This window comes from Streptomyces sp. NPDC096012 (assembly GCF_040426375.1).
Classification (GTDB): Bacteria; Actinomycetota; Actinomycetes; order Streptomycetales; family Streptomycetaceae; genus Streptomyces.
Window position 1 is genome coordinate 307,486 of sequence record NZ_JBEOTD010000002.1, and the last position, 41,694, is coordinate 349,179.

Below are 41,694 nucleotides of genomic sequence, written 5' to 3' on the forward strand. Positions count from 1 at the left end.
GGGAATGTGCTGCGGAGCTCTCCTGTGCACGGCCGTACGGTCGTGCCATTCGAGAGGTTCGTGGTGGATACGTCCGACTTTTCCGATGTGACCGGCTTCCCCGTCGGCTTCGAGCTGGCCGAAGCGCTCACGGCGGCGGCGCGTGAACTGCACGAGTCGACGACTCTGGACGCCACCCTGGACGCGGCCGTCCGGCTCGCGGTGCATCTGCTGCCCGGCGCCGAGCATGCCGGCGTCTTCGAGATCGAGGGCGGTGACTCGCTGCGCACGGTCGCCTGGACCGACGACATCGTGCGCGAGGCCGAGACGGCGGACCGGCTGCACTGGCAGCGGTTGTGGACCTCACCGGTGGTGCACGTGACGGGCGACGGGCAGGACGGTGAGCGGCCGGGGCTGCGCTCGGTGCTGTCCATGCGGCTGCGGGCCGACAGGCGCCGGCTGACGGTGCTGACGGCCTACGCCCGCGCGCCGCACGCCTTCGACGAGCAGGCCGCCCGGCTCGGCCGGCTGTTCACCGAGCATGTGCGCCTCGCCCTGAACTCGGTGACGGTGCGCGAGCAGTTGACGGAGGCCATGCGCACCCGGGACCTGATCGGACAGGCCACGGGTGTGCTGATGGAGCGTCTCGACATCGATGCGGAGGCGGCCTTCGCGAGCCTGGTCCGTGCCTCCCAGCGGGAGAACATCAAGCTCCGCGACCTGGCCCGCCGCATCGTCGGGCCCACCGAGAAGAACTAGACGGCGGGCAGGGCGTCGCCCTGGACCGCCTGGATGTCCAGCTCCACCTTCAGGGTCGTGCCGACGGCGGCGATGCCCGCCTGGAGGACCTGGTTGTAGTTCATCGCGAAGTCCTCTCGGTGCAGCTCCCCCGTGGCCCGGAAGGCGGCCCGGGTGCCGCCCCACGGGTCGGCGCCGCTGCCGAGGTAGGCCAGGTCCAGATCGACCGGCCGTACCACTCCGTGCATCGCCAGCTCGCCGTGGACCGTCCAGCGGTCCGGTCCGGCCTGCACCAGACCCGTCGAGCGGTAGGTGATCTCCGGGTGCCGCTCGACGTCCAGGAAGTCCCCGGACTTCAGGTGCGTGTCGCGCATGCCGTTGCCCGTGTCGATGGAGGCGGCGCGGATGACCGCCGCCACGCGGGACTTGGTGACGTCGTCCGGCGCGATCTCGATCGTCCCGCCGAAGTCCGTGAACCGGCCGTGCACGCTGGAGATCCCCAGGTGCTGGGCGACCGCGGCGACGGAGGAGTGCACCGGGTCGATGGTCCAGGGGCCGGGCGGTGGCAGTTCGGTGCCGCCCTGCCGGGCCAGCGTGACGACGCCGACCTCGGCCCGGCCGCTCGCGGTGACGATCGCGCTGGACGCGGCGGGCGCGTACCCGACGGCCGTCACGATCACGGTGTACGCCCCGGGCGCCAGCTCCGTGGTGTCCCGTACGGCCCCCTCGGCGTCCGTCTCGGCCCGCAGCACCTGCGAACCGGTCATGTCGGTCACCGTGACGACCGCGTGCGAAAGGGCCCACCCGTCCCGCGTACGGATCTTCGCGGTCAGTCCCATCCCGTTTTCTCCCTGCAAAGCCTTACAAAATGGTCGTATGGAACCGGCCCGTGGGGCGCGCCGCACCTGCGGGGGCGGCGCGCCCCACGGGCCGTGGGTCGAGCTACTCGCCCGGGTGGGCGAGGGTGATGTCGTGGCCGTCCGTTCCGGTGCCGGAGACGGTCAGGGCCGTCGCCACCGGCGGGTAGCCCGTCGCGATGACGGTGTACTCGCCGCTGTCCAGGTCGGTGAAGGCGTACGCCCCGTCCGAGCCGGTGGTGGCGGTGCCGACCACGTTGCCTGCCTGGTCGACCAGCGTCACCCGGGCGTCGGCCAGCGCACCGTGCGGGGCCCGCACGACACCCTGCAGCCGGGCGCCGGCGTCCAGGTCGACCTCGATCCGGGTGACCCCGGTGGCGCCGACCTCGACCGGCAGGGCGCGCGGGCGGAACCCGCTCGCGTTGACCGCGACGGTCACCGTGCCGGGCACCAGGTCGGTGAGGGCGAAGTCGCCCTGCTCGCCGGTGGTGGCGGTGGCCAGCAGGTCACCGCGCACATCGGTGACGATCACCATGGCGTCCTTGACCGGCAGCGCGCTGCCCGCGGCCCGGACCACACCGGTCAGCCCGCTGGTGCCGCTGAGCAGGATGTCGTAGGACAGCGGCTCCTCGCCCACCACGACGGTGGACGCCTGCGGCTGGTAGCCGTCGGCGGACGCGATCAGGACGTACGACCCGGTGCCCGGGGCGGCCAGCGCGTAGGAGCCGTCCGCCTGGGCGACCGAGCGGCCCAGCTGGCGGCCGGACAGCGAGATCAGGGTGACCGCGGCCTGCGGGACCGGGGCGCTCTCGGCGCCGCGGACGAAGCCGTGCACCGGGGTGCCGCCGCCGGTGCCGGGCTCGGCGGCCGTGGCGACCGCCGTCACCGGCAGGGTCGCGGTGGCGGTGCCGCCGGACGTGGTGCCCTCGGACGGCGCGGTGGCGACGGCGGCCGGGACCGGCGCGGCGGCCGGGGCCTGCGCCTCGGCGACGGCGGGAGTGGCGGCCGGGTCGGTCACGGGGGCCTCGCCCTCGGCGCTCTGCGCGAGCGCGCCCTTGGTCTTCAGCGGGACCTCCTTGATGAACAGCGTGATCAGGAAGGCGACGGCGGCGAGGCAGCCGGCGATGAGGAAGACGTCGGCGATGCCGTGGCCGTAGGCGCTCTCCAGCAGCGTCCGGATCGGGGCCGGCAGCTTGTTCATGTCCGGGATGCTGTCGGTGGATCCGGAGCCCCCGGCCAGGGCGGCCTGGTACTTGGGGCTGAGGGCGGAGACGCCGTCCTTGACGTAGTCGGTGATCTTGTGGGACATCACGGCGCCGAGCGCGGAGACACCCACCGCACCACCGAGGGAGCGGAAGAAGGTGACCGTGGAGCTGGCCGAGCCGAGGTCCGAGGGCGCCACCTGGTTCTGCGTGGCGAGCACCAGGTTCTGCATCATCATGCCGATGCCGAGACCCAGCAGGGCCATGTAGATGGCCATCTTCCAGTAGTCGGTGTCGTACCGGATGCCGCCGAGCAGCAGCAGGCCGGCCGTCACCAGGACGCCACCGCTGACCAGCCACGCCTTCCAGCGGCCGGTACGGGTGATGAACTGACCCGAGACGGTCGAGGAGACGAACAGGCCGCCGATCATCGGGATGGTCATGACGCCCGACATGGTCGGGGACTTGTCACGGGCCAGCTGGAAGTACTGGCTGAAGAAGACGGTGCCGGAGAACATCGCGATACCGACGAACAGCGAGGCGAGCGACGCGAGCGTGATCGTGCGGTTCCTGAACAGGCGCAGCGGGATGATCGGCTCGCTGGCCTTGGACTCGACGAGCACGAACAGCAGGCCGAGGACGATCGAGCCGCCGACCATCGCGTACGTCTGCCACGAGACCCAGTCGTACTTGTCACCGGCGAAGGTGACCCAGACCAGCAGCAGGGACACGGCCGCGGATATGAGGGTCGCGCCGCCCCAGTCGACCTTGACCTCCCGCTTGACCACGGGCAGGTGCAGGGTCTTCTGCAGCACGATCAGCGCGATGACCGCGAAGGGGACGCCGACGTAGAAGCACCAGCGCCAGCCCAGCCAGGAGGTGTCGGTGATGACACCGCCGAGCAGCGGGCCGCCGACGGTGGCGACGGCGAACGTGGCGCCCAGGTAGCCGGAGTACCGGCCGCGCTCGCGCGGGGAGATCATCGCCGCCATGACGATCTGCGCCAGGGCGGACAGACCGCCGACGCCGATGCCCTGGAACACCCGGAACGTGATCAGCATGCCGGGGTTCTGCGACAGGCCGGCCGCCATCGAGGCGACCACGTAGATGACGAGGGCTATCTGGACGAGAGCCTTCTTGCTGTACAGGTCGGCGAGCTTGCCCCACAGGGGAGTGGCCGCGGTCATCGACAGCAGGGCGGCCGTGACCACCCAGGTGTAGGCGGACTGGCCGCCGCCGAGGTCCCCGATGATGTGCGGCAGGGCGTTGGAGACGATCGTGGACGACAGGATCGCCACGAACATGCCGAGCAGCAGCCCGGAGAGGGCCTCCATGATCTGCCGGTGGGTCATCGGGTCCTCGCCGTGGGAGCCTCCCCCGTGCTTGGCGTGAGCCCGCACACCGGCTGGTGTGGTCGTTGCCATGGGCTTCCTTTTCTTACGTGCTTGCGGGTGTACGGGTGGTCTCTTCGAGTACGGGGGCGGCGGCGGGCCGGCCCGGCCCGGAGCGGCAGTCGCCGAAGGACGCGCGCAGACGCGACATCAGCCCGATCAGCTGGCCGACCTCGTCGTCGGTCCAGTCGCTCAGCCGTTCGGCGAGCAGATGCGAGGTCCGCCGGGACAGCTCGTCGAGCTGCCGGATCCCCTCGGGCGTCAGGCGCAGGATGCGCGAGCGCTTGTCGGCGGGGTCCGGGGACCGCTCGATCCAGCCGCGTGCCGCGACGTGCGCGACATGCCGGCTGGTCACCGACATGTCCACGGAGAGAAGCTCCGCGAGCTTGCTCATGCGCATGTCGCCGTGACGCCCCAGCAGGGTCAGCACGGCGGCCGAGCCGGCCGGGCAGTCGGGCGGCAGGATCCGCCCCATGTCCCGTTTCACTGCGCCGACGGCACTGAGCTGACGCGCCAGCTCTTCGAACTGCGCCTGCTCGGCCATCACACCTCCCGTATTCGTTGCTTGGGGCAACCATACGGGTGTTTGGTTGCTGCAGGCAAACAACAGGGGTCCCGGCGGCGCAAAAACTTGGCAAAGGCAAGTATTGCGGATGTAAATACGCAGGTGATCGCGGGTGGCGTGCCCCCGTCTGTCCCGGTGGCCCCGCACTTGGGTCGGCCACCCGGATTCGCTAGGGTCTCGGGACATGGCTAACACCCAGGGCCCGCAGGGCAATTACGACCCCGCCGGCAACACCCAGATGTTCCGCGCGTTCGTCGACGAGGCCCCCCAGGGGCGGCAGCAGCAGGCGGCCCCCTCCTCCTCCGGCCCGCGCATCGGCCTGATCGTCGGTGTCATCGTGGCCCTCGCCGTGGTGGCGGGAGTCGCCTGGCTGGCGCTGAAGTAGGCGACAGCCGGAGTCGAAGCAGAAGGCACCCGGAGTCGCCGTGGACGACACCCGGAGCCGCCGCTGACGGCACCCGCGGCTGAAGCGGGTGACGTACGGGGCGGGTCCTACTCCCAGCGGACGGACACGTCCCGCGTCTCGATGTGCATGCCGAGCGGTACTCGCCAGGCGTCCACGCACACCGTCCAGCCGTGGTCCGTGCGCGCCCCCGCCGCGATCGGCACCGGCAGTTCCTCGGCCGTCTCGACGGTCGCCCAGTCGACACCGAGCGCGCCGACGACGTGCGTCCCGAACGTCACCGAACCCGAACGCACCGGCCGACCGCCGGAGTTGCGGAACGACACGGTGACCTTCTGGCACCAGCGACGGTCCGTGTCCTCGGTCGCCGGGCCGCTCCAGGAGAGGTCGGCCGGTGAGGCCGGAGGAGCGGTGCTGTGGCCGGGCGTCGCGGTGGGCGACGCGGGCCTCGTCGTGGGACCGGGCCGGCCGCCGTCCCCGGCAGGGGCTTTAGTGCCGGAGGGGGCCGCAGTGGCCGAAGGGCCCGCGGAGGCGTCCTCGGCCGGCCCGTAAGCATGGTCCGGCGCGGACCGCCCGGAGCCACCCGCCCGAGCGTGGCCGTCGGCGGGGCGGGTGCCGTCCGCCGTGCCACCGCCGTCCCGGACGCCGTCCGCCGGCCGTCCGCCGTCGAGGGGGACCAGGCTGACCGTGCCGGTCGGAGCGGTGACCGAGGGGCCGGCGTGCCCCGGGCCGTCCCCGGCACCGACCGCGGCGTACCCGCCACCCGGGCCGCCGCCCGCGCACGCGGCCAGCGCCGCGCCCAGACAGACGGCGGCCGCCGACGCTGCCGTCACGGCGCCTCGGCGGCCACGGGTCCAGGTGGTGCGCGTCGCCCCTGCGGTCCTGTTCCGGCCCGTCGCTCGCAGCATCGGGCCAGTGTGGCTGACGGAGTGTCAGAACAGAAGCCTCAGTCCGAGATCAGGCCCTCCCGCAGCTGGGCCAGCGTCCGGGTCAGCAGCCGGGAGACGTGCATCTGGGAGATGCCGACCTCCTCGCCGATCTGCGACTGGGTCATGTTGGCGAAGAAGCGCAGCATGATGATCCGGCGCTCCCGGGGCGGGAGTTTGGCCAGCAGGGGCTTGAGGGACTCGCGGTACTCGACGCCCTCCAGCGCGCTGTCCTCGTAACCGAGGCGGTCGGCCAGCGAGCCCTCGCCCCCGTCGTCCTCGGGAGCCGGGGAGTCGAGGGAGGACGCGGTGTAGGCGTTGCCGACCGCGAGGCCGTCGACCACGTCCTCCTCGGAGACGCCGAGCACCGCGGCCAGTTCCGTCACCGTCGGGGAGCGGTCCAGCTTCTGGGAGAGCTCGTCGCTGGCCTTGGTGAGGGCCAGGCGCAGCTCCTGCAGCCGGCGCGGGACCCGCACCGACCACGAGGTGTCGCGGAAGAACCGCTTGATCTCGCCGACGACCGTGGGCATCGCGAAGGTCGGGAACTCCACGCCCCGTTCGCAGTCGAAGCGGTCGATCGCCTTGATCAGGCCGATGGTGCCGACCTGGACGATGTCCTCCATCGGCTCGTTGCGGGAGCGGAAGCGCGCGGCCGCGTAGCGGACCAGCGGCAGGTTCAGCTCGATCAGCGTGTCCCGGACGTAGGCCCGCTCGGGACTGTCCTCGCCGAGGGTGGCGAGCCGCAGGAAGAGGGAACGGGAGAGAGTACGGGTGTCGATGTCCGCCGGGGCCGGCAGGGCCGGGACGGCCTCCGCGGGCACGGCGGCGGCGGTGCCGGCCGGGGCCGGCACGGCGTCGAGGGCCGTGACGTCGGCGAGGACGTCGAGAGCGTCGAGCTCTTTGGGCGCTGCCTCGCTCAGCGTGGGCGTCAGCACCTTCGAGCTGCCCTGTTCTGCGGACATGCCACCCCCTTTGGGTCGCGGGACGGTCGCGGCGGTGCTGCCTTTCGAGCAACGCAGCCTTCACCTGAATACCGGAGCCGGAGCCACGGCAAACGCGCTTCCCGCAGAATGTCACATGTCGGCAACGCGCTGTAGCGACATGTCGACATGCAAGATGCGAAACGGCCCTGCAAACAAGGGGTCTGATGCTCTTTCGGGCGCAACTGCGGGGAACGGCGCTGGTGAGCGATTCGCTCGCGACGGTTAACGATCGCTCGGGCTTGCGATGCAGTGCTGTTCGGGCCGTGCTTCCGTGCGCCCGCTATGCATCTGCCGCACACCCGCTGTGCCTCGGTCCGACGTGCGGCCGGAGCGGCCCCGGTCCGTGGGTTATGCGTCGATCCGGTTCGCGGAGCGCAGCCGCTGGAAGCTGCGGGCGAGAAGCCGCGAGACGTGCATCTGGGAGACCCCGAGTTCCGCGCTGATCTGGGACTGGGTGAGATTGCTGTAGTAGCGCAGCAGAAGGATCCGCTGCTCACGCTCGGGGAGTTGGACGAGGAGATGGCGGACCAGGTCGCGGTGCTCCACGCCGTCCAGGGCCGGGTCCTCGTAGCCGATCCGGTCCAGCAGTCCCGGCATCCCGTCGCCCTCCTGCGCCGCCTCCAGCGAGGTGGCGTGGTACGACCGCCCCGCCTCGATGCAGGACAGCACCTCCTCCTCGCTGATCCGCAGCCGCTCGGCGATCTCGGAGGTCGTCGGCGAGCGGCCGAATGCGGTGGTGAGATCCTCGGTCGCGCTGTTGACCTGCACCCACAGCTCGTGCAGCCGGCGCGGCACGTGGACCGTGCGGACGTTGTCCCGGAAGTACCGCTTGATCTCGCCCACCACGGTCGGCATGGCGAAGGTGGGGAACTGCACGCCCCGGTCGGGGTCGAAGCGGTCGATGGCGTTGATCAGGCCGATGGTGCCGACCTGGACCACGTCCTCCATCGGCTCGTTGCGGGAGCGGAAGCGGGCGGCCGCGTAGCGCACGAGCGGGAGGTTCGCCTCGATCAGCGCCCCCCGTACCCGGTTGTGCTCCGGCGTGCCCGGCGTGAGCTCCTTCAGCTCGGCGAAGAGCACCTGGGTCAGGGCTCTGGTGTCGGCGCCGCGGCGCTTCTCGGGAGCCGGAGGAGCCTCGGCGGGCGCCTCCTCCTGGGGCGGCGCAGTACTGGCCGACACGGTCAACGCCACCTCTTCATCGGTCAATCATCCGTCAAAAGCGGTCATAGCATCACAAGACATGTGCACTGTGTGCAAGCACCCCATAACACCGTGTTGTGCTCAAACATCGACAAGTTGAGGCCCAAGACACAGGAAAGCCCCCCGCCGTTGTAGCGGGGGGCTGCCGAGCGGACGGGCTCAGAATTCGTAGTCGGCCATCACCCACGTGGCGAACTCACGCCACAGGGCGACACCGGCCTGATGGGCCGGATGCTCCAGATAGCGCTTCAGGGCGTCCGGGTCCTCGACCGCCGAGTTGATCGCGAAGTCGTAGGCGATCGGCCGGTCACTGATGTTCCAGCCGCACTCCCAGAAGCGCAGTTCCTCGATCCGGCCGCCGAGGGCACGGAAGGCCTCCACGCCCGCCACGACCCGCGGATCGTCGCGCTCGACGCCCTCGTTGAGCTTGAACAGGACCAGGTGGCGGATCATGGGCTGTACCTCAGTTCTTTGCTCCGTTGGCGACCCATGTCATGAAGTCGCCGACGGCCTTGGCCGCGTCCGATATGCCCTCGAAGCCTATCTGGACATAGTCGGCCGCCTTGGCCGGATCCGTGATGATCACGTACAGCGCGAAGACCACGAGCACGTACACGGCGATCTTCTTGGCGTTCACCGCCACCGCGGCCTCCCCTGTGCCTCTGCCTCGCGGGCCCTGCTGCCGGCGGCGAGTGTAACCTTCACGTCCCGTGTACGGACCAACGGCCCGCCGCCCCGGGCCCTTTGCCGGGCCCGCGCGGGCGGCGCCGGGCAGGGACGAAAAGCGCGCCCGGCGGATACGGCCGGAAACCGCGGCGCGCGGAAGGCCCCCGGCCGCGGGGTGCGGGCCGGAACATTCCCCGGTTGAGGACGCGCACTTGAGGGCCTTCCCGCACGCGTACCCCACGGGACGCACGAAAGGGCCCCGCCGTGAGACGGGACCCTTTCCGAAGCGGTAGCGGAGGGATTTGAACCCTCGGTGACTTGCGCCACACTCGCTTTCGAGGCGAGCTCCTTCGGCCGCTCGGACACGCTACCGAGGGAGACCTTACAGCACGCCGGGGCAGGGTTCTAAATCGGTATTCAGCGGTCCCGGAAAAACTCCGTGAGGAGCCGGGCGCAGTCGGTCGCGAGCACTCCCTCGACGACCTCGGGCCGGTGGTTGAGCCGGCGGTCGCGGATCACGTCCCACAGGGAGCCGGCCGCCCCCGCCTTGTCGTCCCGGGCGCCGTACACCACCCGGTCGACCCGTGACTGCACGATCGCGCCCGCGCACATCGTGCACGGCTCCAGTGTGACCACCAGCGTGCAGCCGGTCAGCCGCCACTCCCCGAGCCGCGCGGCGGCCCGCCGGATCGCGAGCACCTCCGCGTGGGCCGTGGGGTCGCCCGTGGCCTCGCGCTCGTTGTGCCCGGCCGCGAGCACCGTCGTACCGTCCGGGGACAGCACGACGGCGCCGACGGGGACGTCGCCGCCCCGGTCGGCCCGTTCCGCCTCGGCCAGGGCGAGCCGCATCGCGTCCCGCCAGCGGTCGCGCACGGGGTCCGGCGGACCGGCCGGGCCACCGGTGTCCTGGGCGGTCAGCGGACGGTCTCCAGCACCTCCGAGGCGCCCAGGGCCTCGGCGATCGAGTTCAGCGCGTCGTCGGCGTCCAGGGCGCGCAGTTCCTTCACGCCGATGCCCAGGTCGTCGAGGATCTGGCTGTCGCCCACGGGGCTGTGCGGCACCGCGTCCTCGGCGACGCCTTCCTCCTCGTCGTCCTCGTCCTCGTCCTCACCGTCCTCGGTGCCGTCGAGGTCCAGCGCGTCCAGGTCCGGGCCGTCGTCGGCGCCGGGTTCCCGGCCGAGCAGTTCGTCGGTGAGCAGCAGCTCACCGTAGGCGCTGCGGGCGGCGGCGGCGGCGTCCGAGACGTAGATGCGCGGGTCCTCCTCGCCGTCCACACGGACGACGCCGAACCAGGAGTCCTCCTGCTCGATCAGCACGAGCACCGTGTCCTCGTCGGGAGAGGCTTCCCGGGCCAGGTCGGCGAGATCCGACAGGGTTTCCACATCGTCGAGCTCTGTGTCGCTCGCTTCCCACCCGTCTTCGGTGCGCGCGAGCAGTGCGGCGAAGTACACCGTGACTCTCCCACAGGTCATAGGCGTGCCGGTCGGGGGTCCCCCCGGCGGAGGTACGTGGGCGGAGAGAGCTTGGGCTCCGAGCCCCACCCACTCGGAATCGTGGCAGAAACAAGGCGTTCAGGGGACGTCTTCCGCTCCCTGTGTCTGGCTGTTTCGATCGTGGATCGGTCATCGACTCAGCAGCGCACTCGTTGCCGCCACGTGCGGATCGTACGCGGCTTTTCCGGGCGCCCACGCACGCCCCACCTCGCAAACACCGGCACGCACGTGGATCTTCCGGGTCGCCCGCTCGCTCACCAAGTCCTGCTCACGGCATCCTCCCTACCAGCGGAACGTTCGCATCCGCATTGCGCGGCGCAGCCGTGCGGCCTTGGCGCGTCGCGGCTGGACGCGCGCACGCAACGCACGGGCCTCGGCGAGTTCGCGCAGGAACCGGGCGCGCCGCTGTCGGCGCTCCGTCTCCGTCTCGGGTGACGGGGGAGCGGCCGCCGTGGAACCGGTCACGGCGGACTCGGCCGGCACCCCGGTGTCCTCGGGCGCGTCCTCGGGAAGGTCAGGCAGGTCAGGCACGTCACACCCCCAGTCCATCCCTCCCACTTTCCCTCGGACGGGCGGTTTGACGCCAGCACTCGAGGGGTGTGGAGCGAAGGTACGGTTATGGGCATGCGTCTCCACGTCGTCGACCACCCCCTGGTCGCCCACAAGCTCACCACGCTGCGCGACCGGCGCACGGACTCCCCGACCTTCCGCAGGCTCGCCGACGAACTGGTCACCCTGCTCGCCTACGAGGCCACGCGGGACGTGCGCACCGAAGCGGTCGACCTCGAGACGCCGGTGGCCTCCACCACCGGCGTCAAGCTCGCCCGGCCCCGGCCGCTGGTCGTGCCGATCCTGCGGGCCGGTCTCGGCATGCTGGACGGCATGGTGCGGCTGCTGCCGACGGCCGAGGTGGGCTTCCTGGGCATGATCCGCAACGAGGAGACCCTGCAGGCCTCCACGTACGCCACCCGCATGCCCGAGGACCTCTCGGGACGCCAGGTGTACGTCCTCGACCCGATGCTGGCCACGGGCGGCACGCTGGTCGCGGCGATCCGGGAGCTGATCAGGCGCGGTGCCGACGACGTGACGGCCGTGGTCCTGCTGGCCGCCCCCGAGGGCGTCGAGGTCATGGAACGCGAGCTCGCGGGCACCCCGGTGACCGTCGTCACCGCCGCGGTGGACGACCACCTCAACGAGCACGGCTACATCATCCCGGGCCTGGGCGACGCGGGCGACCGCCTCTACGGCGCGGCGGAGTAACGCAGCAGCCGGAGAACCGACGCCCTGTCCTCAGGGCCGCCCTCCGAAGGCAAGGCCCCGAGGATCGGCGCCCCGAAAGGGGCGCGGGGAACGGCGCGACCGGCCACAGACGGCCCGCAACGCCCTGTCGTCAGGGCCGCCCTCCGAAAGTAAGGCCCTGAGGATCAGCGCCCCGAGAGGGGCGCGGGGAACGGCGCGACCGGCCACAGACGGCCCGCACCCGAACGCACACCGCGCAGTTTCCCGGGCGCGATCCCGGACGCCTTTCCCGGCACGCCTGACCGAAGCCGCTCCCGGCGCGCCTCACCGCACGGCTCCCGGCGCACTCACCGGAGCCGTTCGGGGCACCGGACCCCACCGGAGCCGTTCGGGGCGCCGCCCCGAAACCGCTCCCCGCGAACCCGACCTGCGGCTCAGCAGCCCTTCTTCGCGGTGTCCGCCGAAGGCGCGGGCGAAGGCGCGCTGAGCGCGCTCAGCGCCCGCGCGGCGGCGGCCGGCTCCGCCAGCCCCTTGAACCCGTCGCCGATGATCAGATCGAGGTCGGCACCCTTGCGCCCCGCGTCGGTGCGCTGCTCGGCCCCGGCCAGCTGCGTGCCGAGCACCGGCAGCGAGCTGTCCAGGGCGGCGGCGGGGCCGAGGAGCACCCCGGTCCCCTTGACCTTCTTGTCGAAGTCCTTGGACGCGTTGCCGACGGCGCCGATCCTGAAGCCCCGCTTCTTCAGCTCGTCCGCGGTCTGCTTGGCGAGCCCGCCGCGCTTGGTGGCGTTGTACACGTTCACGGTGATCCGGCCCGGCGCGGGCACGTCCTTCGCCCGCGCCACGGTGGCGACCTCGGTCCGGCAGTGCGTCTTGCGGCCCGCCGCCGTGGTCTTCAGGCCGCCACCGGTGAAGACGTCGATGAGCTGCAGGGTTCCCCAGCCGACGAGGCCGAGTACGGCGACGGACGCCACCACGGCGGCCGCCAGCCTGGCGCGGCGCCGGGGCGGTCGCATGCGAGGGTATTTGTCCCCCGTGATCCGGTACTTGCCGCCCATGCCCGGGGGAGTCAGCATGCTCATGAGCGCAGCGTAGTGCGCCCGGGCGGCGATGCCTATCAGATGATCAGCTGATGCCGCTCAGTGGAACCCGAAAGGGTCAACGTTCGTGTCGCGCCGGGTCAGTCGAGCTCGAGCACGCGGGCGTGCAGCACCTGGCGCTGCTGGAGGGCCGCGCGTACCGCGCGGTGCAGGCCGTCCTCCAGGTACAGGTCGCCCTGCCACTTCACGACGTGCGCGAAGAGGTCGCCGTAGAACGTCGAGTCCTCTGCCAGCAGCGTCTCGAGGTCGAGCTGCTGCTTGGTGGTCACGAGCTGATCGAGGCGGACCGGGCGCGGCGCGACGTCCGCCCACTGCCGGGTGCTTTCCCGGCCGTGGTCGGGGTACGGCCGGCCGTTTCCGATGCGCTTGAAGATCACACGGAAAGCCTACCGGCCCAGACGTTCCGGGCGCAGCCATGGCGGCGGAGTGCGACGCTTGAAAAGATCCCGCAAAACGCCCATACGGGCCATTAACCGGAACAGGGGCCTGGGGTGAGTGACAGTGAGAGCGTGTCGGCCACCGCACCTCAGGGGGTCGACGCGCTGCCCGGTGAGGCGCGGACGATCGCTTCCGGCTACGCCTTCACCGGCCCCGCCCTCGACCTCGGTGCCCTGCTGTGGGACGGCCGGTGCCACGCCGGCGCGCCGGTGCGCGTCCCGCTGGCCGTGCTCAACCGGCACGGCCTGGTGGCGGGCGCCACCGGCACCGGCACCGGCACCGGCAAGAGGAAGACCCTCCGGCTGCTCGCCGGGCAACTGTCGGCGCAGGGCGCGCCGGTGTTCCTCGCGGACGTCAAGGGTGACCTGTCCGGCACCGCACGGCCCGGGCGGTCGAACTGGGCCGGGCGGTCGAACTGGGCCGGGCGGTCGGGGACTCCGCGCTGCACGGCCGTTATGCACAGGCTGTGGACCGCGAGTCGGCGTACGAGAGGCTGACCGCGCTGACCGCGCGCCCCGCGGAGCCGACCGCTCGGCAGGAGCCGGCCACCAGGGCCCCCGCGGAGGAGCCCTCGCTGGTCGAACAGGTCGTGAGCAGTGGGATGTTCAGGTCGCCGGCCCGCTCGGTCGGCACCCGGCTCGGCCGCGAGATCACCCGCTCCCTGTTCGGCACGGCCCGGCGGAGACGGTAGCGGGCCCCCGCCGGTGCCGCTCGCCGGTTCAGCGTTCTCGTTCCTCGGGCGGCCGCTGCGGCTGCGGACGCCGCTGGTCCGGCTTGGCCGCCGTACCGCGTCGGGCCTCCGCGCGCAGCAGGGCGCGCAGGACGGCGTAGGGGTCCATGGGCATGGCTGTGCTCCTTGCGTCGTACCGACTGACCTGTGCGGGGCGCGGGTCTGTCAGCAGCGCAGGACCACCGTGCGCGGCAGGGCCGGGGCGTACGGCACCCCCGGCGCGGCGGGGCACGGGTGGGCCGCCGGCCTGCCGGATGCCGGGTCGGGCAGCGGTGCGGGCCGCTCGGGTACGTCGGCCCGGTGCACGACGCGGGAGACCGGCCGCAGCGCGGTGTCGAGGCCGTCGTGCTCGGCGGTCTCACCGGCCGCGCTCACGGAAGCCGCCTGGGCCTGGACGTGGGCGCCGGGCACCCACAGGGCGAGGAGCAGCACGAGCACCCGCAGCCAGGTACGGCTGCGGAGGATGCTCGTGGTCCCGCTCACGGCAGGTCTCTCCCCGGGACGGACGGGGAACGCAGCACACCTGACATGAGATTCCCCTGCTCGGCGGAGCAACGGGCCGCGCGGCCGACGGTGACCGGCCGGGTACGGCGACCGGGGTGGTCGCAGGTGTGGCTGTGGCTGTGGGGGTGATGTCGGCCGCCATGGCCGTGCACGGGGTTAAGGAGTACAGAGCCGCCCCGCGCGCGGGGCGGGGCGGTCACGTGCTCGGCGGTCCCGGTGCGTGCGGTGGGCAGGGCGGTTGCCGGCGGTCGGATCGCCCGTCCGGCGACACGGGTGCGCGCTGCCGGCGGTCACACCGTCTGCGGGATCCGTTCGGCCCGGCCGAGCGGAGTACAGAGCCGCCCCGCGCGCGGGCGGGGTGGTCGCGTGCTCGGCGGTCCCGGTGTGTGCGATGGGTACGGCGGTTGCCGGCGGTCACACCGTCTGCGGGATCCGTTCGGCCCGGCCGCGGATGCGGAACGCGGTGATGACCTCCACGATCCCCACCGCGACCAGCCAGATGCCGCCGACGAGGGTCAGCACGGCCACGGACTCGAAGGGCGAGTCGATGAGCACGATGCCGGCGATGAAGGTGACGATCCCGAGGAAGATCTGCCAGCCCCGGGCGGGCATCCGGGAGTCGTGCACGGCGGCCAGCGTCTGGGTGATGCCGCGGATCAGCCAGCCGATGCCGATCCACAGGGCGAGCAGCAGGATCGACTGCATGGGCCCGCGGAAGCAGAACAGGCCCAGCACGATCGACAGGGCACCGCTGATGAACGCCAGCACGCGCAGCGAGGTCGCCTTGTGCGTGCCGAAGGCGGACACCAGCTGGAAGACGCCGCTGATCAGCAGGTAGATGCCGAACAGGACACCGGCCGCGAGCAGCGAGGCGCCGGGCCAGATCAGCACCAGGACGCCGAGGATCAGCGAGGCGATCCCGGTGAGCAGGACGACCTGCCAGGCGGCCTGGGACAGGCTGTGCAGGGCACCCTCGAACGGCGGCTCCGGCTCGTGGCGACCGCCGGCCGGCTGTGCGGCCGGCGCCCCCGTACCCGTCGGTCGGGCACCCGGCGGCTCCGCGCCCGGTGGCCGCGTGCCGGGCGGTTGCGCCGCATGGGCGTGCCGGTCGTCGTACTCACGGTCCCAGTCGGGGCCGCTGCTCGGTGGCTCGGTCATGGTCCATGCTGGGAACGCGGCATCCGGCCCCGCCACCGGGGTGGGCCACCCGGGGTACGTCCCCCAGGGCCTGTCCGGCGATCTGTCCGGCAATTCCCGCCGCCCTTCCGGCGACGACGGGCAGCGTCGCAGTGCCCTGGTCACCTGAGGCCTTGACGGCCTTCGCCGCGGACCTCCTTCCGGCGGCGACGCGCATCGTCACGCGGACCTCCTTCCGGCGGCGACGCGCATCGTCACAGGGCCCTGGTCACCCGAGGCCTTGGCGGCCTTCGCCGCGGGTCTCCTTTCGGCGACGACGGGCAGCGTCACAGGGCCGTGCCCGGGACAGCCGCGCGGACGCGCCGGGACGCGCCGGGAGGCGCCGCCCGGGCCGCCGCCTAGTCGCCTGCGGCCTTGGCGGCCTTCGCCGCGGCCTTCATCTCCTGCTTGTGGGCGCGCACCTTGGCCAGTGACTGAGGGCCGGTGATGTCGGCGACGGACCGGAAGGACTCCTCCTCGCCGTACGCGCCCGCGGCCTGCCGCCACCCCTGGGGCGTGACCCCGAGCTGCTTTCCCAGCAGCGCGAGGAAGATCTGGGCCTTCTGCCGGCCGAACCCGGGCAGCTCCTGAAGCCGTTTCAGCAGCTCGGCCCCGCTGCCGACGCCTCGCCAGACGGCCTCGGCGTCCCCGTCGTAGTGCTCGACGAGGTACTGGCACAGCTGTTGCACACGCTTGGCCATGGACCCGGGGTAGCGGTGCACGGCGGGTTTGTCGGAGAGCAGCGCGGCGAAGGCCTCCGGATCCATCGCGGCGATCTCGTGCGCGTCCAGGTCCTCGGCGCCGAGCCGGTCGGCGATGGTCCGGGGCCCCTTGAACGCCCACTCCATCGGCACCTGCTGGTCGAGCAGCATGCCGACCAGCGCGGCCAGCGGAGAACGCCCGAGCAGCGCGTCGGCCTGCGGATCCTGGGCGAGATGCAGAGTGACGTCCATACGCAGATGATCCCGCGCCCCCGCCCACCCCGCGCGCCCACCCCCGCCCGGGCCCCGGCCCACGACCCCTCACCCTTCGCGTACGATTCCGACCCACGGAATATTTAGGCAAGCTAACCTAAATATGACAGGCCTCCGGGTGCCCGCCGAGACCTACCGCGACGCCTGGGGCATCCCCCATCTCCGCGCGTCCACCGCCCGCGAACTCGCCCACGCCCAGGGCCGGGTGACCGCCCACGACCGGGCCTGGCAGCGGGAGGTCGAACGCCACCGCGCGCAGGGCACCTCGGCCGCCTTTCCCGGCGCCGACGCGCCCTCTCCTGGACCATCTGCCCGAGAAACAGGCCCAACTGGCGTTCCTCGACCGGGAGGTAGCCTTCGCGGATGACGAGGCACGAGGACGCACCGACGCCTGACGGGCTCGCAGCCAGTGGGACGGCGGCTGGTGGGTCGGCTCCTGACGGGACGGCGGGTGGTGGGTCGGCTCCTGACGGGACGGCGGGTGGTGGGTCGGCTCCTGACGGGACGGCGGGTGGTGGGTCGGCTCCTGACGGGACGGCGGGTGGTGGGTCGGCTCCTGACGGGACGGCCGGTGGCGGGTCGGCTCCTGACGGGACGGCCGGTGGTGGGTCGGCTCCTGACGGGACGGCCGGTGGCGGGTCCGCTCCCGAAGGGGCCGCGGGTGACGTGCCCACTGCCGACGGAGCGGCGCTCGACGGGTCCCCTTCCGGGGGAACGGCCCCCGACGCGACCTCCCCTGACCGGACGACGGCGCAGGAGCTGATCGACCACTTCGGGCTCGAACCCATCCCGCGCGAGGGCGGTCTGTTCCGGCGTACCTGGGTGGGGCCCGAGCGGCCGGACGGCCGGCCCGAGGGGTCCGCCATCGTCGCGCTGCTCACCGCCGACGACTTCTCCGCCCTGCACCGCCTGCCCACCGACGAGGTGTGGCACCACTACCGGGGCGACCCCCTCCACCTGCTCCTCCTCGCCCCCGACGGCACCGCCCGTACCGCCGTCCTGGGCCCCGACCTGCGGCACGGTCAGCACGTCCAGCTGACCGTGCCGGCCCGCACGTGGATGGGCGCGCGGGTGGCCCCGGGCGGCCGATGGACGCTGTTCGGCTGCACGATGGCCCCCGGATTCACCTACAGGGACTACGAGCACGGGAACGCCGAGGACCTCACGGCGCGTTATCCGTCACAGGCCGCCCTGATCGGGGAACTGTGCCGCCCATGAGCCTGCTCGACGGACAGACCGCCCTGGTGACCGGCGCGGGCGGCGGTATCGGCCGCGCCATCGCCCTGCGCTTCGCCCAGGAGGGCGCGGCGGTGGCCCTGCACTGCCGTACGGCGCTCGACGCGGCCGCGGAGACCGCCGAGCGCATCCGCGGACTGGGTGGCGAAGCGGTCGTCCTGACGGCGGACCTGACCGACGAGGACGCCTGCCACCGTCTGGTCCGCGAGACCGTCGACTGGTCCGGCGGCCGCCTCACCGCCCTCGTCGACAACGCGGCCGTCCAGCCGGTCCAGCCCCTGCCGGACATGACGGCCGCCGAGTGGCGCACGGTGGTCGACACCAACCTCACCAGCGTGTTCGCCTGCACCCAGGCCGCCGCGGCCCACATGCGCGCGCACGGCGGCGGCACCATCACCCACATCGCCTCCATCGAGGCCACCCACCCCGCCCCCGGCCACGCCCACTACGGCGCGGCCAAGGCGGCGGTGGTCATGCACGCCCGTGCGGCGGCCGTCGAGTACGGTCCGGCCGGTATCCGCGTCAACACGGTCTCGCCCGGCCTCGTCGAGCGGGAGGGCCTGGCGGAGGCCTGGCCGGAGGGGGTGCGCCGCTGGCTCGCCGCGGCTCCCGCCGGCCGCCTCGGCCGCCCCGAGGACGTGGCCGACGCCTGCGTCTTCCTGGCCTCCCCGCTCGCCTCCTGGATCACCGGCCACGACCTCGTGGTGGACGGCGGGGTGACGGCCCGGCCGACCTGGTGAGCACAGCGGCCGGTCCCTCCGTACGTATAGGACGGGCTGATGATCGGGAGGGGCGAGGTGCGCGACGGACACCGATGGCTGCGGCGGCTCACGCTGCTCGGCGCGGGCCTGCTGCTGGCGCTGTTCGGCGCGGCGGCCCCCGCCTCCGCGCACGCGGCCCTGCGCGAGACCGATCCCGCCGACGGAACCGTGCTCAAAACCGCACCCCGGCACGTGACCCTCACCTTCACCGAATCGGTCGGCCTGCTCACCGATTCCTTCCGGATCTACGACCCCGGCAACCACCGCGTCCGCACGGGCACCGCCGACCACGCCCCCGGCCGCTCCGACACGGCCCGCGTCGCCCTCCCCACCAAGCTCGCCCGGGGCACCTACACGGTCGCCTGGCGGGTGGTGTCGGCCGACAGCCACCCGGTGTCCGGCGTGCTCACCTTCTCGGTCGGCGCACGCACGCCCACCACGGCGAACCCGGTCGCGGACCGCACGGAGGATCCCGTCACCACGGCCCTGTACAACATCGCGCGCTACCTCGCCTATCTCTCCGTCGCCCTGCTCCTCGGGGCGGCGGCGTTCGTGGCGTACTGCCGGCCGCCCTCGACGGCTCCGCTGCGTACCCCCGCCCTGGCCGCCGCGGGCACGCTCGTCCTCTCCTCGGTGGCCCTCCTCCTGCTGCGCGCCCCGTACGAGGAGGGCACCGCGCCCGGCAACGCCCTCTCCCGCTCCGCCCTCGCCCACACCGTGACGACCCGCACCGGCGAACTGCTGCTGCTCCGCCCGGCGTTGCTGCTGACGGCCGGCGCCCTCGCGGTGCTCCTGTGCAAGCGCCGGGCAAGGCGCATCCGCCGTACCGTGCTGGCGGCGGCCGCGGTGCTCTCCGTGGCCCTGTGCCTGACCTGGACGGCGGCCGAGCACGCCTCGGTGGGCATCCAGGTCCCCCTGGCGATCACCTCGGCCACCCTGCATCTGCTGGCCATGGCGGCCTGGCTCGGCGGCCTGGCCGCGCTGCTGCGCACGCTGCACCGGACCTCGCCCGTCCCCGTCACCGTCCTCACCCGCTTCTCCCGCCTGGCCTTCACCTCCGTGACGGTGCTGGTGCTGACCGGCGTCTACCAGTCCTGGCGCGGCCTCGGCTCCTGGCAGGCGCTCACGGACACGACGTACGGCCGTACGCTGCTGGCCAAGCTGGCGGCGGTGACCGTGCTGCTGCTGGCGGCGGCCTGCTCGCGCACCTGGACCACCCGCCTGTCCCGGCCGGCCCCGGCCAGGACGACATCCCCCGCCCGAGTCCCCGAGCCGGCCACGGGCCCTCCGCCGCCGTCGGGTCCCTCCGCGCCGCCCCCGCCAAAACCGTCCCCGCCGCCGGCCCCCACGGCCTCGCTCCGCCTCCTGCGCCGCACAGTGCTGGCGGAGGCGGCCGTGAGCGTGGTGGTCCTGGCCCTGACGACACTGCTGACCGGCACGCCGCCCGGCCGTGCCGCCACCGAGGCGGCGGACTCCGGCGCGACGGCGGCGGCCGGCATACCGACGACGTCCGTCACCACCGTCCCGTTCGCCGTCGGCACCCCTGGCGGCCGCGGCAAGGTCCAGATCACCCTGGACCCGGGCCGGGTCGGCCGGAACTCGGTCCAGGCGGTGGTCTACGGCCCCGACGGCGGCCTGGCCGCGGTCCCCGAACTCCGCGTCTCCCTCACCCTGCCCGCGCAGCGGCTCGGCCCCCTGGACACCAAGGTCACGGACCGCGGCGGCTATTGGGCCGCCGACTCCCTCGACCTGCCCATCCCGGGGACCTGGACGATGAAGGTGACGGTCCGGCTGTCCGAGGTGGACCAGGTGACGGTGTCGGCACCGCTGCGGGTGACGCGGTGAGCCCGACGCCCGCGGCGGCCACGGCCGGACGATCCGTCACATGCCCGCCGCGCTGAAGTGAGGCTCGCCGAGTAGCGTGGAAAGCAGGACGTGCTCATCGGCCGCACAGGACGTGCTCATCGGCCGCGTGTGCGCCGTCGGCCTTCGCGCCGACCTCCCCGCCGTGTCCGCCGCCGGCCGTGGCGTGACCTTTCCGAGCGGCCGGGGCACCGAGCATTCCGCCTGTGCGGAGTTCCGAACTAGTGCCAGAGGGACGAACCATGGCTTTTGCGACCGCCAAGGACGGTACACGGATCTACTTCAAGGACTGGGGCTCCGGCCCACCGGTGGTCTTCTCCCACGGCTGGCCGCTGACCGCGGACGCGTGGGACCCGCAGCTGAAGCTGATGGCGGACAACGGCTTCCGGGCCATCGCCCACGACCGGCGCGGAGGAGGCCGTTCCGACCAGCCCTGGGAGGGGAACGACCTGGACACCTACGCCGACGACCTGGCAGCGGTCATGGAGGCCCTCGATCTCCACGGCGCCGTCCTGGTCGGTCATTCGACCGGCGGCGGGGAGGTCACGCGCTACATCGGCCGGCACGGTTCCGGCCGCGTCGCCAAGGTCGTGCTCCTCGGCGCGATACCCCCGCTGATGCTCAGGACGGAGGCGAACCCGGAGGGGCTGCCGATCGAGGTCTTCGACGAGATCCGCAACGGCGTGCTGACCGACCGCTCCCAGTACTACAAAGACCTCAGCATCCCCTTCTACGGTGCCAACCGCGAAGGTTCGACCGTCTCCCAGGGGACCCGCGACGCGTTCTGGCTCTGGAGCATGACGGTGGGCATCAAGGGCGCCCACGACTGCATCAAGGCGTTCTCCGAGACCGACCTCACCGAGGATCTGAAGAAGTTCGACGTGCCCACGCTGATCGTGCACGGCGACGACGACCAGATCGTGCCCATCGTGGCCGCCGGGGACAAGTCATCGAAGATCGTCAAGGACGCGGTCTTCAAGGTCTACCAGGGAGCTCCGCACGGCCTCTCGATGGTCCCCGAGTACGCGGACCGGTTCAACGCCGACCTCCTCGACTTCGCGCGCGGCTGACCGCCGGGGGCACGGGGGCAACTGGCCGCGGGGGAGAGCGGAGCGCAGGCTGACCGCGGGGGAGGTTGGAGGGCCGACCGGAGGGGCATGCGCCCGTGCGCCCGCGAAGATCCCCCAGACGCCGCCCCGAACACCGGTGTCGACAGTCGCTGACAACCAACCGATCGCGGCAACGGCGCGACAGCAGGCTGACAACCGATCGCGGCAACGGCGCGACAGTCGCTGATCGCGGCAACGGCGCGGCTCGCGAAACGGTGGCTACCCGGCGCCGGGCGGGTCCGCGGGTGCGGACAGCAGGATGTCGTACTCCCTGGGCAGTTGGGCGGTCGCGTCGCGGAACTCCTGGTCGCCGACCGCTTCCCTCAGGGTGGCCAGGACCGCGCGGATCCCGGCCTCCGCGAGCTCGCGGGGCACGTCCGCGCGGTCCGCCACACGCCGGACGAACGAGTGGACCCCGTAACCCTTCGCGATCTCCTCGTCCGTGTGCAGCCAGCTCTTCAGCGGCTCCGGCAGCGGCTCCGCGAGGTCCCGGGCCTCTCCGCCGCTGATCCGGTCGGCGAGCACCTCGAAGGTGGCGCGTGTGAGGGTCTCCGCGACGTCGAGGGAGACGCCCGCCCGCTCGGCTGCCTTCGCCAGGAATGCGTCGTATTCCATGCGACCCTGCCCCAGTCGTCGTCAGGCCGTCCGTCGGCGTGATCACCAACAGATCCAGTCAAACCCATACCTGTCGCCTCGGCCACTGGGCAGGGCCGGCATCGACCACGCCGTGTCGCGGGCGGCCCATGAGTTCCCGCAGGTCAGCGCACACGCCCCGGTAGGGGGAAGGGCTGCCGGTTGCTGCCGCCCGCCCGGCGGGGTCCACTGGGGTAGAGGGCCTCATCCGGAAAGGGGCTGTTCCATGGAGCAGCAGGCGAAGGACCCCACAGCGCGGGTGGCCGCCCGCGGCCGAGCGCTCCCGGCGGTGCTGTCGTGACCGCCCGGGTGGAGTGCGTGGTGACGACCGGTGTCGTGGTCGAGCCGGACGCCGAGCCCACGCCGGTGGAGAACAACGTGTGGATCATCGGGGACGACGAACAGGTGATGGTGGTCGACGCCGCACACGAGCCGGACGCCATCGCCACGGCGCTCGGCGACCGTCGCGTGGTGGCGATCGCGTGCACCCACGCACACAGCGGACACGTCGACGCGGCGGTGGCTCTGTCGGACCGCACGGGGGCTCCGATCATGCTGCACCCGGACGACCTGGAGCTGTGGCGCCGCAGCTATCCCAGCCGTGTCCCCGACGAGGAACTCATCGACGGCCGGGAGATCGACGTCGCCGGAACCGTTATGACGGTGCGTCACACTCCGGGGCACACGCCGGGATCCGTCAGTCTGTACGATCCGGCGCTGCACAGCGTCTTCACCGGGGACATGCTGTTCTCGCGCGGCCCTGGAGCCATCGGGCCGGAGGACTCCGACTTCCAGGCGATGATCCACTCCATCCGCGAGCGCCTCGTCACCCTGCCCCCCGAGACGGTGGTGTGCCCGGGGCACGGCGACATCACCACGGTCGGTGAGGTGGGCGAGCGCGTGGAGGACTGGCTCCGCCGCATCATGTGAGAGCGGGAGGCCCGGAAGCCGAAGACGGCCAGAAGAGCGCCACTGAGCCCCTCCGGCCCGAGGTACGGGACCGGTGGCGGATCGCCGCCGGTCCGGAGCATGGGGAGCCTGGGGAGCGGCGCGGATGCGCGCCCGGCCCACGCAGGTGACCAGGACGATGCTCCGCGAGGTCGCTCAGCACGTCGGAGACGCGCTCCGGACGCTGCCCGGCACCGGAGAAGGATCCGACCGGGACGGAAACCGAAGAAGGATCCGACCGGGACGGACAACGTCGAAGGGCCCCCTGTTTCCAGGGGGCCCTTCGACATCGTGCCCGGTGAGGCACTGGCGGAGGATACGAGATTCGAACTCGTGAGGGGTTGCCCCCAACACGCTTTCCAACTGTCCACGCGGCCGTCCGGGGGCGTTCGCGCACCGGGCACAGACCCAGACGGTGAGGTCGCTCCCTGGCCGCCCCGCCGGGCCTCGTCGGGTTGTCTGATCGTAATCCCGACAGGGCGGCCTGGGCCTTCGTTGATCGGCTAGCGTCTACCGCACAAGCGGCCGACAAGATCCACCGCGGCCACAGGGGGGACGCGGCAGCGCGTCCGGCCACATCGGGGCGCCGCGCGGCGGCAGATCGTCACATCAACGAGGGGGAGACGTGAGGGCATTGACCCGGACGTCGACTGAACCACTGCACGGAGGCCGCCGCCGCAGAGGCGGCGCGAGCCTCGCATCCGGTGCGGCCGCCACGATTCTGGCGGTCGCTGGTACGGCCATCCCGCTCGCCGTGGACGCGCCGCCCGCGTGGGCCGCTCAGGCGGCGACCGCGGCGGACTCGTCCCAGGGGGTCGTGATCCCGCCCGCCGAGCGGGCCACACCCCGTGCGGACACCCCGCTGGCGGTGGGCAGCACCGGTTTCCTGCACCGGCAGGAGGGTCGGGACGGCTACACCTGGACCGACTTCGCGAGCGGCACCTCGACGCAGGTGCCCGGCCTGCAGACCCTGCCGGCCGGCGCGCTCGTACGCCCCGTCGGTGCCGACGGAGACCTGCTCGCCGTCTCACCGAGCCCGGCCCGGGGCACCGCCTGGTACACCCTGCTCGATCCGCTCACCGGTGAGCGCCGGGAGGCGCAGCTCCCGGCCGGCTACACGTTCCGGGGGACCGTCGCGGGCAAGGTGCTGGCCATGGAGTCCGCGACCAGCTCCGCCGGTGCGCTCCTCGACACCGGCACCGATCCCGCGCAACCGCTGCCCATCACCGGCCTGCCCGTGGGTGCGCAGCTGAGCAGCCTCTCCCTGCAGCAGGGCGCCACGGACGACCGCGGCGCGGTGATCTCCTTCCGGCAGGACGGCGCGTACCGCTACGGCCTGCTGGACCCCGGGACCGCCGTGGTCACCCCGCTCCCGGAGGCGATGAGCGGCGCGGGCCTGCGCATCCTGCTGAGCCCCGACCGCATCGCCTGGTGGAAGCACGGCTTCACCGGGCTGCGCTGGCTGCCCCGCGGTGACGTCTCCTCCGAGGCGCAGGAGTTCCCGCTCCCCGACGACGCGGCTCCCGTGGCCCTCCTCGGCGGCACCCTCCTGACCTCGGACACCGACGCCACCTCGGGCACCACGCTCGGCCGGCGGCTGACGTCCCGGCCGCTCGACGGCGGGGAGTCGAGCACCGCACTCGACCACCTCGCGCTCATGTCGGACGGCCCACCGCAGGCGGCGGACGGAAGCGCCCTGCTCGTCGGCGGCTCCGGCACCGGCGACTGGGCGGTGCACCGCTTCGCCGTCGGCTCCGACGGGTCGCCGGCGCACGAGGTGGTCCAGCAGCTGCCCCCGGTGATCGCCAAGGTCCTGGGACTGAACCTGTACCGGGGCACCCTCAGCCGGGTGGACAGCACCGACGGCAAGGTCTCCCTCTACCAGCAGGATGTCGGTACCGGGCCGGTCCCCGTCGCGGGAGCGGCCGAGCCGGTGCCCGCGGGCATGCCCTCTTCCGCCGTGCGCTGCGCGACGGGTGAGGACTGCGTGCGGATCGTGGAGGGCAACTGGTACGGCCTGTCCTTCCTGTCCGAGACGGGAGGGCGAACGTACCTGGAGACCCGGGTGAACGCCTACACGTCGCATATGCACATTCCGTTGCCGGGCAGCGGCGGCACGGTCAGGGACGCGTCCTCCTCGTACGTGGTGGTGGACGGCGGGTCCCCGAGAACCCAGTACCTGGTCTACCCGGGCTACGAAAAGGTGGTACGCAGCCGCCCGGTGCAGGCCGCGGCGCTCTGGTACTCCACCCTGTGGAGTGCGACTCCCGGCAGCCCCGGCACGCTGACCGCGGAGCGGCTGTCCGTGGACGCGGCCACGCCCGGCAAACCCGTCCGCACCGTGCGGACCGGTGCCGCCTGCGTGCCCACCGAACTGCAGGCGACGGCGCGCTGGCTCTACTGGTCCTGCGGTCCCGACAAGCAGGCCGGGGTGTACGACCTGACGAACGACCGCGGCTTCGGAGTGCCGTCGGGCCCCGCCATGCTCGGTGACGGCTACGTGGTCCGGCACGACCGGGACGCGGGCGAGCTCAAGCTGACGGACTTCCACACCGGCAGCCCGCTCGCGGAGCGCTCCATAGCCGCCCTCCCGGCCGGGACCCTCGCGGACGACCGCAGGATCACGTGGACCGTGGACAAGTACGGCGGTCACATCGCCTACGTGGACGCCGATCGTCGCGTGCATGTGAGCGCGGACGGGGTACCGGACTCCGCTCCGGTGATAGGGGGGGCGTACACCTCCGGGAGCGTCGCGCCGAGGACCGCTTCGTCCCCCTACTCGACCTGGACGGCGTCGTTGCTGCTCAGCCGCCCCGTGGACTCATGGGAACTGGGCATCGTCCAGAAGACGACCGGGCGCCGGGTGGCTGTGGTGCGCGGTGGGGCCGAACGCGGTCTCAACGGCATCTCGGCCTCGTGGAAGGGCCGGGAGTCGAACGGTGCTCCCGCCCCGAGCGGTCTCTACACCTGGCAGCTGACCGCGAGGTTCAACGGCGGAACCACGCCGGTGCGGGTGGGAAGCGGCGGCCTGGAGGTGTTGTGCGGTGCCCTGCCGACTCATGTCTACGACTGCGACGGGTTTCCGGACATGGTGGCGGTCCGGAAGGACGGCCGGACCGACTCATGGGAGGGGCATCCCAAGGGGTACTTCTACAACCGCAGCTACACCGCGGACTGGCCGACCTCCTCCACCCTGGTGCCGGCCGGCGACCTCAACGGCGACGGGTTCGCGGACATGCTGGTCCGCAACTCCACCGGCGAGCTGCGTGCGTACTGGGGCTTCGGGCAGGTGTACTTCGCCCGGGGAACCAACAAGTCCACTGTCATCGGCAAGGGCTGGGACAAGTACAACCTGCTGACGTCGTCCGGAGACCTCAACCGTGACGGCCGGTCCGACCTGCTGACCCGTGACCGATCCGGAGTCCTGTGGTTCTACGCCGGCACCGGCAAGGGCACGTTCAAGGCCCGGGTGCGCATCGGCACCGGGCTGTCCGGTTACACGGCGCTGGTGGGCGTGGGCGACCTCAACGGCGACGGAACCGGAGACCTTCTCGGCCGGGACAAGGCCGGGAACCTCTATCGCTGGTACGGCAACGGAAAGGGCGGCATCGGGGGGCGCGTGAAGATCGCCTCGGGCTTCAACGCCTACAACGCCCTGGTCGGCGTCGGCGACCTGACCCAGGACGGACGCAACGACCTCGTCACCCGCGATACCGCGGGCAACCTGTACCGCTGGGCGGGCAACGGCAAGGGCGGCTTCGGCCCACGCGTGAAGATCGGCAGCGGCTGGGGCGTCTACAAGGCGCTGTCCTGACAGGACAACGTCGAAGGGCCCCCTGTTTCCAGGGGGCCCTTCGACAGCGTGCCCGGTGAGGCACTGGCGGAGGATACGAGATTCGAACTCGTGAGGGGTTGCCCCCGACACGCTTTCCACATGTTCGTCTGGGGGCTCTGGGGCGTACGGCAACGTGCTGACCCGCGGTGCAGCTGATCCGGGCGGGGGTTCTGAACGGTGCCGTACGCCGGTGAACGCAACCAGAACTGCAACCACGGAAGTGGAGCAGCGTGAGTGTGTCCAGCCTCTGCTCGTGGTTCCTGGTCAGTGGGGAGTCGCCTCCTTACGCCCCGTTCTGCGACCAGGCCGCGGTGAGCGCGGTGACCGGGTCACTGTCGGCTGGTGCCGCGGGCCCCCATTCGCCGTCGTCGTCCTGGAGGTAGGGGTACCAGCGGGCGTCGGGACCCAGACGCAGCTGGATGCCGTGTTGGGTGAGGGTGAGGCGGTTGCGCCAGGTTCTGAGGTGTGTGGGGGAGTCGGTCATCTCGGCGAGGGCCGCGTCCAGGACGGTGCGGGCCGCCTTCATCACCGTCGGGTCGGGGACGTAGGGCTCTTCGGCGACGGTGATGCCTGCGGGGCCACCATGGCGCCAGGCGCGGGTGAGACGCGCGAAGGCAGTGGGTTTGGTGCCGGTGTTCTGGATCAGGTGGTGGAACCACTCGGGTCCGGGGTTGCTTGCGGCGATGCGGATGGCGTCCTGGTGCTGGGTCAGGTGCAGGTCGGCGGTGTCACCCGAGAGGAGCCGGGCGGCGCGCGCGGTGGTGTCGGCCATGAGGCGTTCCAGGTCCGCGGCGGCCAGGCCGGTGCCGGGCGGCGGGGCGACGGGCAGTCCTGTGGTGTGGGCGGCGGGTTCCGGGAGTTCGGGCAGTTCGGGGGGCCCTTCGGCCCAGTGGGCGTACGCGGCGGCAGCCGGGACGCCGGCCGCAGACGGTGGGGCGGCCGTCTGCTGTGCCGCCGTACGGAGTGCGCGCAGCCGGGCGAAGATCTCCTCGCGACCACGGCCGCGCAGGGCGAAGAGCACGAACGGGTCGGTGTCGATGGTGGCGGCGATGGCGTAGCAAAGCGCTGCGGCGTGCTTGCAGGGGTATCCCCAATCGGGGCAGGAGCACTCCGGATCGAGCTCGGTGGGCAGTGGGAGCAGTGGGACGCCTGCGTGCCGGGCGTCGTCCACGAGTTCGGCGGGCATCTCGTCGTCGAGAAGTGCTGCGAGATGTCCGGCGCGGGCCGCGATCGTGTCGAGCAGGGTGTCCCACTGAGGGTCGGTGAGGACGGGCAGGTGGACTGAGGAGCGGTACGGGCGCGGGCGGCTGCCCTGGACAGCGGCATTGACCTGGCCCGGAGCGACGGTGACCGGGCCGACCATGCCCTTGCGGGCGTAGGTGCGTCCGCGCGAGAGCCGTCCGGCGTCCAGGGTGGAGTCCTCCAGGGCGGCCACCCATGCCTGGCCCCACCAGGTCGCGGCGAAGGCTCGCTTGCCGGGGGCGGGTGTACGGCGCGGGCCGGGGACGGCGGGGCTCATGACTGCCTTCCCAGGGTGACGAGTTCGGCGAGGTCGGCGTCGGACAGTTCGGTCAGGGTTGCCTCGCCGGAGCCGACGACGGCGTCGGCGAGGGCGCGCTTGGCTTCGAGCAGCTTCGCTACCTTGTCCTCCACGGTTCCCTCCGCGAGGAGCTTGTGTACCTGGACGGGTTTGTCCTGGCCGATGCGGTAGGCGCGGTCGGTGGCCTGGTCCTCGACGGCAGGGTTCCACCAGCGGTCGTAGTGCACGACGTGAGTGGCGCGGGTGAGATTGAGTCCGGTGCCCGCCGCCTTCAACGACAGCAGGAATACGGGCACTTCACCGCGCTGGAAGCGGTCCACCATCTCCTCGCGCCGCGCGACGGGGGTGGCACCGTGCAGGAGGAGGGTGGGGATGCCGCGCTCGGCGAGATGCTTCTCCAGCAGAGCCGCCATCTGTTTGTACTGCGTGAAGACCAGAACGGATTCGCCTTCGGCGGTGATGGTGTCGAGAAGTTCGTCGAGCAGGTCGAGCTTGCCGGAGCGGCCCCGCAGGGGAGCGGACCGGCGCGGGCTGTGCTCCTTCACATGCTGGGGCTCTTTCAGATACTGGGCGGGGTGGTTGCAGATCTGCTTCAGCGCGGTGAGCAGCTTGAGTACCAGACCGCGTCGGGCGATGCCCTCCGACTCCGCGATCTTCGCCATGGTCTCGCGGACCACGGCCTCGTACAGGCCGGCCTGCTCGGCCGTCAGCGGGACGACGTGGTCGGTCTCGGACTTGGGCGGCAGTTCGGGCGCGATGCCGGGGTCGGACTTCTTGCGGCGCAACAGAAAGGGACGTACGAGACGGGACAGGCGCTCGGCTGCCTCGGGATCCGAGCCCGCCTCGATGGCGCGGGCATGCCGGTCACGGAAGGCGGTGAGTGAGCCGAGGAGCCCGGGGGTGGTCCAGTCGAGCAGTGCCCACAGCTCGGAGAGGTTGTTCTCCACGGGGGTGCCGGTGAGAGCGACGCGGGCGCGGGCGGGCAGGGCACGCAGTTCGCGGGCGGTGACGGCGTAGGGGTTCTTGACGTGCTGTGCCTCGTCGGCGGCCACCAGCGACCAGGCTGTCTCGGCGAGCACTTCGCGGTCGCGGCGCAGCACCCCGTAGGTGACCAGGACGATCTCGTCGACGGCCAGGTCCCCCAGGTGGCGGTCGCCGCCGTGGTAGCGGCGTACGGGGGTGAGCGGTGCGAATCTGGCCGCCTCACGCTGCCAATTGCCGAGCAGGGAGGCCGGGCAGACGACCAGGGTGGGGCCCGCGATAGCGGGGTCGCTCTGGCGGTGCAGGTGCAGAGCGAGCAAGGTGATGGTCTTGCCCAGGCCCATGTCGTCGGCGAGACAGCCGCCGAGGCCGAGTGCGCACATCTCGGCCAGCCAGGCCAGGGCCCGTTTCTGGTACTCGCGCAACGTTGCCTTGAGGGCGGCGGGCTGGGGCACCGGGGTGCGGGACTCGGGGTCGCGGATACGAGCGACCAGGTCGCCAAGCGCACCGACCGCCGCGCAGGGGACCCGGTCACCGTCCCGCTCGACCTCGCTGGTCAGCGCGGCGCTCAATGCCTCCATGGGGGTGAGCGGTTCCATCCGGCGGCGCTTGGCGCGGGCCACCAGCTTCGGGTCGGCGACCACCCACTGGTCGCGAAGCCGGACGAGGGGACGGCGTGACTCCGCGAGGGCATCCATCTCGGCTTCGGTGAGCGGCTCGCCGCCGAGGGAGATTTGCCAGCGGAAGTCGAGGAGGGCCTCGGTGTCCAGCAGGCCGCCCGCGGTGGAACCAGGGGCGGTGCGCTGCCCGATCTCCGCGGTCGCGGTGAGTGCCTTTACCAGTTCGCGCGGCCAGTGCACGTCGACACCGGCCGCGCGCAGCGCGTCCGTGGCGTCCCCAAGGAGATCGAAGACTTCGTCGTCGGTCAACCGGAGCTGATCGGGAGCGGCATCGTCGAGCAACCTCCGCAGCGGGGGCCAGGCGCGGGCGCCGCGGCGCAGGGCGAGAAGGGTCTCGGTCTCGGCGCGTGGGCCGAGCAGCCGCTCCACTTCGGTCGGCTCGCTCCACAGTCGTGCGGCCTCGATGACGAGCGCCGGGTCCGCCGCGGTGTGCAGTTGCAGGACGGCTCGGAACTGCCGTCGGCGTCCTTCGGGTACGTCGACGCGCAGGGAGACACCGACCTCGGCGGTGAGCGTCGCCTGGGTCTCCTCGGCCCATTCACGCAAGGTGGGCACGGCGCGGACCTCGCGCCAGGCGTACGGCAGCGCTCCCATGGCGAGTGGCGCGGCCGGCGTACGGACCAGATCATCGGCGACCGCGTCGCAGAACTGGCGTATCAGCGCAGCCGGTTCGGCGATCCGTACCGGAGCGGGGCCGGGTTCGGGCAGGCAGTGGGCGTGTGGCGGGAAGGCGGCGGCCAGGGCGTCCAGTGTCTGACGCTGGGCGGCGGTGAAGGGACCCACCTGCCAGGTGTCGTAACCGGCGGGAGTGAGGGCCGGATGGAGGCGGCCGTCGGCGAGCAGCCGCAGTGCGAAGCGAGTGGCGGCCTGCCAGGCGGCGCCGGAGGGATGCGTCGGCTCCGCATCGGCCAGGGCGGAGACGGCGACGGCGACAGGCACCGCGTAAGCCTCGACCCTTCGCCGCCTGACCGAGCGACCGTGCGGCAGGACCAGCTCCACCACCTCGGTCCCAAGGCCGGTGGGCGCCGTACTGTCTCCGACTGCTGCCCCGGTCGGCTTCCACAGCAACAGCCGCCCGAGGCGAGCGGGTTCACCGGGCAGGAACACCGCCGCCCAGCCGACGCCGAGCGACTCCCTCACGAAGTCGGATGTTTCCTGCCGGGCCGGCGGCGGTGTGCTCCTCGCGCCCGTACTCGGCTCTCGTACGACGACTCGTGCCACTCTCTTCCGCCCTGTAGCTCGCCGGGCCCTCCCCTGGGCCGTTCACTACCGAATCTCATCAGGCAACACGCTGGCAACCACGGGCCTTGGCCTGACTGCCGGCGATGGCCTCACGACGGATCCGCCGCTGCTGAGCGCACCGGTCCTCAACCGTACGGTGCAACGCTACGGTGAGGCCATGAGCACATCGGCCCCAGCCGCGCTGGAGGCGTTGATCGAAGAGGCCACCGTCGACGCCTACGGCGAGGATGAGCAACTCACCGGCTTCTTCACGATGATCGAGGAGAGCCTTGCCGTGCCCTTCACCACGACTGTTCTCGGCGTCGAGGTGAGCGTGGTCGGTGTCGATCCGGCCGAGGACGGACGCGTGGTCGCACGCTGCGCCCGGGGGCCGGTCCGGCAGGCCGTCGGAATTCTGGACCTGCCGCTGCCGGAACCCGCCCCCGAGGGCTGGCAAGGGATCGAGGCATACCGCTACCGGGCTCGCTGAACTGGCGCGTCGTCGTGCAACTGCCCAGCTGATCCCCTGCTCGACCGGACAGTCGCCCCGCCTGCCGCTGGCCAGACCGACTGGGGGAAAAGGCGGCACGTAGCGCGCATACCGCAGTATGCTTGCGGCTATGGCTGACACCACACGCATCACGGTGACACTCCCCACCGAGCAGGTGGCGGAGCTGAAGAAGATCACGGACAACATCTCCGGCTACGTGGCCGAGGCGGTCGCCAGGCAGATCCGGCACCAGCTCCTGGGGGCCGACCTGCGCAGCCACACGGACGAGCACGGGGCCTTCAGTGAGGAAGAGCTGGCCGAGGCGCGAGCGCGGATCTTTGGTACGACGTCGGCCGCCGGCGGCGCGAGCGCCGCGTGAGCGGGCACATCGAGACCGTCGTCCTGGACAGCGAGGGGCTGTCGGCCTGGGTGGCGCAGGACCGGAAGGTTCTGGCGATGTTCCAGGTCTTCCACGACCTGGGAGCGGACCTCGTCGTCAGTGCTAACACCGTCGTGGAGGTGAGCCACGCCAGGGTGGACCTGCCCCGACTGCAATGGGCGCTCTCCCGGGTCAAGGTGGAGCCGGTCACGGAGGCGGCGGCCGAGGCGGCGGCCCACCTGCTCAAGGGCGCCGGTCTGCACGGACACAAGTACGCGATCGACGCCACCGTCGCGGAAGCGGCCTTGCGTCAGCCGGGCCCGGTCGCCATCCTCACGTCGGATGTCGATGACATGACCCGGCTGTGCGGCAGCCAGGTCCGGATGATCGGGCTATGACCGCGACATCGCCCCGGGACCATGGACAGCTCCGCGTGGACCCGCGGAAACCGGAATCGTGTGGGTCCTAGCGGCCGGTAACCGTCTGACGAATCTCGTCAGACGGGATGGCTCGCCGCAGTCCGCAGGCACGGCACTTGAGGTGCGGCCTCATCCTTATCAGGTCGATCACAGCTTCCCAGGAAGCTGGGTGCTGTTGGCCGTGGCCTCCGAGAGCTGGTCGCCGTGATCCGCGCTGTTCCGCTCGCGTTCGCCGCTGTTGGTGACGCTCCTATAGGCCGTCAAGCGGTCTGGGTGAGTGGTTTCGGGGCGTGGTGGGGGCGCGTGAGGTGCTTGTATACCTCGCTAGCACGGCGGGCCGCCGGGGGCCCTGGTACGTGACACCGGTGGACCCCATCGAGGCTCTGGGGGGAGCGGCTGCCTGGCTGGGGCGCTGGGCGAACGAGCCCACATACGCTCTGGTGAGGAGGCATGTGGGCCCATCGTCCGGGTGCGGGTCGACCTTCCGCCTGAGGGTCGGTCAGCTCAGCCGGTAGCCGTTGTAGCCGTATCCGATCTTGACGCGGGAGGCCAGCGGGTGAGAGACGTTGCCCGTGCCTTCGTACAGCCACAGGTTGCCGCTGCTGTCGCGGGCGATCAGGTCGGAGTGGCCGTTGCCGGTCATGTCCCCGTTCATCACGTACGCGGTGTACTGGAAGCCGTAGCCGATCTTCACGCGGGACGCCAGCGGGGCCGTCGGGTTGCCGGTGCCCTTGTACAGCCACAGGTTGCCGGAAGAGTCCCGGGCGAGCAGGTCGAGCTTGCCGTCTCCGGTGAAGTCACCCTTGCCGAAGACGTTGGCGCCGTACATGTTCCAGCCGTAGCCGAGCTTGACGCGCGAGCCGAAGTTGCCGTGGCCGGTGCCCGGGTAGAGCCAGAAGTTGCCGCTGGAGTCCACGGTCAGCAGATCCTGGTAGCCGTCACCGGTGACGTCGCCGGGCACGAGCATGACCTTCATGCCGTTCCAGCCGGACCCGAGCTTGGTGACGTCGGTGTTGCCGGTGGACAGGTTGTAGTGCTGCCAGTACAGGGTGCCGTCGGTGGTGCGTACCAGCAGGTCGGCGTAGCCGTCGCGGTCCAGGTCGGCCTGGCGCACCAGGTTGACCCCGCTCCAGTCGCCGAGGGACACCCGGGATCCGAAGGACTTGCCGCGCGAGTCGTACTCGTAGCCCTGGCCGTTGGAGGCGATCGCGAACATGTCAGCGCGGCCGTCACCGCTCAGGTCGGTGTCGTCGATGCGCGGTTCGGCCGCCCCGACGTACGTGCTCAGCTTGGTGAAGACGCTGTACGAGCCCTGGCTCACGCAGTCCTGCACGCCCCACGACACGACACCGACGACGCGCCCGCCGACGACCAGCGGGCCGCCGGAGTCGCCGTTGCAGGTGGCGACCGTGCCGCTGTCGGAGCCGCTGGCCGATACGCCGACACAGGTCATGGCGCCCGGCACGAAGTCGCTGCCGTAGAAACCCGAGCACGTCGAATCGCCGTTCACCGGCACCGTGGCCTTGCGAAGGGTCTGCGAGATGTCCTGGCTGGTGGAGCTGGTGCGCCCCCAGCCGTAGATCTGCGCCTGGGTGCCCGTCTTGTACGACGTGGTGTCATCGGAGGTGGTGATGGGTAGCGGCTTGGCGCTGATCGGGTCGGGCAGCGTCAGCACGGCGACGTCGTTGACGGCGGCGCCGTTCGAGGTGATCTTGAACGAAGGATCGTTCCACTGCCGCCACACGCCCGTCACCGTGCCGCCGTGGAGATCGGTGGTGTTGGTCGACGAGTCGGTGGTCGGCAACTGGTCGGTGCCGTAGACGATGGAGCCGTTGTTGTGCCAGTCGTAGCCCGAGACGCAGTGCGCGGCCGTGAGGATCTTCGTGGGCGACACGACGGTTCCGCCGCAGAAGAAGCCGACGTCGTCACTGGTGTCGGTGGTTCCCTTGTCGTCGTAGTACCACAACTGCACCATCCACGGAGCTGTGGAGATGCTGGTGGTCGTGCCGCCGATGATCTGTGTGCCGGCAGTGCCGGAGGCCGACGGCTGCGGCTTCGGACTGGTGGTGGTGCCGGACGGCGCGCCAGTGCTCGCGGCAGGTCGCAGAGTTGCGGGGGTATTGGCGGCCGGCGCGGTGATCGCGCCGTGCACGCGGGCGGTGAGCTGTGACTTGCCGACGCTGCTGTGGCCCTTGACGCCGATGTCCGTCGGTAGTGGTGCCGCGTTGGCGGGCGCCATGGTGAGCGCACCGGCGCCGCCGATGAGCAGCGTGGCGGCAGCGGCAGGTATGGCTATCCGGCCCCGGCGATGGTGTTTCCCGCCTCTGTGGGCAGAGGACACTTATGTCTCCTGTGATGAAGATGCTGGGGGGGTGGCATCGAACAAAGCGGTTGATCGTACTTCCGGCTCATCGATCTTCGCCAGTTTCATGCGCCACAGAAGTCTTTAATTTTCTCGCCGTTGCCCGGCATTTTCCAAAACGTTGGCAACGCCACCGGCCACGTCGTCTCTCGCCTGAACGGCCGCGGCGGCACAGCGGGCGAGTCACGCGCCGTGGAGTGTGACCGGTAGTCGAAGAAGTGAAAGGCAGGGTATCTGACCTGCGACCCTGTAGTCGATCAACGCTGCGACCTGCGACTTCACCGTCGGTGGTTGTCAGCGTTGGTCGTCGTTGAGCGCCCCCGCACGGCCCAGAGACGGCCCGAGCGGGGGTGTCGTGGTGTACCCCTCGATGCGAACTATGAGCGCGAGGGTCGTTGAGGGCTGGTCGGATGGTCAGATGGGCTGTTGGGGACGTATGCGGTTAGGCCCGGTCGGCATGGTTGCTGTACTCCGCTGCTGTACCGCTCAAGCGCAGGGTGCCTATGGCCGCTACGGTGTCTGTCCTTCTACCTTCCTGATCCGGAGATGGTGCACGGCTCCGGCAATCCAGCTTACGAACATCAGCCCGGCGGCGGACTCAAGCATGGGGACGTAGTGGTCCCCATCCGTGACCAGTTCGGCGAGGTAGATTGCCGCGTTAAAGCTCCCCAGCGCGAAGAGGCACACCGAGGCGCTACCAAGCGATCCCCACCGCATGCTGGATTTTTCTCCCACCTGAACACCCTGCATGCGCTCATGATGAGTGCGATCAGGCGGCATGGCTAGTTCCCTACAGTCGTCGTCACCTGGGAGGAAGCCAGCACTTGTTCACACGGTCGGAGGAGTCTCAATGACTGATGCAAGCCAGCGGGGCGCCGTCCATAGGGGGAAGAGGGCGCACCGCGTTGGGCACAGGATTTGAACCTGTGGCCTCATCCTTATCAGGTCGATCACAGGGGTCTGCCAACGTCGACCAACCGCCCCTGCGCCTCGGCCGATCGTTCATCGGGGTCCGGTCTCGGCCGCCGCCGTTCGTGCTTGTTGGTGTCACGCCGCGCGCGGTCTTGACAAGGGCTGTCCCGTCCGGGGAGAGCACCAGTTTGGAAGATCGCGTCTGCGGATTCGGCCTGACCGGGCATAACGCAGACCTGCGTGTTTGCTGAGCGCTGCCCGGCGCTAGGGTCTCGCGGACTGGGGAGGTGAGCCATGGCCGCGCTTTTCTATTCCACTGTCGTGGTCGGCGTCGCGTTGACAGCTTTCGCGGTCTTGCGGGAGCACGGAACGCGGCTTACGAAGGCGGCATCCTGGTTGTGTCTGGCAATCGCCGCGCTCCCCGGGCTGGCACTCGTTGGCATCGTTCTGCAAGTGATCTTCGGGTCGTCAGACGGCGCGGTGCTGGGTGAACTAGCCGCACCCGGGTGCTGCGAGGATGCCGCGGCTTGCCAGGCGGGGCACAGTCGGACTCTTCCTCCGCCCACCACTCTCCCCAGCTCCCATCCCGTCTGCCGTCGAACCACACACCGTGGAGCGGGCGTGGTTCCTGGCGTCCAGGTGGAGCGCGCCACTGTACGAACGACTGTGAGGATTCACCGCGGCGCTGCTCGGCAGGCCTGACCCACCGAACGATTGACGCTTCGAGCTGTCCTCTCCAGGAATCGTCGGCCGGCTGGGCGGCGCTTTGCACGCGGCCGGTCGGGCGCCTGTGACCTCATAGGAGCCCGGCCAAAGGTCCCACCACAGTCTTGTCCAGCCGGCCCAGCGGGTTCCTGGCCCGGCGCCAGGCGCAGACGGATCCTCGACGCGACGACCCCGCCGGCCATCCGCGCCCACGACGGCGTGCAACTGACTTCGCGGCCTCGGCCGAACGGCTGCGGCACGCCTGGGGCGTTCATGCCGTCTACGTCACCCCCGTCAAACCTGGGGTCATCGACCTTCGCCTTGTCGGCTACGACGTCTTACGACGGGTGCGCATGCCTCGCAAGGTCGCGCACGGCCCCCTCAAAGTGCCGGTCGCCCTGCGAGAGGACGCCACACCCTTCGTCCGGGACTACCGCACCGTTCCCCACCAACTCACCCTCGGTCGGCGTCCGCGACGACGGCAAGCCCGACCGCCGTCACATCGAGCGGAAGCCCAAGGCCGAGGTCGCCAGGGCCGTCCGGGACATGGAGCGGGCGCGGGACGAGAAGAAGCTCAGGAAGCCAGGACAGAGCTGGACGCTCCAAGCCTGGCTCGTGCACTGGGTCGAACATCGCCAAGCCGTATGTCTCCGAGAACACGTACGACGGGTACGAGGTCGACGTGCGCGTGCACCTGATGCCCGGCCTCGGTGCCCACAAGCTCGACCGCCTGGAGCCGGAGCACCTGGAGCGCTTCTACCGGAAGATGCAGGACTCCGGGAGCTCCGCCGGTACCGCCCATCACGTCCACCGGACGATCCGGGTCGCCCTCGGCGAGGCGGTGCGGCGCGGGCACGTCCCGACCAATGCAGCGGAGATCGCCAAGGCGCCCCGGCTCGAAGAGGAGGACATCGAGCCGTACACGATTGAAGAGGTTCGGAGCCTGTTGGTCGAGGCGGCCAAGCTCCGGAACAGCGCACGATGGGTCGTCGCCCTGGCTCTCGGCCTGCGGCGAGGGGAAGCGCTCGGGCTGCACTGGGAGGACGTCGACCTCGACGCGGGATACGTCCGCATCCGCAAGAACCGGCTGCGCCCCAAGTACGCGCACGGTTGCGGTGCCAACCCGTGCGGCCGGAAAGCCGGCTACTGCCCCAATCGCGAGCAGACCCGGCGTGAGCACAAGTCCACCAAGTCCCGAGCCGGACGGCGCACCATCGGCCTGCCCGACCCGCTCATCAAGATCCTGCACCACCACCGGGAGGTCCAGGAGCGGGAGCAGATCGCAGCTGGCGCCGACTGGGAGGGCAAGGGATACGTCTTTGCCTCGCCGACGGGCGGGCCGCTGAGCCCGAACACCGACTTCCACGTCTGGAAGCGCCTGTTTCGGGACGCCGGTGTCCGGGACGGTCGTCTGCATGACGCTCGCCACACCGCCGCGACCGTTCTCCTGATCCTCGGCGTCCCGGACGTCGTGATCGACTCGATCATGGGTTGGGAGCCTGGGGGAGCGGCCCGAATGCGCGCGCGGTACATGCACGTGACGGGTGTGATGCTCCGCAAGGTCGCCCAGCAGGTAGGTGACGCGCTCTGGACGCCTCCCGGCTCCGGGGAAAAAACCGACTGAGACGGAAACTGAGACGGACAACGACGAAGGGCCCCGCTGCAAGCAGCGGGGCCCTTCGACATCGTGCCCGGTGAGGCACTGGCGGAGGATACGAGATTCGAACTCGTGAGGGGTTGCCCCCAACACGCTTTCCAAGCGTGCGCCCTAGGCCTCTAGGCGAATCCTCCGCTCGGAACATTACATGACCGAGGGGAGTGCTCGCGAACTCGTTCCCGCAGGCCCGGATCGGTTGCCGTCGACCGGTCGCCATCGGGTACTGTGGGCGCAGCCCCTCACGCGGCGCTATCTGACTGAACTCCCCCAGGGCCGGAAGGCAGCAAGGGTAGGTTGGCTCTGGCGGGTGCGTGAGGGGCGCTTGCGTTCCCGGGGTGTGGGGTTCCCGGGGGCCGGGGTCCGGTGTTCGCCGGCCGGGGGCGGGGCCCTGGGTCTGCGGGCGGAGCCCGTTGTCAGCGGGCCCCATTAACCTCGTATGCGTGTCGTCTCTCGCGCTGTACCGCCGCTATCGCCCGGAGACCTTTGCGGAGGTCATCGGGCAGGAGCATGTCACCGACCCGCTGCAGCAGGCGCTGCGGAACAACCGGGTCAATCACGCGTACCTGTTCAGCGGGCCGCGTGGGTGCGGGAAGACCACCAGCGCGCGCATCCTGGCCCGCTGTCTGAACTGTGAGCAGGGTCCCACCCCGACACCGTGCGGGGAGTGCCAGTCCTGCCAGGACCTGGCCAGGAACGGACCGGGCTCGATCGACGTCATCGAGATCGACGCCGCCTCCCACGGTGGCGTGGACGACGCCCGTGAGCTGCGGGAGAAGGCCTTCTTCGGTCCCGCGAGCAGCCGGTACAAGATCTACATCATCGACGAGGCCCACATGGTCACGTCGGCCGGCTTCAACGCGCTGCTCAAGGTCGTCGAGGAACCGCCCGAGCATCTGAAGTTCATCTTCGCGACCACCGAGCCCGAGAAGGTCATCGGGACCATCCGGTCGCGGACCCATCACTACCCCTTCCGGCTGGTCCCGCCGGGCACCCTGCGGGACTACCTCGCCCAGGTGTGCGGCCGCGAGGACATCCCGGTCGACGAGGGCGTGCTCCCGCTCGTCGTGCGGGCGGGCGCCGGTTCCGTGCGTGACTCGATGTCCGTCATGGACCAGCTCCTCGCCGGCGCCAAGGAGGAGGGTGTGACGTATGCCATGGCCACCTCCCTCCTCGGTTACACCGACGGCTCCCTCCTCGACTCCGTCGTCGAGGCCTTCGCCACCGGTGACGGGGCCGCGGCCTTCGAGGTCGTCGACCGTGTCATCGAGGGCGGCAACGACCCCCGGCGGTTCGTCGCCGACCTGCTGGAGCGGCTGCGGGACCTGGTGATCCTGGCCGCGGTGCCGGACGCCGTCGACAAGGGGCTCATCGACGCCCCCGCCGACGTCCTGGAACGCATGCGGGCCCAGGCCTCCACCTTCGGCGCCGCCGAGCTGAGCCGCGCCGCCGACCTCGTCAACGCGGGCCTGACCGAGATGCGCGGCGCCACGTCGCCCCGCCTGCAGCTCGAACTGATCTGCGCGCGCGTGATGCTCCCCGCCGCCTACGGCGACGAGCGGTCCGTGATGGCCCGCCTCGACCGTCTCGAGCGCGGGGTCGGTTTCTCGGCCGGTGGCGGCGCACCCACCATGGCCTACGTCCCCGGCCCCGAGGCGCACGGCGGCGCCCCCACACCCCCTGCCGGGCCCGCGCCCACGCCTCCTGGGGGCGCCCCCATGCCCCCCGGTGGCGCCCCCGTGGCCCCCGGCGTCGGCCCGGCGGCAGCCCGCGCGGCGGTGCGATCCGCAGGCGGCCCCGCTGGCGGAGCGGCCGGTGCGGGTTCCGGCGGTGGCGCGGCCGTGCCCGGTGGCGGAGCCGCCGGCGCTGGTCACGGAGCCGGTGGTCCGGCCGGTGCGGGGGGTCCCGGTGCTCCGGCCGCTCCCGTCTCCGCCGCGCCCTCGACGGCCCCCGCAGCGCCGGCCGCCCCTGCGGCACCGGCGCCCGCTCCGGCCGCCTCTGCTCCCGCCCCCGACGCGGCTTCCGCCCCGGCTCCCGCCTCCGCCGCTCCGGCCCCGGCAGCCCCCGCGGCTCCCGCCCCCGGTGCCTGGCCCACCGCCGCTCCCGCCGGTGGGGCACGGCGTCCCGGCGGCTGGCCCACCGCGGCCGCTCCGGCCGGCGCCCAGCAGGGTCAGGCTCCCGGCCGAGCCCCGGCCCCGGCTCGTCCGGAGCACCAGGCCCCGACCGCGCCCCCGGCCCCTGCGCCGGCCGCTCCCGCCGGTGGCCCCGACCCCCGCGCGCTCTGGCCGAACATCCTGGAAGCCGTCAAGAACCGCCGCCGCTTCACCTGGATCCTGCTCAGCCAGAACGCCCAGGTGACCGGCTTCGACGGCACCACCCTCCAGGTCGGCTTCGTCAACGCCGGCGCCCGTGACAACTTCGCCAGCAGCGGCAGCGAGGACGTGCTGCGGCAGGCGCTGGCCGAGCAGTTCAACGTGCAGTGGAAGATCGAGGCGGTCGTCGACCCGTCCGGCGGCGGTGCGGCACCGGCGTCCGGTGGCTCGCCCGGCTTCGGCGGCGGCGGTGCTCCCGGGGGCGGCGCTCCCGGCGGCAGTGGTTACGGCGGCGGTGGTTACGGCGGTGGCCATGGCGGCGGTGGTTACGGCGCCCCGGCCGCCCCCCGGCCCGCGGCTCCCCAGGCCGCCTCGCAGACACCCGCCTCCCCGCAGGGCGGTCCCGCTGCCGGCCCGGCCGCCGGCGCCCGTCAGCCCTCCGCCGCCCCCGAGCCGTCCCCGGTCGCTCCCGAGGACGACATCCCCGAGGACGACGACCCGGACCTGGACGAGTCGGCCCTGTCCGGCCACGAACTGATCGTGCGGGAGCTGGGGGCGACGGTGGTGGAGGAGTTCTCCAACGAGTAGGCCCCGGCGGCACCGCGCCCCTGCGGAAGGAGCGGCCCCGGGCCCCGGCACCGCGCCGGCGTGAAGGGAGCGGCCCTGAGACCTTTGCACCGCCCCACCCCCGAGGGGCCCTCCGGGGTGGGGCGGTGCCGGGGCACCCTCGGGCCGCGGCTCCGCGCCGGCGTGAAGGGGGCGGCCCCGGGATCCTGGCACTCTCCGCGTGAAGAAACCGGTTCTCCAGTCCGGCCCGCTCCCGGCCCCGAAGGAGAAGCCGTCCAGGGTTCGAGCCCTACGCGGCCCCGGGATCTGGCCTCCCCGCGTGAAGGGACCGGCCCCGGGATCCTGGCACTCCCCGCGTGAAGGGACCGGTCCTCCGGTCCCGGCCCGCCCCTGGCCCCCGTAGGAGAAGCCGTCCAGGGTCCGAGCCGTGCGCGGCCCCGGGATCTGGCCTCCCCGCGTGAAGGGACCGGCCCCGGGATCCTGGCACTCCCCGCGTGAAGGGACCGGTCCTCCGGTCCCGGCCCGC

General features: G+C 71.6%; 36 protein-coding genes, 2 tRNA genes, 1 other RNA gene and 4 pseudogenes. 19 read left to right on the plus strand and 24 right to left on the minus strand.

The genetic code is table 11. The annotated features are described in order from the left end of the window. Positions 1 to 87 precede the first annotated feature (87 nt). Positions 88 to 738, plus strand: coding sequence for a GAF and ANTAR domain-containing protein (locus ABVB68_RS03780; protein WP_353599390.1), 651 nt, complete (start codon positions 88 to 90; stop codon positions 736 to 738). Here ABVB68_RS03780 and ABVB68_RS03785 read toward each other — a convergent pair. The 3 genes from ABVB68_RS03785 to ABVB68_RS03795 all read right to left on the minus strand — a co-directional run bounded on the left by ABVB68_RS03785 (position 735) and on the right by ABVB68_RS03795 (position 4,711). After that, complete coding sequence (locus tag ABVB68_RS03785) at positions 735 to 1,556, minus strand: YceI family protein (RefSeq protein WP_353599391.1); 822 nt, start codon at positions 1,554 to 1,556, stop codon at positions 735 to 737. The two genes, ABVB68_RS03780 and ABVB68_RS03785, sit on opposite strands and share 4 nt — an antisense overlap. Positions 1,557 to 1,659: 103 nt before the next feature. Next, the gene (locus ABVB68_RS03790) at positions 1,660 to 4,128 is read right to left on the minus strand and encodes an MFS transporter (RefSeq protein ID WP_503006012.1); all 2,469 of its coding nucleotides are present in this window, start codon (positions 4,126 to 4,128) and stop codon (positions 1,660 to 1,662) included. A gap of 85 nt (positions 4,129 to 4,213) precedes the next feature. Next, positions 4,214 to 4,711, minus strand: coding sequence for a MarR family winged helix-turn-helix transcriptional regulator (locus ABVB68_RS03795; RefSeq protein WP_353599393.1), 498 nt, complete (start codon positions 4,709 to 4,711; stop codon positions 4,214 to 4,216). Between the two features lie 205 nt (positions 4,712 to 4,916). On the opposite strand from ABVB68_RS03795, the gene ABVB68_RS03800 reads away from it, so the two are divergent. Next, positions 4,917 to 5,117 carry a hypothetical protein gene (locus ABVB68_RS03800; protein WP_353599394.1) on the plus strand — a complete coding sequence of 67 codons (201 nt, stop codon included), beginning with the start codon at positions 4,917 to 4,919 and terminating at the stop codon, positions 5,115 to 5,117. 107 nt (positions 5,118 to 5,224) lie between these two features. On the opposite strand, the gene ABVB68_RS03805 is transcribed toward ABVB68_RS03800, so the two are convergent. From ABVB68_RS03805 to ABVB68_RS03845, 9 genes are all read right to left on the minus strand, one after another. Beyond that, positions 5,225 to 5,968, minus strand: coding sequence for a hypothetical protein (locus ABVB68_RS03805; protein ID WP_353599395.1), 744 nt, complete (start codon positions 5,966 to 5,968; stop codon positions 5,225 to 5,227). 113 nt (positions 5,969 to 6,081) lie between these two features. Next, a complete protein-coding gene (locus ABVB68_RS03810) occupies positions 6,082 to 7,023 on the minus strand; it encodes an RNA polymerase sigma factor SigF (RefSeq protein ID WP_353599396.1) in 942 nt (313 codons plus the stop codon). Between the two features lie 369 nt (positions 7,024 to 7,392). Further along, positions 7,393 to 8,229, minus strand: a complete 837-nt coding sequence (locus tag ABVB68_RS03815; protein ID WP_353599475.1) for an RNA polymerase sigma factor SigF — start codon at positions 8,227 to 8,229, stop codon at positions 7,393 to 7,395. Between the two features lie 174 nt (positions 8,230 to 8,403). Further along, positions 8,404 to 8,697, minus strand: a complete 294-nt coding sequence (locus ABVB68_RS03820; protein WP_353599397.1) for a Dabb family protein — start codon at positions 8,695 to 8,697, stop codon at positions 8,404 to 8,406. A gap of 10 nt (positions 8,698 to 8,707) precedes the next feature. Then, a complete protein-coding gene (locus ABVB68_RS03825; RefSeq protein WP_353599398.1) occupies positions 8,708 to 8,887 on the minus strand; it encodes a hypothetical protein in 180 nt (59 codons plus the stop codon). 310 nt (positions 8,888 to 9,197) lie between these two features. Further along, positions 9,198 to 9,282, minus strand: a tRNA-Ser gene (locus ABVB68_RS03830). Positions 9,283 to 9,327: 45 nt separating this feature from the next. Further along, positions 9,328 to 9,759 carry a tRNA adenosine(34) deaminase TadA gene (gene tadA, locus ABVB68_RS03835; RefSeq protein ID WP_353599476.1) on the minus strand — a complete coding sequence of 144 codons (432 nt, stop codon included), beginning with the start codon at positions 9,757 to 9,759 and terminating at the stop codon, positions 9,328 to 9,330. A 65-nt stretch (positions 9,760 to 9,824) separates the two neighbouring features. Further along, complete coding sequence (locus ABVB68_RS03840) at positions 9,825 to 10,361, minus strand: tRNA adenosine deaminase-associated protein (protein ID WP_353599399.1); 537 nt, start codon at positions 10,359 to 10,361, stop codon at positions 9,825 to 9,827. A gap of 324 nt (positions 10,362 to 10,685) precedes the next feature. Further along, complete coding sequence (locus ABVB68_RS03845) at positions 10,686 to 10,886, minus strand: hypothetical protein (RefSeq protein WP_353599477.1); 201 nt, start codon at positions 10,884 to 10,886, stop codon at positions 10,686 to 10,688. A gap of 141 nt (positions 10,887 to 11,027) precedes the next feature. On the opposite strand from ABVB68_RS03845, the gene upp reads away from it, so the two are divergent. Beyond that, entirely contained in the window at positions 11,028 to 11,663 is a 636-nt protein-coding gene (upp, locus tag ABVB68_RS03850; protein ID WP_353599400.1) for a uracil phosphoribosyltransferase, read from the plus strand. Between the two features lie 413 nt (positions 11,664 to 12,076). On the opposite strand, the gene ABVB68_RS03855 is transcribed toward upp, so the two are convergent. Next, positions 12,077 to 12,721, minus strand: a complete 645-nt coding sequence (locus ABVB68_RS03855) for a LytR C-terminal domain-containing protein (RefSeq protein ID WP_353599401.1) — start codon at positions 12,719 to 12,721, stop codon at positions 12,077 to 12,079. Positions 12,722 to 12,819: 98 nt separating this feature from the next. Then, positions 12,820 to 13,116 carry a type II toxin-antitoxin system VapB family antitoxin gene (locus ABVB68_RS03860; protein WP_004943146.1) on the minus strand — a complete coding sequence of 99 codons (297 nt, stop codon included), beginning with the start codon at positions 13,114 to 13,116 and terminating at the stop codon, positions 12,820 to 12,822. A gap of 114 nt (positions 13,117 to 13,230) precedes the next feature. Here ABVB68_RS03860 and ABVB68_RS03865 point away from each other — a divergent pair. Both ABVB68_RS03865 and ABVB68_RS03870 read left to right on the plus strand, forming a co-directional pair. Beyond that, positions 13,231 to 13,575, plus strand: a pseudogene (locus ABVB68_RS03865) (helicase HerA-like domain-containing protein); the annotation flags it as partial. A gap of 68 nt (positions 13,576 to 13,643) precedes the next feature. Next, positions 13,644 to 13,868, plus strand: a complete 225-nt coding sequence (locus ABVB68_RS03870) for a hypothetical protein (protein ID WP_353599402.1) — start codon at positions 13,644 to 13,646, stop codon at positions 13,866 to 13,868. Between the two features lie 28 nt (positions 13,869 to 13,896). Here ABVB68_RS03870 and ABVB68_RS03875 read toward each other — a convergent pair whose 3' ends face one another. The 4 genes from ABVB68_RS03875 to ABVB68_RS03890 form a co-directional block, all read right to left on the minus strand. Further along, positions 13,897 to 14,022 carry a hypothetical protein gene (locus ABVB68_RS03875; protein ID WP_353599403.1) on the minus strand — a complete coding sequence of 42 codons (126 nt, stop codon included), beginning with the start codon at positions 14,020 to 14,022 and terminating at the stop codon, positions 13,897 to 13,899. A gap of 50 nt (positions 14,023 to 14,072) precedes the next feature. After that, positions 14,073 to 14,390, minus strand: coding sequence for a hypothetical protein (locus ABVB68_RS03880; protein ID WP_353599404.1), 318 nt, complete (start codon positions 14,388 to 14,390; stop codon positions 14,073 to 14,075). 435 nt (positions 14,391 to 14,825) lie between these two features. Further along, entirely contained in the window at positions 14,826 to 15,569 is a 744-nt protein-coding gene (locus ABVB68_RS03885) for an HdeD family acid-resistance protein (protein ID WP_353599405.1), read from the minus strand. 377 nt (positions 15,570 to 15,946) lie between these two features. Next, a complete protein-coding gene (locus ABVB68_RS03890) occupies positions 15,947 to 16,540 on the minus strand; it encodes an HhH-GPD-type base excision DNA repair protein (protein WP_353599406.1) in 594 nt (197 codons plus the stop codon). Between the two features lie 139 nt (positions 16,541 to 16,679). Here ABVB68_RS03890 and ABVB68_RS03895 point away from each other — a divergent pair. The 5 genes and pseudogenes from ABVB68_RS03895 to ABVB68_RS03915 all read left to right on the plus strand — a co-directional run. After that, positions 16,680 to 16,859 (plus strand): annotated as a pseudogene (locus tag ABVB68_RS03895) (penicillin acylase family protein); the annotation flags it as partial. Between the two features lie 461 nt (positions 16,860 to 17,320). After that, positions 17,321 to 17,779, plus strand: a complete 459-nt coding sequence (locus tag ABVB68_RS03900) for a cupin domain-containing protein (protein WP_353599478.1) — start codon at positions 17,321 to 17,323, stop codon at positions 17,777 to 17,779. Continuing rightward, positions 17,776 to 18,537, plus strand: a complete 762-nt coding sequence (locus tag ABVB68_RS03905; protein ID WP_353599407.1) for an SDR family NAD(P)-dependent oxidoreductase — start codon at positions 17,776 to 17,778, stop codon at positions 18,535 to 18,537. The genes ABVB68_RS03900 and ABVB68_RS03905 overlap by 4 nt, the downstream gene beginning before the upstream one ends. A 39-nt stretch (positions 18,538 to 18,576) precedes the next feature. Next, the gene (locus ABVB68_RS03910; protein ID WP_353599408.1) at positions 18,577 to 20,403 is read left to right on the plus strand and encodes a copper resistance CopC/CopD family protein; all 1,827 of its coding nucleotides are present in this window, start codon (positions 18,577 to 18,579) and stop codon (positions 20,401 to 20,403) included. Between the two features lie 260 nt (positions 20,404 to 20,663). Next, positions 20,664 to 21,491: an alpha/beta fold hydrolase gene (locus tag ABVB68_RS03915; protein ID WP_353599409.1), complete on the plus strand. Its 828-nt coding sequence runs from the start codon at positions 20,664 to 20,666 to the stop codon at positions 21,489 to 21,491. 258 nt (positions 21,492 to 21,749) lie between these two features. Here the strand turns inward: ABVB68_RS03915 and ABVB68_RS03920 are convergent, their stop codons facing one another. Further along, entirely contained in the window at positions 21,750 to 22,145 is a 396-nt protein-coding gene (locus ABVB68_RS03920; protein ID WP_353599410.1) for a DUF2267 domain-containing protein, read from the minus strand. A 315-nt stretch (positions 22,146 to 22,460) separates the two neighbouring features. Between ABVB68_RS03920 and ABVB68_RS03925 the strand changes: the two genes are divergently transcribed. Then, positions 22,461 to 23,093, plus strand: coding sequence for an MBL fold metallo-hydrolase (locus ABVB68_RS03925; protein WP_353599411.1), 633 nt, complete (start codon positions 22,461 to 22,463; stop codon positions 23,091 to 23,093). A gap of 772 nt (positions 23,094 to 23,865) precedes the next feature. Further along, complete coding sequence (locus tag ABVB68_RS03930) at positions 23,866 to 26,925, plus strand: FG-GAP repeat domain-containing protein (protein WP_353599412.1); 3,060 nt, start codon at positions 23,866 to 23,868, stop codon at positions 26,923 to 26,925. Positions 26,926 to 27,229: 304 nt separating this feature from the next. Here ABVB68_RS03930 and ABVB68_RS03935 read toward each other — a convergent pair whose 3' ends face one another. Then, positions 27,230 to 28,465: an SWIM zinc finger family protein gene (locus ABVB68_RS03935; RefSeq protein WP_353599413.1), complete on the minus strand. Its 1,236-nt coding sequence runs from the start codon at positions 28,463 to 28,465 to the stop codon at positions 27,230 to 27,232. Next, positions 28,462 to 31,287: an SCO1167/SCO6262 family helicase gene (locus ABVB68_RS03940; RefSeq protein ID WP_353599414.1), complete on the minus strand. Its 2,826-nt coding sequence runs from the start codon at positions 31,285 to 31,287 to the stop codon at positions 28,462 to 28,464. The genes ABVB68_RS03935 and ABVB68_RS03940 overlap by 4 nt, the downstream gene beginning before the upstream one ends. A 259-nt stretch (positions 31,288 to 31,546) precedes the next feature. Here ABVB68_RS03940 and ABVB68_RS03945 point away from each other — a divergent pair, with 259 nt between their 5' ends. From ABVB68_RS03945 to ABVB68_RS03955, 3 genes are all read left to right on the plus strand, one after another. Further along, positions 31,547 to 31,858 carry a hypothetical protein gene (locus tag ABVB68_RS03945; RefSeq protein ID WP_353599415.1) on the plus strand — a complete coding sequence of 104 codons (312 nt, stop codon included), beginning with the start codon at positions 31,547 to 31,549 and terminating at the stop codon, positions 31,856 to 31,858. Positions 31,859 to 31,988: 130 nt separating this feature from the next. Continuing rightward, entirely contained in the window at positions 31,989 to 32,237 is a 249-nt protein-coding gene (locus ABVB68_RS03950; RefSeq protein ID WP_058850160.1) for a hypothetical protein, read from the plus strand. Beyond that, positions 32,234 to 32,635, plus strand: coding sequence for a DNA-binding protein (locus tag ABVB68_RS03955; protein WP_353599416.1), 402 nt, complete (start codon positions 32,234 to 32,236; stop codon positions 32,633 to 32,635). Before ABVB68_RS03950 ends, ABVB68_RS03955 begins: the two co-directional genes overlap by 4 nt. 520 nt (positions 32,636 to 33,155) lie before the next feature. On the opposite strand, the gene ABVB68_RS03960 is transcribed toward ABVB68_RS03955, so the two are convergent. Together ABVB68_RS03960 and ABVB68_RS03965 are read right to left on the minus strand one after the other, a co-directional pair. Continuing rightward, positions 33,156 to 34,997: a trypsin-like serine protease gene (locus ABVB68_RS03960; RefSeq protein ID WP_353599417.1), complete on the minus strand. Its 1,842-nt coding sequence runs from the start codon at positions 34,995 to 34,997 to the stop codon at positions 33,156 to 33,158. Positions 34,998 to 35,528: 531 nt separating this feature from the next. Continuing rightward, entirely contained in the window at positions 35,529 to 35,768 is a 240-nt protein-coding gene (locus ABVB68_RS03965; RefSeq protein ID WP_353599418.1) for a hypothetical protein, read from the minus strand. A gap of 1,094 nt (positions 35,769 to 36,862) precedes the next feature. Here ABVB68_RS03965 and ABVB68_RS03970 point away from each other — a divergent pair. Both ABVB68_RS03970 and ABVB68_RS03975 read left to right on the plus strand, forming a co-directional pair. Continuing rightward, a pseudogene (locus ABVB68_RS03970) lies at positions 36,863 to 37,099 on the plus strand (FtsK/SpoIIIE domain-containing protein); the annotation flags it as partial. Then, positions 37,098 to 38,259 (plus strand): annotated as a pseudogene (locus tag ABVB68_RS03975) (tyrosine-type recombinase/integrase); the annotation flags it as partial. The pseudogenes ABVB68_RS03970 and ABVB68_RS03975, both read left to right, overlap by 2 nt. A gap of 79 nt (positions 38,260 to 38,338) precedes the next feature. On the opposite strand, the gene ABVB68_RS03980 reads toward ABVB68_RS03975, so the two are convergent. After that, positions 38,339 to 38,426, minus strand: a tRNA-Ser gene (locus ABVB68_RS03980). A 96-nt stretch (positions 38,427 to 38,522) separates the two neighbouring features. Between ABVB68_RS03980 and ffs the strand changes: the two genes are divergently transcribed. Together ffs and ABVB68_RS03990 are read left to right on the plus strand one after the other, a co-directional pair. After that, positions 38,523 to 38,621, plus strand: an RNA gene (gene ffs / locus ABVB68_RS03985) — signal recognition particle sRNA small type. A gap of 111 nt (positions 38,622 to 38,732) precedes the next feature. After that, positions 38,733 to 41,189: a DNA polymerase III subunit gamma and tau gene (locus ABVB68_RS03990; protein WP_353599419.1), complete on the plus strand. Its 2,457-nt coding sequence runs from the start codon at positions 38,733 to 38,735 to the stop codon at positions 41,187 to 41,189. Positions 41,190 to 41,694: the final 505 nt, after the last annotated feature.

Bases quoted from the DNA above. Each gene is read 5' to 3' on its own strand.
- ABVB68_RS03785 (WP_353599391.1), bottom strand. From the start codon at position 1,556: ATGGGACTGACCGCGAAGATCCGTACGCGGGACGGGTGGGCCCTTTCG.
- ABVB68_RS03790 (WP_503006012.1), bottom strand. From the start codon at position 4,128: ATGACCCACCGGCAGATCATGGAGGCCCTCTCCGGGCTGCTGCTCGGC.
- ABVB68_RS03795 (WP_353599393.1), bottom strand. From the start codon at position 4,711: ATGGCCGAGCAGGCGCAGTTCGAAGAGCTGGCGCGTCAGCTCAGTGCC.
- ABVB68_RS03800 (WP_353599394.1), top strand. From the start codon at position 4,917: ATGGCTAACACCCAGGGCCCGCAGGGCAATTACGACCCCGCCGGCAAC.
- ABVB68_RS03810 (WP_353599396.1), bottom strand. From the start codon at position 7,023: ATGTCCGCAGAACAGGGCAGCTCGAAGGTGCTGACGCCCACGCTGAGC.
- ABVB68_RS03820 (WP_353599397.1), bottom strand. From the start codon at position 8,697: ATGATCCGCCACCTGGTCCTGTTCAAGCTCAACGAGGGCGTCGAGCGC.
- tadA (WP_353599476.1), bottom strand. From the start codon at position 9,759: ATGCGGCTCGCCCTGGCCGAGGCGGAACGGGCCGACCGGGGCGGCGAC.
- upp (WP_353599400.1), top strand. From the start codon at position 11,028: ATGCGTCTCCACGTCGTCGACCACCCCCTGGTCGCCCACAAGCTCACC.
- ABVB68_RS03855 (WP_353599401.1), bottom strand. From the start codon at position 12,721: ATGAGCATGCTGACTCCCCCGGGCATGGGCGGCAAGTACCGGATCACG.
- ABVB68_RS03875 (WP_353599403.1), bottom strand. From the start codon at position 14,022: ATGCCCATGGACCCCTACGCCGTCCTGCGCGCCCTGCTGCGCGCGGAG.
- ABVB68_RS03885 (WP_353599405.1), bottom strand. From the start codon at position 15,569: ATGACCGAGCCACCGAGCAGCGGCCCCGACTGGGACCGTGAGTACGAC.
- ABVB68_RS03890 (WP_353599406.1), bottom strand. From the start codon at position 16,540: ATGGACGTCACTCTGCATCTCGCCCAGGATCCGCAGGCCGACGCGCTG.
- ABVB68_RS03905 (WP_353599407.1), top strand. From the start codon at position 17,776: ATGAGCCTGCTCGACGGACAGACCGCCCTGGTGACCGGCGCGGGCGGC.
- ABVB68_RS03910 (WP_353599408.1), top strand. From the start codon at position 18,577: ATGATCGGGAGGGGCGAGGTGCGCGACGGACACCGATGGCTGCGGCGG.
- ABVB68_RS03915 (WP_353599409.1), top strand. From the start codon at position 20,664: ATGGCTTTTGCGACCGCCAAGGACGGTACACGGATCTACTTCAAGGAC.
- ABVB68_RS03920 (WP_353599410.1), bottom strand. From the start codon at position 22,145: ATGGAATACGACGCATTCCTGGCGAAGGCAGCCGAGCGGGCGGGCGTC.
- ABVB68_RS03935 (WP_353599413.1), bottom strand. From the start codon at position 28,465: ATGAGCCCCGCCGTCCCCGGCCCGCGCCGTACACCCGCCCCCGGCAAG.
- ABVB68_RS03945 (WP_353599415.1), top strand. From the start codon at position 31,547: ATGAGCACATCGGCCCCAGCCGCGCTGGAGGCGTTGATCGAAGAGGCC.
- ABVB68_RS03950 (WP_058850160.1), top strand. From the start codon at position 31,989: ATGGCTGACACCACACGCATCACGGTGACACTCCCCACCGAGCAGGTG.
- ABVB68_RS03965 (WP_353599418.1), bottom strand. From the start codon at position 35,768: ATGCAGGGTGTTCAGGTGGGAGAAAAATCCAGCATGCGGTGGGGATCG.